Raw genomic sequence first — 56,782 nt, 5'->3', positions numbered from 1 at the left:
TGGGTGTACGAGGTGCGCTGCACGCTTCCGGTGAACCCGCAGGTGGAGGAGGTCGCCTGGCACGGCTTCCTCACCGACCAGGAGCTGGCACTCCGTATCGGCACCTGGGAGTGGGTCCCCGACGGCCTCGCCGCGTACCGCCGGCTAACCGCTCCGCACCCGGGGTGACGGCGGCCGGGACCTCCGCCCGCGGTGTCGGCGCTTCGCGTGGCGGCTGTCGGCATGTCGGCGGGAGGGCCGTGGTCGGCCGGTCCACGGAGGCATCCGGTGCGGGTCCGGGTCAGGCCGCGTCCCAGTCCACCGTGACGACGATCTTGCCGCGGGTGTGGCCCTCGGAGTTGAGCCGCTGTGCCTCGGCCGCCTGCTCCAGCGGGAGGACCCGGTCGACGTGGACCGTGATCTCCCCCTGGTCGGCCAGTTCGCCCAGGACATGCAGATCGAGGGGGTCGGGCCGTACGAAGACATAGCGGCCGCCGAACTCGACGACGTCGTCGTCCACGATGGACGCGAGCCTGCCCTCCGGGGCGAGCAGGTTCGCCGACAGCCGCAAGGTGTCGCCGCCGACCGTGTCGAGGACCGCGTCCACCCCGTCGGGCGCCAGGGCCCGCACCTGGTCGGCGAGCCCGTCGCCGTAGGCCACCGGTTCCGCGCCCAGCGTGCGCAGGTGGTCGTGGTTGTGGCTGCTCGCGGTGCCGATCACCCGTGCTCCCGAGTGCAGGGCGAGCTGTACGGCCATCGAGCCGACACCGCCCGCCGCCGCGTGCACGAGGACGGTGTCGTCGGACCGGATTTCGAGCGCGCGCAGGGCCTGGTAGGCGGTGAGTCCGGTCAGCGGCAGCCCGGCGGCCTCCTCGAAACTCAGCCGCAGCGGCTTGCGGGCCAGGGTGCGCACCGGGGCCGCCACGTACTCGGCGAAGGTTCCGCGTGAGAGGAAGTCCTCCCGTACGTACCCCATGACCTCGTCCCCGACGGCGAACTCGGTCACGGCCGCCCCCGGCTGCACCACCACACCGGAGACGTCCCAGCCGGGCACGACCGGGAAGACGGCGTCGAGAGCCGCGTCGAGGTGCCCCTCGCGGGCGTGCGCATCGACCGGGTTGACCGCTGCCGCGCGTACTTTCACCAGCACGGAGTCGGGCCCGACCTTGGGCTCGGGGCGCTCGCCGTACTCCAGGACCTCGGGGCCGCCGTAACGGCTGTAGCTGATCGCCTTCATGCTTACGAGCCTCTGGTCAGGCCCCGCCTCGCGCAACCGGACCCCGTGCAAACGGGAGGGCGGCGGTACCGGCCGGGCGGGAACGGGAAGGGCCGGACGGGAACCGGGAGCGACCGGGCGGTGTATCAGAGATGTGACGACCGCACGGAGGTTCCGACCTGGCAGAGGTGCCGACCACAGAGGTGCCGACCGCGCACCGGCTGCCGGAAACGGGCCGGGGGTGGACGGCATACCGACTGGTCGGCATGATGGGCGCAGACGTTACCGCGAGCGTTCCAGCAGACATCAGCGCGACGGTCCACCCGGACGGTCCGCCCCTACACACGGAGGTGCCCCATGAGCACAGTCCACCCACCGGGAATCGACCCCGAGGCGCTGCGCGGTCATCTCGACCGGGTGCGGCCCGGCCTGGTGAGCGGACCGCTCAGCGCACGGCTGATCGAGGGCGGCCGGTCGAATCTGACGTACACCGTGACCGACGGGGCCGGCCGGTGGGTCGTACGCCGGCCCCCGCTGGGCCATGTCCTCGCCACCGCGCACGACATGAAGCGCGAGCACCGGGTGATCAGCGCGCTGCACCCTACGGGGGTTCCGGTGCCCGCCCCCGTGCTGCTGTGCGAGGACGAGTCGGTCATCGGATCGCCGTTCTACGTCATGGAGTTCGTCGAGGGCACCCCGTACCGTACGGCCGCCCAGCTGGCGCCCCTCGGCGCCGAGCGGACCCGTGCGGCGGTGCTCGGGCTGGTCGACACGCTCGTGGATCTGCACGCCGTGGATCAGGAGGCGGTGGGTCTTGCGGACTTCGGGCGCCCCGAGGGCTTCCTCGACCGGCAGCTGCGCCGCTGGGGCAAGCAGCTCGACGCCTCGCGCAACCGCGAACTGGCCGGCATCGACGAACTGCACGCCACACTCGGGCGCGACCTGCCCCGCTCCCCGGCTCCCACCATCGTGCACGGCGACTACCGGCTGGACAACGTCCTGCTCGGTGACGACGACAGGATCAACGCGATCCTGGACTGGGAGATGTCGACGCTCGGCGATCCGCTCACCGACCTGGGGCTGCTCGTGATGTACAGCTCCGATCTGGACCTCCCCGAGTCACCGGTCTCCACCACGAGCGGTGCGGCGGGCCACCCCTCGCCCGCCGAGCTGGTCGAGCGCTACGCGGCCCGCTCGGGCCGGGACACCTCCGCCATCGCCTGGTACACGGCGTTCGCCTGGTTCAAGCTCGCCGTGATCCTCGAAGGAATCCACTACCGCTACACCCTCGGCCAGACCGTCGGAGCCGGTTTCGACCGGATCGGCTCACTGGTCCCCGTCTTCATCGAGCACGGTCTCACCACCCTCCAGGAAGGCTGAACACCCCATGGACTTCGCATTCGACGCGCGCACCGAAGAGCTGCGCGGCAAGCTCCTCGCCTTCATGGACGAGCACGTCCTGCCCGCCGAGGCCGTCGCCCACGAACAGCGCGCGCGACTCGCCTCCCCCTGGGACACCCCGGCAGTGGTCGGCGATCTGAAGGCCGAGGCGCGCCGCCAGGGCCTGTGGAATCTCTTCCTGCCGGATGCGGAGTACGGCGCGGGGCTGACCAACCTTCAGTACGCGCCGCTGGCCGAGATCACCGGGCGCTCACCGCATCTGGCACCCACCGCGCTGAACTGCGCGGCCCCCGACACGGGCAATATGGAGGTGCTGTTCCAGTTCGCCACCGAGCAGCAGAAGAAGCAGTGGCTGGAGCCGCTGCTCGCCGGTGAGATCAGGTCGGGCTTCGCCATGACGGAGCCGGAGGTCGCCTCGTCCGACGCGACGAACATCGAGACCCGTATCACGCGCGAGGGCGACGAGTACGTCATCAACGGCCGCAAGTGGTACATCTCCGGGGCGATGAACCCCGACTGCAAGATCTTCATCGTGATGGGGAAGACCGACCCGGACGGCGCCGACGCCCGCCGCCAGCAGTCGATGATCCTGGTCCCGCGCGGCACCCCGGGACTCGAAGTCCGCCGCGCCATGCAGGTGTACGGCTACGAGGACCACTCCCACGGCGGCCACGCCGAGCTGGTTTTCGACAACGTCCGCGTTCCCGCGTCGAACCTGATCGGTGAGGAGGGCGGCGGTTTCGCCATCGCCCAGGCCCGCCTCGGGCCGGGCCGGATCCACCACTGCATGAGGCTGATCGGTATGGCGGAGCGCGCCATCGAGCTGATGTGCAGGCGGGCGGTGTCCCGCACCGCGTTCGGCAAGCCGCTGGCCCAGCAGGGTGTCGTACAGAACTGGATCGCGGACGCCCGTGTCACCGTGGAGCAGCTGCGGCTGCTGGTGCTCAAGACGGCCTGGCTGATGGACACGGTGGGCAACCGGGGTGCGCACACGGAGATCCAGGCCATCAAGATCGCGACGCCGCGCGCGGTCATCGACATCATCGACAACGCGGTGCAGCTGTACGGCGCGGGCGGGGTGAGCCAGGACTTCCCGCTGGCCGAACTCTGGGCCGGGGCACGGACACTGAGGCTCGCCGACGGTCCGGACGAAGTGCATCAGCGGTCCCTGGCTCGGCGCGAGCTGAAGAAGTACCTGTAGCGGACGGGACATTGCGGGGGCGGCCCAGCCCGCCCAGGCCGGGGCGCGGTGCGTCCCCGGCGGGGGCGGGCTGGGCCGGGTGGAGCCGGGGCACGTCCGCCCAGGGCAACCGGCTACGGCGCACCCGTTACGGCCGCACCGTTACGGCCGCAGTGCCCTCAGCAGCAGATCGGCCAGCTGCTCGGCCAGTTCGCGCGGGGTCAGCGGGCCGTCCGGTCTGTACCACGTCGACAGATGGTGCACGGACCCGAAGTGGTAGTCGACCACCAGATCCGCGGGGGTGGCCGTCGAGAACACCCCGGTTCGCTGGCCCTCCTCCACGAGCGCCCGGAAGCGCTCGTGGTAGCGGCGCCGCTCCAGCCGTACCTGCTTGTTCTTCTCGGGGCTCAGCTGGTGCATGGAGCGGAAGAAGATCGACGCGTCGTCCAGATTGTCGATGGTCGTGACGACGACGTCCGCCGCGGCCTCGCGCAGCCGCTCCTCGACGGGCGCGTCGGCGTCCGCGTACGCGTCGAGCCGCTCCTGCTGGAGCCTCAGCACCCGGGAGTAGATCTCCTGGAGCAGATCCTCCTTGGAGCCGAAGTAGTGGTAGAGGGCACCCTTGGTGACCCCCGCCGCCTCGACGATCTCCTGAACGGAGGTCCGGTCGTAGCCGCGCTCGGCGAACAGCCGGGTGGCGGCGGCCAGCAGCCTCTGCGGGACGGGGACGCCGTTCCCGTCGGTCGTTCTGGCTGCCATCGCCGCCACCTTCCGTCCGTCCTTGAACTCGTTGTGCCTGTGCGGGCCGTTACGCGCGGGCTGTGCACAGGTGTGCTGTGCGCGCCCGGAGATCCTGCGCCGTTCACTGCTCACTGCTCACTGCTCACTGGGGGGAACGCAGTTCCCGTCTGAGGATCTTCCCACTGGTTGTCTTCGGCAGCTCGGGCAGGATCTCGACCTCGCGCGGGTACTTGTACGCGGCGAGCCGCTCCTTGCAGTAGGCGGCCAGCTCCTCCGGTGTCGCCGCGGCCCCGGACGCCGTGGGCCGCAGGCTCACATACGCCTTGACCGTCTCGCCCCGGTAGGGGTCGGGGACCCCGATCACGGCGGCCTCCCGTACGGCGGGGTGGGTGTAGAGGACGTCCTCGACCTCGCGCGGCCACACCTTGAAACCGGAGGCGTTGATCATGTCCTTCATCCGGTCCACGACATAGAGCCAGCCGTACCGGTCCATGAAGCCGATGTCCCCGGTGCGCAGCTCGCCGCCGGGGAACGTGTCGGCGGTGGCTTCCGGGCGCTCCCAATAGCCGGAGACCACCTGCGGCCCGCTCACCACGATCTCGCCCTGCTCCCCGAAGGGCACCTCGTCGCCGTTGGCGTCCACGATCCTCACCACGGTGTCGGGCCCCGGCACACCGACCGAGAGCGTGCCCGAGACCGGATCGACCGGGGCCTCCCGCTCGGGCGGCACCGAGGCGCACGGGGCGGTGCACTCGGTGAGCCCGTAGCCGTTGCGGATGTACGGGCCGAACCGCTCGCGGAAGCCCTCCACCAGCGCGGGCGGCAGCGGTGCGCCGCCCGACGAGATCACCTTGAAGGAGGCGAAGTGGTCCGGGGTGACCGACGGGTCGGCCGCGAGCGCCATGAAAGCCGTGGAGGGGCCGACGGTGTACGCGGGACGGTGCTCGGCGAACGCGTCGAGGACCACTCCGGGGTGGAAGCGGTAGGCGAGGACGAGAGTGCCAGCGTTGGCGACGCACGCGGCGAGTTCGCAGACCATGCCGGTGATGTGGAAGAGCGGCGCGAGCGCGAAGTACGCCGAGCCCTCAGCGACGGGGTGGCCGGCGCGCTGGCGCTCGGCGTTCACCATGATGTTGGCGTGCGCGTTCATCGCGCCCTTGGGAGTCCCGCTGGTGCCCGACGTATAGCTGATCAGCGCCACGTCGGTTGCGCGCGGGTCGCGGTCCGCCGGGGCCGGGAGCCCCTGCCGGGCGACCGCCACCAGATCGTCGGTGTCGGCGGGGCACGGGAGCCGCTCGAAGCCGAGGACCCGTTCGTCGTCGCGGCTCTGCAGATCACGTTCGCAGGCGGTCAGCGCGAACCGCAGCGGGGAGCCTGCTGCGCGGGAGGCCTCCCGCAGATACGTCTCCCAGGCACGGTCGGAGCAGACCAGTACCGTGACGCCGGCGTCCCGCAGGGCGTGGCCGACCTCCGCCGATTTGTACATCGGATTGAGCGGTACGACCGTGGCGCCCGCTTTCCAGGCGCCGAGCAGCGCCAGCACGAAGTGCGGCGAGTTCTGCAGCATGACCGCGACCCGGTCACCGCGGCCCACGCCCCGGGCGGCGAGGTGTCCTGCGACCGAGTCGGAGAGCGTGTCGGTCTCGCGGTAGGTGAGCCGCCCGTCGAAGTAGGCGAGGGCGGGGTGTTCGGGTGCGCGGGCCACGGCGTCACGGAAGGCGTGCACCACACTCGGCTGCGGGTGCACCGGGCGGCGCTGGGCCTCGCTGAGCAGGCCGAGCCAGGGCTTGGCGGCGTAGATCGAGGTGCTCACCGCCCGGCCTCCCACTTCTGCTGAAGGTGGTTCATCCCGCCGATCCACCGGTCGGGCTCCGCGGCCCGCGCCTGGTAGTACCCGGCGACCTCAGGGTGCGGCAGCACCAGGAACCGGTCGGCGGCGATGGCGGCGAAGAGCGCGTCGGCGACGTCGTCGGGCTCGATGGCCGTCGGCGCGAGCACCAGTTCACCCGCGGACCCCGCCGAGGTGAGCATGTCGGTCCGTACGCCCTGCGGGCAGATCGCGTGGACCTTCAGCCCGCGGTGGCGGTACGTGAGCGAGAGCCATTCGGCGAAGGCGAGCGCGCCGTGCTTGGTGACGCTGTACGGCGCCGCGCCGATCATGGTGAGCAGCCCGGCGGCGGACACGGTGGAGACGAACCGGCCCTCCCCGCGCTCCAGCCAGTCGGGCAGCAGCGCGCGGGCGGCGCGGACATGGGCCATCACGTTGACGTCCCAGGCGGCGGCCCACACCCCCTCGTCGGCGAAGGGGTCGCCGGGTGAGCCGAGACCGGCGTTGGCGCAGTAGACGTCGACGCGTCCGCCGAGGGCTTCACGGGCGGCGTCCACGATCGTCGACGCGTCGCCCGGCACCGCGGTCGCGCCGATCCCCTCGGCCACCGCACGGGCCTTGTCGCCGTCCAGGTCGTTCACGACGACACGCGCCCCCTCCGCGGCGAACCTCCGGGCCAGCGCCGCGCCGATACCGCCGCCCGCCCCTGTGACCACTACACCCGCGCCCTCGACCGTACCCATCAGGACCTGCCTCTCCGTTGAATGCACGAGCAGACTAACCAGTCGGTATGTTGCAGGGGAAGGGGCGAGAGTTAGCCTGCGTGGCCATGACACTCGGCGAGATCATGGAGGTAGCCCGATGAACCTGTCCAGACGGGGACTGCTGGCCGCGAGCGGGGCGGTGGGTGCGCTGGGAGCCGTGGGGGCCGCGGCCCGGCCGGCCGCCGCGCACGGGAAGCGCGCCCGGGTGAGTACCGGATTCGACCGGCTGGCCGCCGACGGGTACGGCCTCCTCCACGGGGAACGCGTCGGGATCGTCACCAACCCGACCGGGGTCACCCAGGACGTCCAGCACATCGTCGATGTCATGCACGCCGACCGGAACGTGAACCTCACCGCCGTCTTCGGCCCGGAGCACGGGTTCCGCGGCACGGCGCAGGCGGGCGGTTCGGAGGGGCGGTACGACGACCCGGCGACCGGGCTGCCGGTGTACGACACGTACACCAGGAGCGGGCAGCCCCTCGCGGACGTCTTCACCAAGTCCGGTGTGGACACGGTGGTCTTCGACATCCAGGACGTGGGGGCCCGCTTCTACACGTACATCTGGACGCTGTACGACTGCATGGAGGCCGCGGCGATGGCGGGCCTGCGCTTCGTGGTGCTGGACCGGCCGAACCCGGTCACCGGGCGGGCCGCGCTCGGTCCGGTGCTGCACAAGGAGTTCGCGACCTTCGTCGGGCGGCAGCCCGTCTCCCAGGCGCACGGAATGACGGTGACGGAACTGGCACGGCTCTTCAACGGTGAATTCCTTCCGAAGCCGGTCGAGTTGGAGACCGTACGGATGTCCGGCTGGCGGCGCGGCGACTTCTTCGACGCGACGGGGCTGCCCTGGGTGCCGCCGAGCCCGAACATGCCGACGCCCGACACAGCGCTCGTCTACTCGGGGACCTGCCTGTTCGAGGGGACGAACCTCTCCGAGGGCCGGGGCACCACCAGGCCGTTCGAGCTGCTGGGGGCCGAGGGGATCGACCGGCGGTGGGCCGAGGCGGCCAACGCGCTCGAACTGCCGGGGGTCGTCTTCCGCGAGGCGTACTTCGCGCCGGTGTTCTCCAAGTTCGAGGGGAAGACCGCGGGCGGTGTGCAGCTCCATGTCCAGGACCGTTCGGCGTTCGACCCGGTACGGACCGCCATCGGGCTGCTGGTGACGGCGAAGCGCGTCTGGTCCGGTTTCGCCTGGCGATCCGACGACTGGATCGACAAGCTGACCGGGTCCGCGCAGGTCCGCACCATGATCGACAAGGGCGCGGACACGGACGAGGTGGTGGCGGCCTGGCAGGGCGAACTCGCCGCCTTCCGGGCCGTCCGCGAACGGTATCTGACGTACCGCTGAACAACCGCCGCGGGCCGGAACGGAGTTACCCGTTCCGGCCCGCGGCCCCGTACCCCTGCTCCGTCTACCGGTGCGAGGGGAATTCCACGACCTGCTGGTACGTGGGCCGGTTCTGCCACTGGATGGGCCAGAACTTGAGCCCGCCCAGCGGCCGGTGGATGATCGCGTCCGAGCACCACTGGTCACCGGCGGCGCAGCTGTCGTCGCCGGTGTATACCTGCGCCGGGGTCTTGGCCGCGGCGCGGCCCAGGGTCGAGAGCAGTGCGTCGCGGCAGGCGCTCAGGTCTCCCCCACCGCAGTACGTCTTGCCCAGCTTGCCCTGCACCGGGCGCCCCAGGACCGTACGGATGTCCTTGTCGACATAGCTCCACCAGCCGTACTGGAAGGCGGATCCGGCGTGGGCACCGGTGGGCCCGTGGCCCGCCGACGGCGACTCGTCGATGGAGAGGTTGGCGGTGAGCGCCGAGTAGAGGTCGTCACCGAGCCCCGGCTTGAACTCGGCCTCCACCAGCAGCGGCCACCAGGCGTCCATGATCCGCACGGCGTCCGGGTGGGTGTAGACGTGCGAGCTCTGGGCGTTCTCCTTGCGCTGGGCGCCGTCGGCCACCCATGCCTCCAGCTGCTCGACGGCCTTGGCCTCCGCCGGGTCGGTGACCGGCTTGCTCCGTACGACGTCGAGCAGTTCGGGCAGGACGTCCTCGCCGCGCAGATCGGTGACGGCCGCCTCGGCCATGGCACGGGTCAGTGCGGCACGGGTGACACCGCCCTTGGCGACGAGTTTCGCCACCCGGTCGCCGAGCAGGTCGACCCGGTGCACCGAGCCGTTTCCGAACCCGGCGGATGAGTAGTCCTTGGCCTGTTTGTTGTTCCAGGAGACGTAGTAGTCCTGGCCCACGGACTGCGGGTGCTCGGTGGCCGGGGTCACGTCGGTGGTGTGGTGGTCGGGGTCGAAGCCCTTCCACTCGTAGGCCGGTTCGGCCTTGACCGGCAGCGAGGCGTCCACCCCGGCCGCGCGCACCGGGTTCATACCGCTGTTGAAGTAGGCGGCCTGGCGGGAGTCGGCGTAGAACCAGTTGAAGGTGTAGCCGATGTGGCCGGCCGCCTGCTGGAAGGTCTTGGCGTCCTTCACGTACCCGGGGTCGTTCATCATCTCGAAGCCGACTATCGAGTCGGCCTCATGGCCGTACGTACTGCGCAGCGAGGTGTAGGCGACGGGTTTGCCGCCGACGGTCGCGCGGTGCGTCACGATGCCGTACTTGGTGCGGTAGACCTGCATCCGGTAGGAGCCGGCCGCTGTGGAGTCGGCGACGGTGGGCGTCCAGGAGTTGGTCCGCTCCATCTTCTCCATCGGGGTGCAGACGCCCCGGAAGAGGTAGTGCGTGTCGTCCTGGCAGAGTTCCACGGCGTAGGTGTCGGTGATGTCCTGGCCCGCCGACGTGGCGCTCCACGCGTAGTCCTGGCCGCGGCCCAGCTGGATGTACATGCCGACACCGGCGAAGGAGACACCGCGGGCGCTGATGCCGGGCCCCTGGAGTTCCTGGAGCATCAGCAGCTGGGGCAGGAAGTACCCGGTCTGCGGGCCGAACACGGCGACGGGGTTTCCGCTCGCGGTGTGCTGCCCCGAGACGACGAGGGCGTTGGACATGCCCTTCTTGCTGCTGAACAGGTCGGCGGGCAGCACCCCCTTGTCGTACATCCCCTGCATGGGCTTGAGTTTCTCCGGAGCCTTGACCGGGGTCTTCGCCGCGGTCCTGGCGCCGCCGGTCCGGTCGTATACCAGCGGTTCGGCCTTCACCGAGCCCGGGTCCGGCATCGCGGTGCCCTTGGGGTCCGCGGGTTTGTCCGCGTACGGGAAGCTGGTGCCGTCGTGGACGGTGAGGGTCGCCTCCGGGTCATTGCGCTCCCGGAACGACTCCCAGACCTTGCTGCCCTCGGTGACGCCGTACTTCTGCTGGGCCGAGAGCAGCGACAGCGCGGCCTGGACCTCGCCGCCACCACCGCCGCCGAAGAGCCCGCCGACGACCGAGGCGAGCGCGATCATGTCGGTGATCTTGAACGGTTCGATCTCACCGGCGTTGGTGATCGCGTTGATCTTCCCGGTGAGGACGTACTCGCCGGGGAAGTAGCGGCCGTCCTTCGACTTCTGCCGGTAGGCGTTGATGCCGTCGACGTACGCCTGCGCGTCGTCCATGGCCTGCTTGCCGCGCGGGCCCTGGGCCGCTATCCGGTCGGCCTGGTCCTGGAGGTCCTGTTCGGTGTACGGCGCCATCGGCCAGAACTCCTGCTCCAGGCCCTGGTTGGCGGGCGCGCCGCCGGCGAAGGAGGTGAGCTCGCCGCGGCCGATGTGCCGGAAGAGGTCCATCAGCCAGAGCCGGTCCTGGCCCGCCGCGTATCCGGCGCCGAACTCGGTTCCGTAGCGCGTGGTCCCCTTGATGTGGGGCACGCCGGTCTTCTTGTCCCGGGTGATGCTGACGTCGTCGCGCGGCTTGGTGACCGAGGCGACCTGGTCGTCGGGGACGCCGAACGAGGCGTCGTTGAAGAACTTGTTGAGGGTGGAGTCGGTGAGCGAAGGGGCCCCGGCGGGCAGCGCGTCGTACGGTCCGAGCTGGTCGGCGCTGTGTTCGGGACGGGTGCCCAGCGCACGGTGCGCGAGGATCTGGGCGAGGGTGGCGTTGCCGTTCTCGCCTGGCGGCAGGATGTCGTTGCACTGGCTCTTGCAGTAGTCGGTGACGGGGTCCGCGGCCGAGGCGGTCGCCTGCGGGGCGGGTGTGATGAGGCCGGCGCCGAGTGCGAACACCGCTACGGCGATGGCGGTTCTGAGCTTTCCGGTGCGTCGTCGCATGAATGCTCCTGAGGGGGAAGCCGATGAGACGGACGTTACTGGCGAGGTAACCCGTCAGTAAGGTGAACATGCGTCACCTTTTCCGAATCACCACACAGGTGCGGGAGCGGTCGCATCGGTGATGGCACCCATCGGGAATTCGATGGAGCCGGATCGGGTAGCCGTACGTCCATTCACTGACGCAGGAGTATTCAGCGACGGAGGTGGCAGTGCGATGGCCGGTTTCCGGAGTCTCGCGAGACAGGTGCGCGATCCCCACCACGACCTTGCTCTGCGGCGGTATTCGCTGCGCAAGTGCCTGGAGAGGTTTGCCCCGTACGGACACAGGGCGACCTGGGATCATCTGTGTGCCAGACATCACATCGGGCCCGAGGACCGGGCCCCGGATCCGGCGCGGCTGGTGGCCGCGCTCGACGAACTGGAAGCGGCGCGGACCGTCTGGCTCGCCTACGAGGCGGAGTTCGCGGAGCGGCGCAAGCGGGAGAAGCACGACGGGATACGGCGTCCCGGCACCTTCGACGACTGGCACCGGCGCACCTGGGGCGGCTGCGGTGTGGCCTGGTGCGGTGACCCCGCCGTGCACCCGTCCCGGCCCCTGGCGGAGGTTCTTCAGCGGCTGATTTCCGCCCTCAGGGCCGACCCGGCCGGCGCCTGCCCGGTATGTACCGAGAAGACGATCACCTGGACCTCACGAGGCGGCCGGGAGCCGTGGTCGGGCCCGGTCTGCAGCCGCTGCGGGATCCTCGTACCGCAGCCGGTCCTCACCTCAACCGCGCTGGCCCGCGCGAGGAGCGCCCGGCACTCGCCCATGGCATCGGCGGCCTGAGAACCGGGCCGGGTGACCGGCGAAGCCGTCAGCCGGTCCCGCTCTCCGGAGCCGGACCGGCAGGATCCGGCGGACCGGGGAGCAGCCTGGAACCGGTCATGCGTTCGCCGTACATGTCGTGCGGGTTGGACAGGATGCAGTTCTCAAGGGACAGGCAGCCGCAGCCGATGCAGTCGGTGAGATGGTCGCGGATGCGGGCGAGCTGGGCGATGCGCCCGTCGAGCTCGGAGCGCCAGGCGGCGGAGAGGCGCGCCCAGTCCTCGCGGTTGGGCGTGCGCTCGTCGGGCAGCTCGGCGAGCGCGCTTCTGATCGTGGCGAGCGGGATGCCCACCCGCTGCGCCGCGCGGACGAAGGCCACACGGCGCAGTGCCTCCCGGGTGTAGCGGCGCTGGTTGCCGCTGGTCCTGCGGCTGGTGATCAGGCCCTTGCTCTCGTAGAAGTGCAGGGCGGAGACGGCGGCGCCACTCCGCGCGGAGAGCTGGCCGACCGTGAGCTCCTGGATCGTCTCTGGAATGTGCGGCACTCCGCGAAGCCTACTGCCCGCCTCTCTCAACGGTCTCTGCCAACGGCCGGCGGTGAGGCCGGTCGTTGACAGGGACGGGCGCACCCGACAATGCTGAGCAAGCGCTTGGACACTTCACTGGGGCCGCCGGACACCGCCGGCCGCCGGGACTGTTGGGAAAGGCAGGATCACGCATGGCAGAGCCGAGGATCTTCACATCCGCCGATGAGCTGCGCGCCGGGATCGGCGATCAGCTGGGGCCGAGCGACTGGCTGGAGATCGACCAGAAGCGGATCGATCTCTTCGCGGACGCCACGGGCGATCACCAGTGGATCCATGTCGACCCGGCGAAGGCCGCGGCGGGACCGTTCGGCACGACCATCGCGCACGGCTATCTGACCCTGTCCCTGCTGCCCACACTGGTCCCGCAGATCATGCGGGTCGAGGGGATGAAGATGGGCATCAACTACGGCACCGACAAGGTGCGTTTCCCGGCCACGGTGCCGGTGGGCTCCCGGCTGCGCGCCACGGCGGTCCTCACGGACGTGTCCGAGGCGGGCGGGGGCGTGCAGGTGACGGCCGCCGTCACGGTGGAGCGCGAGGGCGGCGACAAGCCGGTGTGCGTGGCGGAGTCGGTCTCCCGCTACTACTTCTGACCCAGGCCGCTGAGCTGCCGCACCACTGCATCACCGCGGCGGCGGGCCATTTTTCGTTCCGCTGAGCCTGGGCTACTCGCGGGCGGAGACCATCCGCAGGACGAGGTCGGCGTAGAACACGCCGACCTCGTCGGGCGTGCTGCGTCCCTCCACGTTGAACCAGCGCGACACGTCGATGCAGAGCGACAGCACCGCCAGCGCGGTCCCGGCGACATACGGGACGTCGAACTCCCCCGTCAGCACACCGTCGTCGATGATGCGGCGGACGGCCTCGTCGCTGCGCTTGCGGAGCCCGACGATCTCGGTGCGGTGTTCGGCGCCGAGCGCGTCGAGTTCGTACTGGACGACACGGGCCGTCATGTGGTGCCCGGCGTGCCAGCGGACGAAAGAGCGGACGGCGGCAGCGAGCCGTTCGGCGGGCGTGCCCGGGCCGTCGGCCGCCGTCTCCAGGATCTCCAGGGCCTTCTCGTGGCCGATCCGGCTGATCCGGTGGAGCAGCTCTTCCTTGGTCTTGTAGTGGATGTAGAGGGCGGCCGGGCTCATGCCGGCGCGGCCCGCGATGTCGCGGGTCGTCGTCGCGTGGTAGCCGCGCTCGGCGAAGGCCTCGACCGCGGCGACGAGCAGCCGCCTGGCGGCCTCAGGGCTGACCTCCGCCCACGGCTCGTCGCCGCCCGCCGTCTCCTCCGCCGTGCTCATTGCTCGCCCCTTCCGCCCATGACGCAGCGCCGCTGCAGGACGCACACCATACCCCGAGGGTGAGCAAGCGCTTAGAACACCCGGCGGCTGCCGGAGCTTGCGGCGGCTGTCAGAGCTTCTGGAACGGGTCGTGCTCGGCGAGCAGCTTCTCCAGCCGGGCCTGGTCGACCCTGGTCACGATCTGGCCGGCCTCCTGGCGGTCCCTGATGACCTTGGCGAGAGTGAAGGCGGATGTCGTGAGATAGAGGAGACCGAGCCCGAGGAAGGCCCGCACCCAGACGTTGACGTCCAGGTTGAGGATGCCAAGGGCCATGGCCGCCAGTGCGACGGCGAAGGATGCGACGGCCTGGCCGTAGTAGGCGGCGGTGTTCTGCTGTCTGACCGGTGTGTCACTCATGGGGACAGCATCATGCGGATGCGGCACCGGCCACATCCGCACAGCTACTCAGCGCGGGTACTCATCCCATGCGGCCGACGGCGGTTCAGAAGGCGGAAACCCCGGTGAGCGCACGGCCGATGACCAGCTTCTGGATCTGGCTGGTGCCCTCGTACAGCGTCATCACCCGGGCGTCGCGCAGCAGCTTCCCCGCCGGGTACTCGTCGATGTACCCGTAGCCGCCGAAGACCTGGAGCGCGTTGTTCGCGGCCCGTACGGCGGCCTCCGACGCGAAGAGTTTCGCCTTGGACGACTCGGTGGCGAAGGGCTCGCCGCGGTCGATCAGGTCGGCGACCCGCCAGGTGAGCAGCCGGGCCGCGTCCACGTCCACCGAGATGTCGGTGATCAGTTCCTGGATGAGCTGGTGGTGGGCGATCGTCCTGCCGAACTGCTCGCGCTCGGTCGCGTACTTCACGGCGCAGTCGAGCGCCGCCTGCGCGATGCCCACACAGCCGGCGGCGACCGACATCCGCCCCTTGGCCAGCGCCGACATGGCGACCGAGAAACCCTTGCCCTCGGGCGCCAGCATCGCCGAAGCCGGGACCCGTACATCCTCGAAGACCAGCTCGGCCGTCGCCTGGCCGCGCAGCCCGAGCTTGCCGTGGACGGTACGGCGGGTGAGCCCCGGGGTGTCGGTGGGGACCAGGAACGCCGAGATCCCCCGGTGGCCCGGGGCGTCGGTGGAACGGGCGAACAGGAGAACCACATCGGCCCAGGTGCCGTTGGTGATGAACATCTTGGAGCCGTTGACGAGGTAGTCACCGGTCTCACCGTCCCGGACTGCCTTCGTCGTCAGGTTGACCGCGTCGGAGCCGGTGCCGGGCTCCGTGAGGCCGAAACAGCCGATGAGCTCGCCGGAGGTGAGACCGGGCAGCCAGCGCTGCTTCTGCTCCTCGTCGCCCCAGTGCGCGATGGTCTTGGCGACCAGACCCAGCGAGACCGAGACGATGCCGCGCACCGACGAGTCCCCGCGGCCGAGTTCCTCGGTGACCAGGCAGTACGAGAGGTGGTCGCCGCCGGAGCCGCCGTACTCCTCGGGCACGGTGAGCCCGAGGAAGCCCAGCGCGCCGAGCTTGCGCGCCACGGAGCGGTCGACGCTCTCCGCCCGGTCCCACTCGATGACGTGCGGTGTGATCTCCCGAGCGACGAAGTCCTCGGCGAGCCGCCGTACAGCGGTCTGCTCCTCACTGAGCTCCAGATTCATGGCGCACCTCTTTTTGATCAGCCGGATCACCCGGATCAGCCGGACAGCCCGGCGACCGGATCAAGTTAAATTAGCACTGCTAGTTTCTGGGTGACAGGCCCTACTATGTGCGCCATGGCCCGCCCACGCAAGCCCCTCCTCAGCAGGGAGCGCATCGTCACCGCCGCGAGCGCGCTCGTGGACTCCGAGGGGCTCGCCGCCGTCTCCACCCGCCGGCTCGCCGCCGAGCTGGGGGTCAGCGGGCCCTCGCTGTACAACCACTTCCGCACCAAGGACGAGATCCTCGAAGCGGTCGCCGACGCCGTCTCGGCGCAGATCGACCTGTCGATGTTCGACGAGGCCGACGGCCGCGACTGGCGCACCGCGCTGCACGACTGGGCCGTTTCCTACCGGGAGGCCCTCAGCGACCACCCCAACATCGTCCCGGTGCTGGCCCGCGGCCCCGGAAGGCGCCCGGCGGGGCTGCGGGTGGCCGACGCGGTCTTCGGCGCGATGGTCCGCGCCGGATGGCCGCCCGCACAGGCGACGTACATCGGGGCGCTGATGCGGTACTTCATCACCGGCTCGGCGCTCGGCTCGTTCGCGCGGGGCTTCGTGGACGACGAGGCCGCCTACGACCCCGCCGACTATCCGCACCTCGGGCAGGCGCATCTGCTCGCCGACCGCCGGCAGAAGGTCGACAACGGGGCCTTCGAGACCGGCCTCAGGGCCCTGGTGGACGGCCTGGCGCTGCAGTTCGAGGCCGTCCGGCCGGTCGCGGACGGCAGCTGACGCACCCGGTGCGCGTATGTCGGCTGCCGTCCGGAACCGCTCGGGACACCGTCCCGGCGCCCGACGGGCCTACTCGAAGACCACCAGCGCCCGTCCGCCCTTGCCCGCCAGCATGTTCTCGAACGCCCCGGGAATCCCCTCCAGGCCGATGCGCTCTGTCACCATCGACCCGACGTCGAGCCGGCCCGCCCTGATGTGCCCGGCGAGCACGGGGAGGTCCTGCGCCGGGTCGGAGTTGCCGTAGACGCAGCCGGAGAGCGTACGGCCCCAGTGGAAGAGTTCCAGGGCGTTGAAGGTGACCTGCTGGTCCTTGCCTCCGATGCCGACCACCGTCGTGCGGCCGCCGCGCCGCGTCGACTCCCAGGCCGTACGGATCGTCGCCGCGCGGCCCACGCACTCGACCGCGGCGTCCACGCCGTGGCCGCCCGTCAGCCGGCGGATGTCCTTGGCCGTCGTTTCGGACGCCACCACGAACTCGGTGGCACCGGCGGCCCGCGCGAGTTCCTCCTTCGCCGGGGAGACGTCCACCGCGATGATCGCCGACGCACCCGCGATCCGCGCGGACTGCAGCGTCGCGAGGCCGACCCCGCCCGCCCCGAAGACCGCGACCGTCTCCCCCGCGCGGACCCGCGACGAGTGGTGCACGGCGCCGTACCCGGTGAGGACCGCACAGCCCAGCAGCGCCGCGTCGGTGAGCGGAATACCGTCGGGCACCGGCAGGACGCAGTTCGCGGCGACGACCGTCTCCTCGGCGAACGCCGCGACGTTCAGGCCGGGATGCAGCTCGGTGCCGTCGGCGGTACGGGCGTGGATGCGGCCGGCCCCCGACAGCGCGTCCGCGCAGAGCCACACCTCGCCCAGCGAGCAGGCATGGCATGTCCCGCAGGACGGGGCCCAGTTGAGGACGACACCGGCACCGGGGGCGACATGGGTGACGCCCTCGCCCACGGAGACGACGGTGCCCGCACCCTCGTGGCCGAGGACCGCGGGGACCGGCACCCGCATGGTGCCGTTCGCCAGGGAGAGGTCGGAGTGACAGACCCCGGCTGCGGCGAGACGGACCCGGACCTGGCCGGGGCCGGGCTCGGGCAGTTCGATGCCGGTGACCTCCAGAGGGGAACCGACGGCGGACAGGACGGCTGCGCGGACCATGTGCGGTACTCCCGGGCTCAGAACTGCAGGGACTTGGTCTGGAGGTACTCGGCGAGACCGTGCGAGCCGAGCTCGCGGCCGACGCCGGACTGCTTGTAACCGCCGAAGGGCGCGAGCGGGTTGAAGCGGCCGCCGTTGATGTCGACCTGGCCGGTGTCCATCCGCCGCGCGAAAGCCACCGCCTCGCTCTCCTCACCGGCCCAGACCGCACCCGCGAGGCCGTAGACGGTGCCGTTGGCGATCCGCAGGGCGTCCTCCTCGTCCTCGTAGGCGATGACCGAGACGACCGGACCGAAGATCTCCTCCTGTGCGATGGTCATGCCGGGGGTGACATCGGCGAAGACGGTCGGGCTGACGTAGTACCCCCGCTCCAGCGGTGCCTCGGGGCCGCCCGCGACGAGCCTGGCCCCCTCCTCGACGCCCTTCTCGATGTATCCGCGGACCCGGTCCAGCTGCTTGGCGTTGACCAGCGGCCCCATCCGCTCGCCCGGGGCGTACTTGGCGGCGGCGGCCGCCGCGAGGGTGACCGCCTCGTCATACTGGTCGCGGTGGACCAGCATCCTGGTCCAGGCGCTGCACGTCTGGCCGGAGTTGCCCATGACGTTGGCGACGCCGACACCCACCGCCTTGGCCAGGTCGGCGCTCGGCAGGATCACGTTGGCGGACTTCCCGCCGAGCTCCAGGGCGACGCGCTTGACCGCCGCGCCGGCGACCGCGCCGATCTGGCGGCCGACGGCGGTGGAGCCGGTGAAGGAGACCAGGTCCACGCCTTCGTGCCCGGCCAGCGCCTGGCCGGCGACCGAACCGACTCCGGTGACCAGGTTGAAGACCCCGGCGGGCAGCCCCGCTTCCGCGGTCGCCTCGGCGAACAGCTGCGCCGTCAGCGGGGTGTCCTCGGCCGGCTTCAGGACGACCGTGCACCCCGCGGCGAGCGCCGGGGCCACCTTGGCGACGATCTGGTGCAGCGGGTAGTTCCAGGGGGTGATCGCGCCGACCACGCCGATCGGTTCGGAGAGGACGGTGGAGTTGCCGACCGTCTCCTTGAAGGGGTAGGTGGCGGCCAGTTCCGCGTACGAAGCCGCGACCAGCGCGGGTACGCCCGCGTGCACGGCCCGGGAGAACTGCGGGGGCGCGCCCAGCTCGGCGGTGACGGTCTCCGCGATCTCGTCCCGGCGCGCGACCAGTACATCGCGCAGGGCCCCGATCCTGGCGGCGCGCTCGGCGGGCGCCGTCGCTGCCCAGGCCGGGAAGGCCGCACGGGCCGCCCGTACCGCCGCGTCGACGTCCTCCGGCGTACCGGCCGGGACATGGCCGATGACCTGCTCGTCGGCCGGATTCACCACCGCGATGGTGTCCGGGCCGGCCGCGGGCCGCCACTCGCCGCCGATGTACATGCCGTCGTGGGCCTTCATCGCACTCCTCCAGAGCCTGCCGGTGTCGCCGCACCGGCACGGCCCCGTGCGGGGCCGGGCGGTGACCGTCACCGCCCAAACTAGCGGCGTTAGTTTTCCAGCGCCAGGGCCCCCGGCACAGACGTGCCGGGAAGGGGTGCGCGCCCCGCGCTCAGTCCAGTACGGGTCCGAGATACGCGTGCAGCAGCTCCCGGACCTCCGCTATCAGCCCCGCGTCCCCCGACGGCTCGGCGCGGAAGGCGAGTTGGAGCAGCGCGTCGGTCGCCTCGACACCGACGAGTACCTTGCGGCGCAGCCTGTCGTCGGCGGCCCTGCCGAGGTGGGACGCGAGCAGTCCGGTGAGGCGGTCGGCGACCTTCGGGTTGGGTTCGTCCAGTGCCGCCGGGCCGCCGAAGTCGACGAAGGCGAATCCGGGGACGGTCCGCCGCATGGCGAGGTACTCGTCGAGTACGGCGTCGATCACCCCGCGCCAGTCGGCTGCGGGGAGCGCGGTGAGCCGGTCGGTGATCCGGGCCGCGTAGCCGTCCAGATTGCGCTGCGCCAGGGCGTCCGCCATCGCGCGCTTGTTTCCGAAGAAGCGGTAGACGGAGCCGATGGGGACGGCCGCCCGCGCGGCGACGGCGCGGGTGGTCAGCCGCTCGTACCCGCCCTCGTCGAGGATTTCCGCGCAGGCGTCGAGTATCCGGGTCAGCCGCTCGGCACTGCGCTGCTGTACGGGGACGCGCCGGAGCGCGTTCGGATCGGCCATGCGCTCCATGATGCCCCGACGCGGTGTCGCCCCCGGTTTCCCCCCGTTGACGCGCGGTAAGCGCAATCCTACTGTTGAGCATAGGATTCTTTCGGCACCGGGGAGCGAGCGATGACGACTACCGAGCAGGCCAGAGAGCTTGAGCGGGCCGGAGAGATCGAGCGGGCCAGGGAGACGGCCGGGGCGCTCGTGTACTCGTCGGGCTTCGGCAATGAGCACAGCACGGAGGCGGTGCCCGGCGCCCTGCCGCACGGCCGGAACTCGCCGCAGCGCGCCCCGCTCGGGCTCTACGCGGAACAGCTCAGCGGCTCCGCGTTCACCGAGCCCCGCGCGCACAACCGCCGCTCCTGGCTGTACCGGATCAGGCCGTCCGCCGCGCATCCTCCCTTCGTGCGGATCGAGAACGGCACGGTGCGCGGCGCGCCGTTCACCGAGAAAGTTCCCGACCCCAACCGGCTGCGCTGGGACCCGATGCCCGAGCCCGCCCCTGGCACGGACTTCCTGGCCGGCCTGTGGACCCTGGGCGGCAACGGCGACGCGACCATGCGCTCCGGGATGGCGGTGCACCTCTACCACGCCAACTCGCCCATGACCGACCGGGTGTTCAGCGACGCCGACGGCGAGCTGCTGATCGTCCCGGAGAGCGGCGGGCTCCTCATCCGTACCGAGCTGGGGCTGCTGAGCGCGCGGCCCGGTGAGGTCGCGCTGATCCCGCGCGGGGTCCGGTTCCGCGTCGAGCTGCTGGACGAGGTGGTCCGCGGCTATGTGTGCGAGAACTACGGCCGCCCCTTCCAGCTCCCCAACCTCGGCCCGATCGGCGCCAACGGCCTGGCCAACGCACGGGACTTCCTGGCCCCGGTGGCCGCCTACGAGGACGACGGGGGCGACGGGCGCCCGGTCCAGGTGGTCAACAAGTACTGCGGCAACCTCTGGGCCGCGGAGTACGACCACTCGCCGCTGGACGTCGTGGCCTGGCACGGCAACCACGCGCCGTACGTCTACGACCTGCACCGGTTCAATGTGATGGGGTCCATCAGCTACGACCACCCGGACCCGTCGATCTTCACGGTGCTGACGTCCCCGTCCGACACCGAGGGGCTCGCCGGTGTCGATTTCGTGGTCTTCGCGCCGCGCTGGCTGGTCGGCGAGGACACGTTCCGGCCGCCGTACTTCCACCGCAACGTGATGAGCGAGTACATGGGGCTGATCGAGGGCGCGTACGACGCGAAGACGGCGGGCAAGGGCGGATTCGTACCGGGTGGCGGCTCCCTGCACAACATGATGTCCGCGCACGGCCCTGACCGGGAGACCTTCGAGCGGGCCGGCGCCGCCGAGCTCAAACCGCAGAAGATCGACGACGGGCTCGCCTTCATGTTCGAGACGCGCTGGCCGGTGACGGCGACCGCGCAGGCGGCGGAGGCCGGTCATCTGCAGACCGGTTACGACGACGTGTGGCAGGGGCTGGCCAGGCACTGGGAGGGCTGAGGGATACTCGGACACCACGGTCGGCCGCCGTCCGGTGCCAGTACGGCCGACCGTCCGTACGTACGGAGATCCACGTGACCGCCTTCGCGCCCGACTCGCTGGTCCTGAACCGCAGGCTGCCCCTCTGGTACCAGGTCTCGCAGTCGCTGCGGGCCTCGATACTTGGCCGCCGTCCGCAGGATCCGCTGCGGCTGCCGACCGAGGAACAACTGGCCGGGCACTACGGCGTCAGCGTGCTCACCATGCGCCAGGCCCTCAAGGAACTGGAGACGGAGGGCCTGATCACCCGGCACCGGCGGCGCGGCACCTTCATCGACCCCGGCGCACGGCCGAGCGCCCCGCGCCGCCTGCTGGGGTCGATCGACGCGATCGTCGCCCAGCAGTCGGGCGAGCGGACGACCGTACTCAGCCACGGACCGGCCCCGGTACCGGGCGAGCTCGCCGAGCACTTCCCAGGGCTGGACGAGATAGTCGGCTACACCCGGCTGCGCTGTGACGGCGAGAGCGGCGAGCCGACCAACTGGGCGGAGAACGCGCTCCGTCCGGAGATCGCCGCCGCCGTCCGGATCAGCGACCTGGAGCGCTGGCCGATGACCAAGGTCCTGCGCGACGGGGTCGGGGTGCGGATCAGCCGGATCACCGACACGGTCGAGGCCCGGCTCGCGGACCCGGTGACGGCCGAGCTCCTCCAGGTTCCGCTGCTCTCGCCGATCCTGCACTACACGGGCGTGACCTACGACGAGGCGGGCCAGGTCGTGGATGTGGCCCGGATCCGGTACCGGGGCGACAGGTTCTCGTTCTCCGTGACGGTGGAAGCGCCCTGACCTGTCGAAGGCGGGAGCGCCGGACCTCGGCCGGCGGGCGCCAGTGCCTGTGGACGGCCCCGACCGGGTGTCCGAACCGGTTGCTATCGTTCCCAGGCATGTCAGGAAAGGCGTGCGACCAAGAGCGGGGGAGGTTCCATGGGGCTGTTCGACAGCATCCGCGGAGAATTCATTGACATCGTCGAGTGGACCGACGACAGCCGGGACACCATCGTGTGGCGATTCCCGCGTCATGACAACGAGATCAAGATGGGTGCCAGGCTCGTCGTGCGCGAGTCGCAGACGGCGGTCTTCGTCAACGAGGGCCGGATAGCTGATGTCTTCCAGCCCGGCACCTACACACTGGAGACGCAGAACCTGCCGCTGCTCTCCACGCTGAAGGGCTGGAAGTACGGGTTCGACTCGCCGTTCAAGGCCGAGGTGTACTTCGTCACCACCCGCCAGTTCACCGACATGAAGTGGGGCACGCAGAACCCCGTCATCGTCCGCGACGCCGAGTTCGGCATGGTGCGGCTCCGGGCCTTCGGCGCCTTCGCCGCCCGGGTGGTGGATCCGGCCGCGCTGCTGCGCGAGCTGGCGGGCACCGACCCGCAGTTCCGCACCGAGGAGGTGCAGGAGTACCTGCGCCAGCTGATCGTCGGCAAGCTGGGCAGCGCGCTGGCCAACTCGGGCGTGCCGATGCTGGATCTGGCGACCCAGCAGGAGGCCATCGGCGTCAAGCTGGCGGGTGTGCTCACCCAGGAACTGGCGCCGGTCGGTATCGCGGTCCCCAAGTTCATCATCGAGAACATCTCGCTGCCGCCGGAGGTGGAGCAGGCGATCGACACCCGCTCCCGGATGGGCATCGCGGGCAATCTCGACCAGTACACCCAGTTCCAGGCGGCCGACGCGCTCGGCGCAGGCGCTCGGACCCCCGGCAGCGGTGTCGGCGAGGGCATGGGGCTCGGCCTCGGGATGGCCGCCGGTCAGCGGATGGCCGCCGGGCTCGCCCCGCAGCAGTCCGCGGCGGCTCCCGCAGCGCCCGCACCGGCGGCAGGTCCGCCGCCGCTGCCCGCGCGGGAGCAGTGGTTCGTCGGCGTCAACGGCGCCCAGCAGGGACCGTACGACAGCACCGCGCTGAGCGGCCTGGTGGGCGCGGGCACCCTGACGCGCGAGACGCTCGTCTGGAAGGACGGGATGCCGGGCTGGCTCCCCGCCGACCAGGTGCCCGGGGTCAGCGGGCTCTTCGGGTCCGTTCCACCGCCGTTCCCCCAGCAGGGCTGAGGCCGGGACGACGATGACCAACGACGATCAGTACACCGGAGCAGCCACCGGACCGGCCGCGGACCCGGGCGCCGGGCCCGCCTCATCCGGTACCGCTTCCCGCTCCTACCCGTGCCAGGCCTGCGGCGCCACCGTGGAATTCGCTCCCGGCTCCGGCGCGATGCGCTGCCCGTACTGCGGTCAGGAGCAGGCGGTCACCTCGGTGCCCCGCCAGGTGCGCGAGCACAGCTGGGACGAGCTGGCCGCGCTGCCCGCCAAGCCGAGGGGCTCCGTGCCCGCGGGCGTGCGGGCCTATGTCTGCCCCGGCTGCGGCGCCCACACCGAGACCGACGACCTCTCCGCCCGCTGCCAGTTCTGCGCGACCGCACTGGTCGCGGAGCCGGACGCCACCGAGCGTGTGACACCGGAGGCCGTGGTCCCCTTCGGTCTGGACCGCAACGACGCCCGCGAGGCACTGCGCAAGTGGACGTCCTCCCGCTGGTTCGCCCCCTCAAGCCTGAAGAAGGTCAGCGAGGCGGAGACCTTCAAGGGCAGCTATCTGCCGCACTGGACGTATGACGCCGAGACGGTCTCCGACTACTGGGGCCAGCGTGGTGAGTACTACTACGTGACCGAGACGTACACCACGGAGGAGAACGGCCAGACCGTCACCAAGACCCGTCAGGTGCGGCACACGCGCTGGTTCGCCACCTCCGGAACGGTCAGCCGCGCCTTCGACGATGTGCTGGTCGCGGGGACCAACCACGTGGCCACCAAGCAGCTGGACAAGCTGACGCCCTGGCCGCTGGAGGAAGCCAAGCCCTTCCAGCCGGAGTACCTGGCCGGTTTCCAGACCGTGCGGTACGACGTGGAGCCCGAGGACGGGCTGGTGACGGCCAAGCAGCGGATGGCCGATGTCATCACGCGCGACTGCAAGTCCGACATCGGCGGGGACGAGCAGCGGGTGCACTCGGTGGACACCCGGTACTCGGGGCTCACCTTCAAGCTGATGCTGCTGCCCGTATGGTTCCTGACCTATCTCTACGCGGGCAAGAGCTGGCAGGTCATGGTCAACGCACGGACCGCCGAGGTCATCGGCGAACGCCCGTACAGCAAGGGCAAGATCGCCGCCGCGGTGGTGGCCGCCCTGGTCGTTGTCGCGGCGATCGCCCTGGTGGTGGTCAGACGGCGGTGATCGTCCTGCCGGCGAGCCTTGCCCCGTCGCGATGGGGCAAGCCCTGCCCGCCGCGACGGCACTAGCATGCGGACCGTGACGGATGACGCTCCCCTGCTCGACGATCTGATGCCCTGGTCGGTAGGGTCCCCGCGGCTGGGGCGCGACTGGGTGGTGGCGCCCGACGCCCGTTCGCTGAAGGCGCGCTGGGACACCCTGGTACGGGCCGACGGGCCGGAACGCGAGCGGCTGTTCCGCCCCACCAGGTCCAGGACGCCGGAGAGTTCCGTACCCGCGCTGCCGGGCCAGCCCACCGGGACGGTCCGCTTCAGCCGTGAGTCGGGCCCGTGTCCCGAACCGGTACGGCTCGGATGCGGCCCCTTCGACGAACAGTGGCTGATCCCGGACCACCGGCTGCTGGACGCCGCCCGCCCGGAGCTGTGGCGGGTCGCCGACGAGCACCAGCTCTTCGCCGTCGAGCAGGCCGGCGCCACAGGAGACAGCGCCACGCGGAACAGCGCGGGGCGGAACAGTGCGGCGGGAGACAGTGCCGCACAGGACTCAAGCCCGGCACTGCTGGTCTCGGCCGTGCTCCCGGACGGCCGTTCCCCGGCGGGCCGCCCCGGCCGGATCAGGCCGCTGCACCGCAGGCCCGGCGGGGCCGAGCCCAACATCGCGCCGGGGCTGGCGGATCTGCTCACCGCGCGGTACGGGCAGGAGGTCACCGCCGAGCAGATACTCGCCTGGGCGGTGGCCGCGGCCGGACCGGTGCCCGGCGGGTGCGCCGTACCGCTGACCGCCGACCCGGAGCTCTGGTCGTCCGGGACCGAACTGGGGCGGCGCTTGCTCCGCATCCAGCTGCGCGGGGCACGCGGCGGCGAACGGCCCCGGCTGCCCGGCGGCCGCCGCCCCTATGTGCGGGCCGCCGTCCCGCCCCGGCCCGGCACGCTCACGTACGACCCCGGCGAGGAGGCCCTGCTGCTCGGCACCGGGCGTATCTCGCCGGTACCCGCCGAGGCCTGGGACTTCACGGTGGGCGGTGCCCGGGTGCTCGACCTCTGGTTCGGGCGCAGGACCGCTCCGGCGCAGCCCGGCACGCTGGAGGCGCTGCGGCCGGCCGGCTGGCCCCCGGAGTGGAGCTCCGAACTGCTGGAGCTGATCACCGTGCTGGCCCTGCTGGCCGGACTCCGCTCCAGGCAGGGCGAGTTGCGGCGGAAGCTGGAGTCGGGCCCGCGCATCGGGCGGGCCGACCTGGAAGCGGCAGGCGTCCTTCCGGTACCCGCGGCGGCCCGTCGCCCCGCGTCGGTGCTCGACCACCACGAGGAGGGCCCGGAAGGCCAGTTCGCTCTGCTGTGACGCCGCTGACGGGAGCTGGGTGGCTTGCTGACGGGCCGGTTACTGACGAAGAGGGCCTGGGCAGGGTTACGGGGAGTCAGGTCCGGCGAACACACCGGCGCGCCACTGTGCGCCCCGGGAATGACGGGCGGGACGTGAGCAGCGCCGCACCGGGACGGTGTGGTCGCCCGGCCGTGGACCGGTCGTGCCGGTTCGGAGGTTTCAGCCGCGGCTGCCGAACAGCGAGCGGCGCAGCCGTCGCAGCGGGGCGAAGAGCTTCACCCGCGCGCCCCTGCCTGTCCTGGAGTGTGCGACGTCACGTGAGGTGAGCTCACGCATCAGGGTCGTCGCTTCTGCCGACTCGCGCTGCGGGACCACAGGGCCGCCGAGCACCGAGAGATGGCGGTCGAGGCGCGAACTGGTCGCGCCGCTTCCGCACGTGATCGCAGGCACTCGTGGCCTGCTGCGCACTGTTATCTGTTCCATGTCACTCCCCACCCGTACGAGGGCACCCGGCCCGGGGCACAGTAACCCTATCGCCCCTCGGAGGCACCCGTGTATCCCGGGCGCCGGATTCACCTCTGCCATACGGAGGTTGACGTAACTCTCCGAATATATCTGGTTCCAGGGAGAGTTGGCCGGTTCCGTTCCGCCCTGCCGGACACGGGAGCCGAACCGGACGGAGGCCCCGCTGGTACACGGGGCCTCCTCCCCCGGCGAGCGTCAGTCCTGTGCGGTGAGCACGGGCAGATAGCCGCCGGACTGGCCGGCTGCCGTGGGGTGGTAGGACTCGGTCGGATTGAGGAAGTTCACGCTGTGCAGCCAGCTGTCGGACGAGCAGATCTCATGTCCGGAGAAGGCGGAGGTGACGTCGCCGAACGCGAAGCCGTGGTCGGCGGCGCGTTTGGCGGTCACCGCGTTGAGGTGGTCGGACGCCGAATTGATGGCGCTGCGCTCCGTCTCGCTCAGCCCGGCGATACACGTGCCGTTCAGCTGGTAGAAGCGCGGATAGCCGAGCACGACCACATGCGCGGAGGGGGACTTGGCGGTGATCGCCGCGTAGACCTTGTCCAGCAGGCCGGGCAGCGTCGAGTCGATGTACGTGTTGGCTGTCGCGAGGGCGGCGAGACAGGCCGCCTGGGACTTCAGGACGCAGGTGGTCATGGTGTCGGCGAAGCCCGCGTCGTTGCCGCCGATGGTGAGGGAGACCAGACCGGTCGAGGAATTCAGCGCGGAGAGCTGGCTGGAGAGGACGTCACTCGTACGGGCGCCCGAGCAGGCGACGAAGGCGAACGACGAGGGTGAGTGGGCCGCCGCCCACAGTTTCGGGTACGCGAGGCTGCTGCGCTTGCAGTTCCCGCTCGAGCTGTCGTAGCTGCCGGATCCGACACCGGACGAGTACGAGTCGCCGAGGGCCACATAGCTGGTGGATGCGGCCGGTTGGGCAGCCTGCGCCGCGCCCGCCCCGGTGAGGGCGAGTCCGACGGCGAGCAGAACAGAGGATGAGAAAGTCACAAATCTGGACAATTTCATGGAACCTCCTTGAGCGGGATTTCCGCCACGTCTGTCGTACCAGCTCATGTCCACATTCTGGAAGTGTTCATGCCAAGTATTCGACGCATCGACGGCTTACGGCCGCCTGCCCGTCAGTGAAGCCGGGGCGTCGGTCGCTCCGGGCCTGAACCGCCTGGATTCACACCTTCGGTGACACGGCGTCAGTGGGCCGTACAGCCGTATGTCGGCCCCGCCCGGGGAGAACGCGTGACACAAAGGGCGTGCACCGGCCGCCCCCGTGCCGGATCATGGGCGCATGTCCGCAAACCCTGAGGCATCCCTGCCGATCCGGCTCAACGTCGACGACAGCGATTCGCCGTCCGATGTCGTGGACGCGCTGTTCCTCGGCCGCTTCGCCACGGGAGAGCAGCCGTACTCGCACAGTTCCTCGATCGACCGCGTCAAGAAGGGGCTCACCCTGCTGCCGCCCGGCGCGACCGTGCTGCGGGCGGCCCGGGACGACGACCGCAGCGCGACGCTTGCCGAGGGCGAGGGGTGGACGCTGCTCGTCTCGCGCTGGAGCCGCGGCGCCGACGTCACCGTCACCGCGGTCAGCGAGGAGCTGGCGACGAAGGTACTGAAGCAGTCGACGGATGACGCGCAGGACGAGCCCGAACCGCAGCCCGAGAACGTCGCCATGGGGTTCTGGTACGTCTCCCCGCGCCGCGGTCCGCACCGCACCACCCGGCAGATCGCGGCCGGTACCTGGGACGAGGTGCGGCCCAACTACACGGCGCCGGTGGCCGATGCGCTGGACGGACTGATGAAGGTCACTCCGGACGACATCTCGGGCCGGCTGCTCCTGCTGCACGGTCCGCCCGGCACCGGGAAGACGTCGGCGCTGCGCACCCTGGCCCGGTCCTGGCGGGACTGGTGCCAGGTGGACTGCGTGCTCGACCCGGAGCGGCTGTTCAACGACGTCGGCTATCTGATGGACATCGCCATCGGCGAGGACGACGGTTCGGCGAAGGGCCGCTGGCGGCTGCTGCTCCTCGAGGACTGCGACGAGCTGATCCGCGGCGAGGCCAAGCACACCGCGGGGCAGGCGCTGTCACGGCTGCTGAACCTCACGGACGGGCTGCTGGGCCAGGGCCGCAATGTCCTGGTGGGCGTCACCACCAATGAGGACCTGGAGCGTCTGCACCCCGCCGTGGTGCGTCCGGGCCGCTGCCTGGCCCGGATCGAGGTCGGCCCGCTGACCCGCAAGGAGTCGACGGCGTGGCTGGGCACGGACGAGGGCGTCGGCCGGGAGGGCACGACGCTCGCGGAGCTGTACGCGCTGCGGCGGGGTGCGGGGCCGGCGTCCGTCCCCGCACAGGAACGGGGCGCGGACGCGGGGCTGTACCTGTAGGAGGTTCGCGGCCCCCTGCCGGAGCTACTTCCCGTAGACCGCCCGCAGCGCGTCGTCGACCGCGGTGCGGGCCGCGTCCGGAGCGAGGCCCAGCCGCTGGGCGCGCTCGGCGAAGTCCCGCGCCGCCTCCGCCGCCTCGCGGTCCGCCGCGTCACCGGCGGCCGCCACGAAGGTGCCGTTGCGTCCGCGCGTCTCGATCACACCGTCCGCCTCCAGCGCCCGGTACGACTTGGCGACCGTGTTCGCGGCGAGGCCGAGCTCCTCGGCCAGGCCCCGCACCGTCGGCAGCCGGTACCCGGCGGGAAGCTTCCCCGAGCGCGCCTGCCCGGCGATCTGGGCCCTCAGCTGCTCGTACGGGGCGGTGGCGGCATCCGTGTCAATGGCGATCTTCAGAGTCACCCCGCGATTCTCCCCCACGGAGGGCTACCGCTCCGGCGGCACCCGGCCGGAAAAGGGGAGGCGGCCCGCCGGGGTCCCCACGTAATCTGCGGCGGCGGCCGGGCCGAGCGCCGGCCGCCGCCGCACAGTCCGGCTACGAGAGCGCTCGACGGAGGTACGGCATGTCGTCAGAGGGTCCGGCCGAGGTGACGGTCGTCCTGCGGAAGGCCGGCAGCACAAAGATCAGCTATCCGGCGACGGTGCTCTCCGACGACGGCACCCGGGTGACCGTCCGGGCGGAGTGGGCAGGGTCGGGCGTACGGGACTTCGGCTTCGTACGGTTCGAGCCCGGTGACGTGTTCACCGAGCACTACTGGCGCGACCGGTGGTACGCGGTCAAGGAGGTCCGCACCGGAGCCGGGGAACTCAAGGGCTGGTACTGCGATGTGACCCGGCCGGCCGAGCTGCGCGAAGGCGAACTGGTGGTGGAGGATCTGGATCTCGACCTGTGGGTGTCGCTGGACGGGGCCGAGATTCTCCGGCTGGACGAGGACGAGTTCGAGGCGAGCGGTCTGGCCGGGCGCGACCCGGAGGCGGCACGGCAGGCCGTACAGGCCCTGGACGAGCTGGAACTGCTCGCCTCCCGCGGCCAGTTGCCGCACGCCTGACCCGTACGGCGAGGCCGGGGCCGGCGTTCACCCGGCCCCCGCCACCACTTCCCAGGTATCCCGGATATCTCAGGTGTGCCGGGCTGGGCGTGCCTCAGGTCAGCGCCACCAGGACATAGCGCTCGTCGTCGACCTCCTTGCCCCAGAGGGCGGGGTCGGCCGAGAGCAGTTCATGGTGCACGGACGCGGTGAGCGGGTCGAGGGCCGCCATCAACTGGCCTGCGGAGAGCCCGACCCCGCCCCAGACGCCCTCCACCAGCACCAGCCGGCCGCCCGGGTTGAGCAGGGAGCACCAGTGCTTGAGCGCCGCCTCGAAATCGGGCAGCAGCCACACCACATGACGGGCCAGCACCACGTCGAAGGTGCGCGCGCCGACAGGTGGCAGCGCCGCGTCCCCCACCAGCACCTCGGCGTCCGCACCGGCCAGTTTGCTGCGCGCCTGCTCGGCCATCCGGGGGGAGAGGTCGACCGCGGTGACCCGGTGCCCCTGCTCCGCGGCGAGCAGGGAGAGGCTGCCGGTGCCGCAGCCCACGTCGAGGACCGCCGCCGGCGCCCCCGGCAGCCATCTCTTCAGCCGCGCCGCCCACGCGTCGCGCACCCCGGTGTCGCGCAGGCCGTGGTCGGCCTCCTCGTCGAAGGTGTCGGCGGCGGCATCCCAGTTGATCGTCATGATCCGATGCTCTCAGCTCCCACCGACAATCCGGCTGATCACATGCCCGGCGAAACACATGTGTATCCCCCGCCCCGCTCGGGGAGTTCGCAGCCGTATGGCGGACGCGGGGCCTGGTTCTCCCGCGTCGGCGCGTTCGTATACAACCCGCTTGCAACCATCAACTGCCCAGGGCGGCGGCCATGGGGTCGAGGTCGGCGAGGAGGCCGGCCAGGCGCCGCGCGGGGAGCGACGGCGCGACCCGTGGCCGACGTGTCTGCCCGGTACGGCTGACGCTATGCACGCGGCTGCGCGACCCGGAGGAGACGGCACCCCCTCCCACCTGCCCGTCACGGGACTCGTAGCAGGGGGCCGTCCGGCCCTAACCGACCGCGGAGACGCAGGTGGTGGGGGTGGCGTGTGCGGGGTCGAGGGCGTTGGCGACCTCGTGGTACGCGATCCGGTCGGTCAGGCCGATGGTGACGTGCTCGGAGATGTCGGCGGCGCACTTGTCCTGGAGCAGCACGTTGTTGACGTCCGGGCCGCTGAGGAACTGTGTCTTGTAGGGGGTGACCACCTCGTCGTACTTGGTGGCGATGACGGTGTAGTGCACGCCGGGCACCGTGTCGGGCACCGAGTTGAGTCTGGTGACGAAGGGTGAGCCGGCGACCTGGTCGGTGAGGCCCGGTGCGCCCTTCTTGAGGATGTCGGCGGCGCCGGGGAAGTACGGCAGGAGCTTGGTGAGCCCCGACAGGGTGGTGCCGTGGTTGTCGGGGGCGATGCCGGTCATCGAGTTCACCTTGGCGGCTCCGCCGAGGAACTTGATGTAGTAGTTCGGCATCATGCCGCCCTGCGAGTGGCCGACGATGTCGGCCTTCGGGGTGCTGGTCGCCGCGAGCACCTTGTCGACAAACGTGGAGAGCTGGGCGGCCGACTGCTCGATCGGGGCGAGCCCGTCGAAGAGGGTCTCGCCGGGGAGCTGTCCGTAGTCGAGCGAGAAGACGCAGTAGCCGCGGTTGACCAGGTACGGGGCGAGTACCAGCCAGTTGTCGGCCGCGTTCCCGAAGGTGCCGGGGACGAGGACGACCGGCCGGGGGTGAGCCGCCGACGGTTTGCAGGAGTAGTTGTTCCATCCGCTGCTGGGGGCGGCGGCCTGCGCCGTCGTGGCAGCGGGGACCGCTGCGGCGGTGACCGCCAGTGCCAGCGCGGGGAGGGCTCCGAACGCACGCTTCCAGGGCATCATCGAGTGATCTCCTTGCGACTCAAGGGAGTGACGACGGATGTTCGCCCTGCGGCCCGGACCACCAGGTGTTCTGCTCACGCCAAATTACGCGCGAGTAAGGTAGCGGGGGAAGTTACGCGTCAGTAAAGAACTGATGGAGGATCAGGAACTGATCTTCGCCGTTCGCCGGCCTTCGCGATCCGCCGGCCTTCGCCGTCGCTGGTCTTCGCGGCTCACGGTACAGCGGACCGCCGTACGGACCTGCCCGCACGGCGCGTGTGTCGCCGTTCCTGCGCGGCGAGCGTCCCCGGCACGATCGCCCCCGGTCCGAACCGCGCCCGGGCCCGGTCGGCGACCGCCTCGATGCGGCGCGCCTTGTCGTCGGTGGGGTCGAACATCAGCTGATGGGCGGCGTGCTCGGCCGGTGTCAGCCCCTCGGCGCGCAGCGCGATCCCGCGCACCCGGGCGCGCTGGAGCCCGAGCGAGTCATGGATCGCGTACGCCGCGGCGGTGAGCGCCGCGGAGTGCGCGGTCCGCTCGTGCAGGGTGCGGCCGCGGATGGTGGTGGACCGGTCGGCGTACCGCACGGTGAGCGTCAGCGAGCCGCACACCTGCCCCTCACGGCGCATCCGGGCGCCCAGTTCCTCGGTGAGCGAGAGCAGGGCCCCGCGCTGCCGGTCGCGGTCCAGTTCGTCGCGGGGGAAGGACCGTTCGGACGAGACCGAGCGGGCAGCGGCGTTCGGCACGACCCGCGTACGGTCGATGCCCCGCGCCCGCTCCTGGAGTTCGCGCCCGGCGCGCGCTCCGGCGATCCGCTGGAGGGTGGCGAGGGGCGCGGCGGCGATCCTGCCGATGGAGTCGAGTCCGTACGAGCAGAGGGTGCGGGCCAGCTTCGGCCCGACCCCCTGGAGCGCGGCGGCGGGTTTGTCCGCGAGGAACGTCCGGGCGTCACCGGCCACCAGGGTCGTTCCCGGCCGGGCCTCCCGCGCGGCCATCCGGGCCAGCAGCGGATTGGCGCCCACCCCGATCGCGCAGTCGAGACCGTGGTGCGCGAGCGCCCGCACCCGCAGCAGCGCGGCGAGTTCGGTGGCGCTCCGCCCGAAGTACCGCTGTGCACCGCCCACGTCGATGAGCGCGGAGTCGGGCGGGAAGGCCTGGACCACCGGGGTGAGGTCCTCGATCAGGTCGAGCGGCAGGGCCTCGGGCGTGAACCGTACGGAGAGGATCATCCCGCGCTCCCCTGGCTGGAGTGCCAGAGCTTGCGCCCGGTGGTGTTCGGGTCCCCGGCGGGCCTGAGGTCCGCCCAGGGGTTCATCTCGTAGCCGGTGGAGAGCTGGATGCGGCGGCCGTTGTCGGCCGGTTCCTCCATTCCGTCCGCCCCGCCCCTTCCGTCCGGCGCGGGCGCGGCCAGGGCGGCGGCGACGGCCTCGAGACCGCCGGTACGCCGCAGTTCGACCAGATCGGCCAGGTTCCAGGCCGCCGAGCCGACCACGCTGAGGCTGCGCGGCCCGCGCCGCTGCACCACTCCGCGCACCAGCAGCAGCCAGGAGTGGAAGACGGTGTACGCGCACGTGGCATGGCTGTCGTCGAAGAAGGCGAGGTCGACCAGGCCCGTGCCGTCGTCCAGGGTGGTGAAGACGACCCGGCGCCCGGAGCGGATCGGCGGGGTCTGGGTGGCGGCCTTGGCGCCCGCGACCAGGACGCTCTGCCCGTGCTCGGCGGAGCGCAGCCGCCGGGCTGAGAGCGCGCCCAGTTCCTTCAGGAAGGCGTAGTGGTCCTCCATCAGATGGCGCGACGAGTCCATGCCGAGGATGCCGAGTTCGGCGCTGAGCCGCTCGGTGTCGCTGAGGTCGGGCAGACCGGCCGATGCGGCCTTCCGCCCTTCGCCCAGGGCGAGTTGGCCGCTGTGCGCGGATCCGCCGCGGCCCGCGTGCAGTTCGGAGATGTGCAGCAGCAGATCCCGGCGGTTCGCGCCGAACGCGTCCAGCGCGCCGACCTGGGCGAGCCGCTGGGCGACCGGCTTTCCCGGCCGGGCGCGCTGCCAGAAGTCCAGCAGGGAGGAGTAGGGCTGACCGGTCTCGATCCGTTCGGCCTCGGCCTCGCTGATGCCGTGGACGTCGGAGAGCGCGAGCCGGACACCGAGCTTGCCGGACACCAGTTCGATACGGTGAGCGACCGCCGACCGGTTCACGTCCAGCGGCAGCACCGGAACCCCGCGCCGCCGTGCGTCCGCCAGCAGCAGCCGCTTCGGATACATCCCCGGGTCGTGGGTGAGCAGCCCCGCGTAGAAGGCGGCGGGGTGGTGCGCCTTGAGCCAGGCGGACTGGTACGTCGGCACGGCGAAGGCCACCGCGTGCGCCTTGCAGAAGCCGTACGCGCCGAACGCCTCGACGATCTCCCAGGTGTGCGCGGTGACTTCGGGCGCATAGCCGCGCTCCGCCGTCGCCGCGGCGAACCAGGCGCGGATACGCCCCTGCCACTCGGGGTCGGACAGCCGGCGCCGCGCCTGGTCCGCCTCGTCCCGCCCGCAGCCCGTCATGATCCGCAGGATCTCGATGATCTGCTCGTGGAAGACGACGACCCCGTACGTGCCGCTCAGCGCCTCCGCCAGATCGGGGTGCGGGAAGCGCACCGGCGCGCGGCCGTGCCGGGCTTCGATGAAGGGCCGCACCATGTCGGCCGCGACCGGCCCCGGCCGGAACAGCGAGATGTCGACGACCAGATCGTCGAAGGTGGCGGGCTGCAGCCGCCCCACCAGGTCGCGCTGGCCCGGCGATTCGATCTGGAAGCAGCCCAGCGTCTCGGTGGAGCGGATGAGCGCGTACGTCGCGGGGTCGCCCGCCGGCACCTGGGCGGGGTCGTCCAGGTCGAGCCGCTCCCCGGTGGCCCGGCCGATCTCGGCGACGGCGTGGGCCATCGCGGACTGCATCCGCACCCCCAGCACATCGAGCTTGAGCAGCCCCAGGTCCTCCACGTCCTCCTTGTCGAACTGGGACATCGGGAAGCCCTCGCCGCTGGTCGGCATCACCGGCGTGCGCCGCAGCAGGGAGGCGTCGGAGAGCAGCACCCCGCACGGGTGCATGGCGATTCCGCGCGGCAGCGCGTCGAGCCCCTCGACCAGCTCCCACAGCCGTCCGTACTTCCCGCCGTCCCGCTTCGACTCCTCGGCCACGGCGCGCAGTTCGGGCAGCTCAGCCAGCGCGGCACGGGCATCGCGGGCACGGATGTGCGGGAAGGCCTTGGCGAGCCGGTCGGTCTCCGCCGGGTCCATGGACAGGGCGGCGCCCACGTCCCGTATCGCGTGGCGCACCCGGTAGGTCTCCGGCATGGCCACGGTGGCGACCCGCTCGGCGCCGAAGCGGCCGATGATCGCGCGGTAGACGTCGAGCCTGCGGGCCGACTCGACGTCGATGTCGATGTCGGGCAGCGCGAGCCTGCGCCGGGAGAGGAAGCGCTCCATCAGCAGCCCGTGCTCGACGGGGTCCGCGTTGGCGATGCCCAGGAGATGGTTGACGAGGGACCCCGCACCGGAGCCGCGGGCCGCGACCCGGATACCCATCTCCTTCACATCGTCCACGACCCGGGCGACGGTCAGGAAGTACGAGGCGTGGCCGTGGAAGGCGATGATGTCCAGCTCGTGGTGCACCCGCTCCCAGTACTCGCGCCTGCGGTCGTAACCGCGCAGCACCATGCCGGCGGCGGCCCGGGAGGCGAGCACGCGCTGTGCGGTGCGATGGGCGGCGCCGACGAGACGCGGTTCGGGGAAGTGGACGGTGCCCATACCGAGGTCGTCCTCGGCGTCGACGCTGCACGAGGCGGCCAGCGCCTGGGTCTCGTCGATCAGCCGGTGTGCGGTGTCCCGGCGGAAGCCCGCCGCCTCGGCGATCCGCTCGGCGGTGCGGAACATCTCACCGGCGTCCTTGAGCCAGCGCTCACCGCTGTCGAGGCCCTTGCGCGGATCGACGGGCACCAGCCTGCGGGCGGCGTCGAGGACGTCGGCTACGGGGCCCTGCCCCTGGTCGGCGTAGCGGACGGCGTTGGTCAGTACGGGGCGTACGCCCTGCTCGGCGGCGAAGCCGAGCGTGCGGGCGGCGAGTCTGAGCGAGCCGGGCCCGGTGCCGCTCAGCCCGTGGTGGACCGCTTCGAGGCGCAGCGCGTCGCCGTGCGCCTCCCGCCAGGGCCCGAGCAGGGCGGCGGCCCGGTCGGGGCGGCCGGCGGCGAGCGCACGGCCGACGTCGGAGTCCGGGCCGAGCAGGACGGCGAGACCGTCCCCGTGGTTCTCGTCCCAGGGCAGCAGGGGCCGCTCCCCGCCCGCGTGGGCCGCGGTGACCAGCCGGCACAGGGCCGCCCAGCCCGCCGAGCCGTCCCGGGCGAGGAAGGTCGCGCGGGGCACGGACTCGTCGACGAACACTCCGCCGCGCACGGGGGCGCGCATCCGGTGCGTGGGCCCCTCGGCCCGCGCCCGCCCGCCAACCGCGAGCCGCGCGCCGAACAGCGGCCGCACCCCGGCCGCGGCACAGGCCTTGGCGAAGCGGACGGTGCCGGAGAGGGTGTCCCGGTCGGTCAGCGCGATGGCGTCCATACCCCGCTCGGCGGCCCGCTCGGCGAGCCGTTCCGGGTGGGAGGCCCCGTACCGCAGGGAGAACCCCGAGACGGTGTGGAGATGCGTGAAACCGGGCATCCGCCGCACCTCCTGCTCCGCTGATCCAGTCCGTTCCTGACCCCCTTCACCACCATAGACCACTTTCGAATACTTGTGCGATTAACGGCGCGTCAGCCATTCGGGCCCGCCCCACCTGCGCAAACACCCCCTCTACCGGACCGTGGGTCCATGACTTTCCTGGACGAGATGAAGACCGCTGTCACTCCGCGCGCGGCGCTGCTCGTCATCGGCACGCTGGTGCTGCAGCTGCTGTTCATCGCGTCCTATGTGGGGGCTCTGCACAATCCCGCCCCGAAGGACGTCCCCTTCGGGGTCGTCGCGCCCGCGCAGGCGGCCCCGCGGCTGGTCAGCGAACTCAAGGGGCTGCCCGGCGGACCGCTGGACCCGCGTACGGCCGCCGGCGCGGCCGACGCCCGGAAGAAGATCCTGAACCGTGATCTCGACGGCGCCCTGATCGTCAGCCCCAACGGTTCGAAGGACACGCTCCTGGTCGCGTCCGGCGGCGGGACCGTACTGTCCTCGTCGCTCGACCGGATCATCACTGGCGTGGAGAAGACACAGCGGCGGAGCGTGCGGACCGTCGACGTGGCGCCGGCGTCGGCCCAGGACTTCGACGGGCTCTCCGCGTTCTACCTGGTCGTCGGATGGTGCGTCGGCGGCTACCTCTGCGCGTCGATCCTGGCGATCAGCGCGGGCTCCCGGGCCGCCAACGGACGGCGCGCCGCGCTCAGGCTCATCACCATGGCGCTCTACTCGGTCCTGGGCGGGCTGGGGGGCGCGGTCATCGTCGGTCCGGTGCTCGGTGCGCTGCCCGGCAGTGTCCTGGGACTCTGGGGTCTCGGCGCGCTGGTCGTCTTCGGGGTCGGCGCGATCACTCTCGCCCTGCAGGCGCTCACCGGCATCGTGGGGATCGGTCTGGCCGTCCTGCTGGTGGTGATCGCGGGCAACCCGAGCGCGGGCGGCGCCTTCCCGCTGCCGATGCTGCCGCCGTTCTGGCACGCGATCGGCCCCTGGCTGCCCCCGGGCGCGGGCACCTGGACGGCGCGCTCCATCGCGTACTTCAGGGGCAACTCCGTCACCGGACCGCTGCTGGTGCTCTCCGGCTGGGCGGTGGTGGGCACGGCGATCACGCTCGGTATGTCCACGTTCCGCAGGAGGCCTCCCACCGCCCCGGAGCCGCGGGAGATCCCCCGGCCCTGAGGCGGCTCGGCAGCGGCCGGACGGCAGAGGCCCGGCCCGTCACAAGGACGGGCCGGGCCCGGTGCTGTCCGCAGTGTGTGTTACTGAAGCGTCAGCCGATCGTCGCCCCGAAGGCGGCCAGCGCCGCGGGCACCGGCTGGAAGAACGTCTCCCCGCCGGCCGAGCAGTCACCGCTGCCGCCCGAGGTAAGACCGATCGCACTGTCGCCCGCGAAGAGCGCGCCGCCGCTGTCGCCGGGCTCGGCGCAGACATCGGTCTGGATGAGACCGTTGACGACGTCGCCGTTGCCGTAGTTGACGGTGGCGTTGAGCCCCTTCACCGTGCCGCCGTGCACCTGTGTGGTGGAACCGCTGCGCTGGACCGCCATGCCGACCGTCGCTTCGGCCGCCTTGGTGATCGGCTGCGTCTTGCCGTTGTAGAGGTCGACCTCACTCGGGTGCGGGGTGTCCGCCGTGTACTTCACCAGGCCGTAGTCGTGGCCGGGGAAGTCGGAGGCCGCGTTGGTGCCGATCTCGGAGCCGCCCTGCGAGTCCGACCAGCTGCTGACGGCCTGGGTGCAGTGCCCGGCGGTGATGAAGTACGGCTGGCCGTCCTTGACCACGTTGAAGCCGAGCGAGCAGCGGGCGCTGGAGCCCCAGATGGCGTCACCGCCCGCGATGAGGGGCTTGAACTCCCCCGCGCTGCGCTTGAGTTCGGCCTTGGAGCCGAGGCCCTTGACGACACTGTCCAGCTTCGAGAGCTTCGCGCCGGAGACGGTGCGGTCGGCGGTGACGACGATCTTGTTACTGACCGGGTCCACCGCCCACGAGGTGCCCGGCAGCGATGCCTTGTCGGCCAGGGTCTTGCGCGCACCGGTCAGCGCGGCCATCGAGTTCTGGACGACTCTCGCCCGGCCGCCCGCCTTGCGTACGCCCTGGGCCGCCGCCTCGTCGACGACGTTCACCACCAGATGCTTGCTCTTGGCGTCGTAGTACGAGCCGGCCGCGTCGGCGCCCAGTGTGTGGGTCAGCGTCGAGGCCAGGGTCCCGGCCGCGGTCACGGACAGCGTCTTCAACGGGGAGGCCGGTGCTGCCTCGCTGGCGTTGGCCGTCTGGAAGGTGACGCCTGCGGCGATCAGCGCGGCGGCACCGGTCGCCGCCGCGATCACTCGGCGCTTGGGTATGCGTCGGTGCTTCAACTTCGACCTCCTGTGGGGGCCGCTTCCGGTCATGTGGGGTGACCGGAAGCGGAGGATGGAGCCGCCCACTATTCCGACAGTCACAGCTCGTACACAAGGTCGGCCCATGGACGGGCACACGACACCGACAAGCCGCCCGCACTCCGTTCACGAATGGGGCGCCTCCCGGAGGGACTCAAGGGGAGATAAGCCGCTTCGGTCGACAAATCAATGCCGCCTGTCCGACGGCCGCCGTCCGCTATCCACCGCCGGGGGACCGGATTGCGACCGGGTTGCGGGTGGATTGCGGGCGGATTGCGGGCGCCCCCTCAGCCGTATCCGCAGCTTCTCGGCAACTCCGTGCCCCTGAAAGCGCGCTGATGGGTAATCATCGGAACGAAGGGGGATGCCAGTGCACACGATGCATGCATACGGCACAGAGGGACCGGGGCTGCGCGGGCGGGTTCGCGCGCCGGACGGACGTCATCTCACAGTGGAACGTCTCGGCGATCCGCGCGGCAGGCCGGTGTTCCTGCTGCACGGCACCCCGGGCAGCAGACTCGGGCCCGCCCCGCGCGGCATGGTGCTCTATCAGCGCAGAATGCAGCTCATCGCCTTCGACCGCCCCGGCTACGGAGGCAGTGACCGGCTGCCGGGACGCAGCGTCGCCGATGTCGCCCAGGACGTCGGGGCGATCGCGGACGCGCTGGGCATCGAGAGGTTCGCCGTCGCGGGCCGGTCGGGCGGCGCACCCCACGCGCTGGCCTGTGCGGCCCTGCTGCCCGGCCGGGTCACCAGAGCGGCCGCCCTGGTGACACTCGCCCCGCGGGACGCCGTCGGGCTCGACTGGTTCGAGGGCATGGCCGCGTCCAACGTCCGGGAGTACACCACCGCGTCCGACGACCCCGACGGCCTGGCGGCCCGGCTCATCCCGCGCTCGGCGGAGATCAGGAAGAACCCCGTCCGCCTGCTCGACCAGCTGTTCAGCGACCTCACCGACTCCGACCGCCGAGTCGTCAACGACGCGGGCGTACGGGCCATGCTGCTGCGCAACTACCAGGAGGCGCTGCGCACTTCACCGTACGGCTGGATCGACGACGCGCTGGCGTTCTCCCACCCCTGGGGTTTCGACCCCGCCGACATCCGCAGCCCGATCATGCTGTGGCACGGGGTGAAGGACGTCTTCTCGCCCGTCGGCCACTCCCGCTGGCTGGCCCGGCGCATCCCGGGCGCGACGGCCGTACTCGAACCGGCCGCCGCGCACTTCGACGCGCTGCACGCGCTCCCCCGCATCCTCAACTGGCTGCTGGACGAGTGAGGACCGGGGCACGCGGCAGCGCTCCGGCCCGTCACACCACGAGCGGCTCCAGGTCCCGGCTGAACCGCCGCGCGTCGCCCGCGATCCCCACGTAGTCGTGGTCGTCACCGAGCTGCCGCTGCAGCTCGGTGACGGTCTCCGCCCTCAGCAGCTGCGCCTCCTCCTTGCGCCCGAGTGCGTCCAGCGTCACCGACATGTTGGACGCACAGGCCAGGGTCTCCGGATGATGGGCGCCGACGACCTCGCGCAGCGCCGCGACCACCCGGCGCTCGATCTCCAGGGCCTTCGGGAGATCGCCCAGCTCGGCCGTCACATTGGCGAGGTTGACGGTCGCGAACAGCACATGCGGATGACGGGGGTTCAGTACGTCGCTCATCGCCCTGATCGTGCTGGCGAGCACCGATTCGGCGGTGTCCAGCGCACCGCAGGCCCCCTGGAAGATACCGAGGTTGTTCATGGCGGTGAGGGTGTACGGATGCCGCTCCCCCGGCATCTTCATGTACTGGTCGACCACCGCCTGCGCGGTGTCCCGCGCCCCCACCGCGTCCCCGGCGGCGAACAGGTCGGCCGCGAAGTTCAGGTCGCAGGCCAGCCAGTCCGGGTTCGCCACCGTGTACTTGATGCGGTACCGGTCCCGGGTGGCCGAGGTCAGCCGCCTGGCGTCCTCCGGGCGGCCGGCCCTGCGCAGCGAGACGGCCAGGCTCTTGGCCGCCGCGAGCGTACCGGGGAAGGCCCGGCCCAGCTGCTCCTTGAAGATCTGGTACGTCCGCGAGAGCAGCACGACGGAGTCCTCGTACCGGCCGACCTCGCGCAGGTCGCGGGCGAGGTTCTGCGCGGACGAGAGGGTGTACGGATGCTCCGGGCCGAGCACTTCGGTGCGGCGGTCGTAGACGTCCTGGTCCATCTCGCGCGCGCGGGCGTACTGGCCGGCGATCCGCAGGTTCAGCGCCAGGTTGTTGGCCGCGGCCAGGGTCCTCGGATGCGACTCGTCGAAGATCTCCTTGAACCCCTCGTACGCCTCGGTCGCCAGCGTCATGGCCCTGCTGTACTCACCGACCGCACCCAGGTCCATGGCCAGGGCGCTGGTGGTCATGTAGGTGTGCGGATGCGAAGGGCCGAGCTCCGGGAGCTGCTCGCGCTGGCGCCGCAGGGTCTCCTCGTCCAGCTCCATGGCCTCCACGTAACGACCGCGCGAGCGGAGGATGTTGGAGAGGTGGAAGCGGAGGTAGAGGTACTGGAGGTCGTTGTTGCCGAGGCGTTCGCGCCACACCTCGCGCAGCTCGCCGGCGAGGGCTGCCGCCGTGACGAAGTCACCGCGCTTCCACAGGTAGCGCACCCGGTCGATCATCAGCCGGCGGGTCTCCGGCTCCTTGCAGAGCCTGGCCTCCGACGGGCCCAGGTGCGGCCAGATGGGGGCGAAGTCGGGCCAGGTGCCGGGATTGTCTATCGGCTCGTCACCGTCGGGCCTGGCGCCCGCGAGGATCATATGGACGGCGTGCCGTGCGTCGTCCCGCTCCGCGTGGCTGAGCTGTGCCTTGATCACGGCCTGCACCAGGCGGTGCACCTGGATGGAGCCGCCCACCGGGTCCACCTTGGCGAGCGCGAAGCGGCCGATCTCCCGGATGACCCGGCCGAGCACCAGCTTCTCCTGGAGCGTCGCGTCGTACGGCTTGAGCGCGTCGATCATCTCCCGGCTGTAGAGGAGCTTGGCCGAGATCGGTTCCGGCGCGAAGAAGGCGCAGAGCTGGAGCAGCCGGACCGCGGCGGGCGAGCGCTCCTTGAGGCGGGCGATGGACACGTTCCAGGTGGCGGCCACCGGTTCGGGGTACCCGGCGGGCTGGTTGAGGGCGAGGACGCTCTCGGCCTCCTGGGCCAGCTGTTCCAGATAGGTGTCGACGGGGGTGGCGGTCTCGGCGATCCAGGCCGCCGCCTGCTCGACGGCGAGCGGCAGATCGCCCACCGCCTCGGCGACCCGGGCCGCGTCGTCGGCGGAGAGCCCCGGCGCCCGGCGCTGGATGTGCTCGACGGACTCCTCCCGCATGAAGACGTCGACGGGCAGCGCGTCCCCGTACTGCGACCAGGTCTGGTTCCGCGAGGTCACCAGCACATGGCCGGGGCCGCCCGGCGGGAAGAAGCGCTTGAGCTGCTCGGGATCGTCCGCGTTGTCGAAGACCAGCAGCCAACGCGAGGTGGGCACCCCGCGGCGCAGCAGATCGATGGCCTCCTGCGAGGCGGACGCCATGTCGTCGGCGCCCTGGGTGCCAAGACGGACGGCGAGTTCGGCGAGGCCGGCGATCACGTCGTCGGTCTGTTCGGCGGAGATCCACCAGACCAGGTCGTAGTCGGCCATGAAGCGGTGTACGTACTCCAGGGCCACCTGGGTCTTGCCGACGCCGCCGAGGCCGTACAGCGTCTGGGGCTGCGGCAGGACCACGGCCATCCCGCCGCCGAGCTGGTCGCGCATCCGCTCCAGTACCAGGGAGCGCCCGGTGAAGCCGGAGTTGCGGGCCGGGGCGTTCCAGATCTTCGGGACGGTGCCGGGGAACCGCGGCCCCGGCGCCACCCCGTCGACCGCCTGGCCCGGCCGGTCCACCGCCCGCAGCAGCGCAGCGGTGGCGTGCACCTCGTCGAGCCGGAACAGGTCGACCGGGTTGCGGTCGATGTAGGGCGTGGTCAGCCGTACGTCACCGACGCGCAGCGGCAGCAGATGCCTGCGGGTCCCGGAGGGGTCCTCGGCGGCCGAGCGCTGCCAGACCTCCACCGCGCGGGCCGACTTGAGATAGGCGCTGGACAGCACGACGACGGTACGGGCCGCGCCGTCGGCCGCCGCGGTCTCCGCGTCGGACGGTGGCGCCTCGGCCGACACGTCGCGCGGCACCACCCGGAATCCGGCGCGGGTGAGCACTGACTCGATCCAGTCCGCCCACATCCGGTTCTCGGCCACATAGCTGAGCAGCAGATCGGCGGGGAGCGCGGGGCGGCGGCGGGTGAAGGCGTCCCTGATGCGCAGCCTGACCTCTTCGGGGATCTGCGGCATCGAGGTGATCTGCCGGTCGGTGACGACGGAGGCGAGCCGTTCGAAGGCGGAGAGCAGCGAGTTGGTGAGCCCTGCCTCGTCGCCGAAGGTGGCCAGGGTCTCCTCGTAGGCGTAGTAGGGGCGGTACGGGATCTCGACCGCTCCCCAGTACGCGGTGAGCTCCTCGCCCGTGAGCCCGCGCGGCAGCCCGTCGAACCGGAGCCTGGCCAGGGCCCGTCCCGCGTCCGCCTTCTCCTTCTCGCCCTCGTCGATCCGCATCGGGACGGGCAGGATCTGGATGCCCCGGCCGCCGTCGTGCTTGTCGATCTGGCGGGCCACGGCGGCGGCGCCGTCGATGGACTGGTCGCTGAGGGTGAAGCAGTCGACGAGCGCGTCGGGCAGATGGACGGTGCAGATGTCGGCGATGTCGCTGAGCCCGGTCCTGCTGTCGATGAGGACGTAGTCGTAGTTGGCCTTCATGTCGTCGCGCAGCGCGTCGAAGAAGTGGCCGCCGCCGAGCCGGTCGTAGAAGTTGTCCCAGTCGAAGGTGGAGACGGTGGCGGAGTACTCGCGGTTCTGCCGGCCGGCCGACACGAAGTCGAGCGTGCCGCCGTCGGGGAACTCCCAGCCCAGCGTCTCCGGTGTCAGCGAGACGGCGTGCTGCTGGATACGGGCGTAGTCCCGGTGCCAGTCGTCGGGGCGCGGGACGGGGCTGGTGGCCGCCCAGGCGTACTCGGTGATCAGGTCGATGATCCCGGTGGTGGCGCCGAGCGTGGACGGGTCGAGGAAGGGGTGGAAGAAGCGGTAGAGGCCCGGTGCCTCCAGGTCCCAGTCGACCGCGAGGACGCGTCTGCCGTTGGCGGCCAGGATCCAGGCGGTGTTGGCCAGGGCCATGGTCCGGCCGGTACCTCCCTTGTACGAGTAGAAGGTGACGATGCGTCCGTCACGACCTGCCGTCATCCGTGTCCTCCGCATCGAGCGCGAGATCCTGAGTTGCCGGTATGTAGCGGGTGGCGGCCTGCTCGGTCGCCATCGGGCCGATGAGCCGGGGCCGTTCGTGGTGGCCGCCGCCGCCCGGCGGGTAGACGGCTGCGTGCTTCAGATACTGCTGGGCGGCGGCCTCCACCACCTGGGGGAGGATCTGGCCGAAGGCCTCCATGCTCGGGACGCCCTTGGCCGCGGCTCTCGACGCGGCGCGCCCCTCCCGCATCTTGGACGGCATGGTGTCCTCAAGACGGCCGGTGAGCTCGGCCTCGGAGGCTCTGCTCTGGTGGTCGTCGCGGTTCCAGGGGACCACCACACTCACCCAGGGGCGGTGCTCGGAGTCGAAGGCGGCGAGCCGCTGGCGCCGCTCGTCGTCGTGCAGGGCCCAGCGGTCGACGAGCAGGACCTCGGGACGTGACGGAGGCTGCTTCCCGTCGAGGTGGAGTACTTCCTCGTCGAACGAGGTGACGGTGGCCTGGTAGTTGAGCGAGCGGACCAGGTCCTCGGCCAGCCGGGACAGCGGCTGCGCGGAGACGGGGTGGTACGGATTCCAGTCCAGCGGGGTGTCCCCGTAGTACTCGGAATGCCGGCCGTCGGGAAGGTCGTGGCGGGTGGGCGCTGCGACGGTCAGTTTCATCGGGCGCGGGCCCGCGCTGGGCGGGCCGAAGGCGCTGGGTATGGCCCGGTAGTCGACGGGGCGGCACGGGCCGACGTCCGATGCGTCGGCGACGCTCACAATGCGTTTGGCCAGTTCGTAGACTGCCCGCTCGTACTCCTCGGCGAATATCCGCAGTTTGACGAGACCGTAGAGCCCGTCGGTCACATAGCGCTCGCCGAAAGCACGGTGGTTGAACTGCAACCGCGCTGCCGGGCCCGGCAGTTGGTGCGGCGGCACGGGGACCCAGAGGGCGGGGACTATCGCGTCGGCCGTGCGGTTGCTGCGGACCTGTTCCTGAATGGCGCGCTGGGCGAAGGCGTACCACTCCTTGCCGCACATCTCGCTGCCGAAATAGCGGGGCGAGAAGAGCGGTACGAAGACCCGGCAGGTGGCGAGGACTTCGCCGAGCCGCTCCGACCAGCCCTCCCCCGAGCGCAGCTCCCGGTCTATGAAGCCCGCGGGCGCTCCCGCGGGCAGATTGGTCATGGCCATCACATGGGCGCAGAGGTCACGGAAGAGCCGCTCGACCCACATGTCCGGGTCGGGCCCGACGGCTCCGTGTTTCGGAGTGTGCGCATAGCTGAGAAAAAAATACGGCCTGTGGTTCGCCGCTCTCGGCTGTTCCGATGCTGCCAACTCGGCCCCCCGTCGTCCATGAAGACATCATTCCGGAGCGAAGAGTCCCCACCCCGTCGACGTTCGGTCAATCAACGTCGTTTTTCGGTCATCCACTTCATCGCGTGCGCCACAGCTTCCTTGATCGGGAACGCCATGGCGGCCGCGTTCCCCAGCTTCCCCTCTCGCAGGCTCACGCGGGGGAAATCCGCACCGATCAGTTCGAAATCACTGTCGTCGAGTTCGATGTCCCGGTATTCGAACCACTCACGCCGGCCACCCGTACCGACCACGCAGCGGTACAGCCGCGTCGGGATATCCGGAATCTTGTATTCAGCCAGCCGGTATTCAGCGAGATGGAATGAGGTGCACACACCGAATCCCACATTGATCATCAATTCCCGCGCGCCGGCGGCGGCGAGTCTGCCCAGCGGGGAATCCTCACCGAGGTGGCAGTCGGCGGGATGGTCCTTTACCAGCTCTTCGGCGCGCGCGCCCAGCGCGGCGAACGAGGTCTGGGGGTGGCTGCTGCGTACCGCGCCCGGAGAGAGCCGGACACATTCAGCCAGCCGGCCCATCCCGGGACACGGCGTACGGGCGGGGTCGAAGGCGGGCATCGAGGCGAGGAAGCGAGCCCTGGCGTCCTCGGTGAGTCCGGCGGTCTGCCGCAGATGGGCCGCCGATGTCGTGGAGTTCTCCGGGGTGAAGGCCGGGACCACCAGCGTCCCCCCCTCGCCCAGGACGCCGAGGAGCGCGTCCCGCAGCGTCCGCGCGTCCAGCCCCGTACCACCGAGCGCGGAGTGCACCAGCAGCGTCATCCCCTCCGTGACCCCGAGCGCTCTCAGCTCGGCGGCCGGCCCGGCCTCACCGGCCACGGGCTGCCTCCTCCCACTCGTCCCACAGGGCGGCGACCAGGCTCCTGCCGCTGATGGTCAGTTCGGCCGCGCCCTCCAGAGCTTCCAGCGCCTGCCGGGTGTGCGCCAGGGTGCGCGCACGGTTCTCTCCCGGGTACGCGGCGAGCGCCACGCCCTCATAGGCGCCGGCCAGCACCTCCGAGACCGGCACCGGCTCCTGCCGCCAGGGCACCCGGTGCGGCCAGGAGCCGTCCTCGGCGTAGAGATCGGTGACATCGAGGAGCGCGCGCAGCTTCCCCCGGCGCACGGCGCGCAGCAGGCCCCCGGGGGTGAGGCCGGGCAGGGAGACACCGATGGCTCCGTGCCCGTGCCGGCCGACCGCCGGCTCGCCCGCGGTCAGCGGGGTCACCGTGGTGAGCCGGGCGGCGGCGTCCTCGGCGTGCACGGGGACGGCGGCCCGCAGCGCGGACCAGGTGCGCGCGAAGCGCCGGCTCCAGTCGGCGGCGCCTGCCAGGGTGAGGCGCTCCCCGACGGGCGTACCGAAGCAGTCGCGGTACGGGTCGAGGTCGTCCAGCGCGAGATCGGGGGCCCCGTCGCAGTCGGTCCTGCGCAGCGGCTGCCAGTCGGCGGTGGCCTCGTCCGGGCGCGGAACGCGCAGTTCGGCGCCCGCGCTTCTGACCAGGAAGCCCTTCTCGGCGCGGCGGACCTCGGCGCTGCCGCTCGCGGCGGACCCGGTGAGACGTAACGCCCCGTAGGTCGGCAGGTGCAGCAGACCACCGGAGTACGCCACGGTGACGGGCAGATCGAGCCCGCCTCGCAGGGCCCCAGCGGCGACATGGGCGGCCAGCCTGCCGGGGGTGCCGGACCGGCCCAGGCGCAGGGCGTCCAGGCAGCTGAGCAGCCAGCTGCGGGCGTAGGGGTGGGCGAGCACCGTGTCGAGCCCGTCGGACCGCTGCTCGACCTCGCCCGCCAGCTCCCAGGCCCGCGCCCACTCCTCGCCGCCGCGGCCGGCCAGTTCCGTGTGCAGCGCGGCGAGCAGAGTGCGGGTCAGCTCCTGCTGTCCGGCGGCCAGTTCCCGCGGATCGGTGAGCGCGGGCGAGGTGGCGGCCGGCGCGGTGCGCGTCTCGATGCCGCGGACCAGTGCCTCCAGATCGGTGCAGTAGACGCTCTCCTGGTCGAAGGAGCCCGCGCGGTAGCGGTGGGTGTAGAGACCGCCCCCGCAGGACCGCACGACGGGGCACTCCCGGCACTTCTCGCCGACACCGGCCAGGCCGAGCTGGCGGGCGCGGACCCCGGGGTGGGCGGCCACCTCGTCGAAGGCGTGGCTGAAGACGTCGAACCCGGTGAACGCCGCGCCCTCGTAGGCGCTCTTGAGGGAGTCGACCTGCTCCAGCGTGCCGTCGGTCTCCACGACGACCAGGTCGGTGGGGGCCAGGCCCAGTGACTCGGTGAGGCTCGGACCGCCGCCCAGCGTGGAGATGACCGACTCGAAGAGCCGTACGGGGATCTTCCGCCCCTGCGCGTCCCAGCGGTCGAAGACCGTCAGGATCCAGTCGGCGTAGGCGGTCGGCGCTCCGGCCGGCCGGTGCGGGGGGTCGTCCCAGGTCGCGTGCGGCAGCAGGAAGTCGATGCGCGGCGGGGCGAGCTCGGTCAGCGCGTCGTAGACGGCGACCGGGTCGTTCAGCACGTCGATGGTGCAGAGCAGACCGAGGTCGAGATGGGCGTACCGGTCCTGGCGGAGCAGCTCGACGGCCCTGAGTACCAGTGGATGGCTGGTGCGGCCGTCGGCGAAGCGGCGGTGCCTGTCGTTGGAGGCGCGGTCCCCGTCGAGGGAGATGCCGACCCGGACGTTGAACTCGTCGAACAGGTCGAGGTACCGGGGGCTGAGCTGGAGGCCGTTGGTGTGGATCCGGAGGTCGAGCCCGGCGGTCCCTTCGAGGGCCCCGGTGAGCTCCTCACAGACGCGGCGCAGTCGTGCGGGGCCTGCCAGCAGTGGCTCCCCTCCGTGCAGGATCACTGACACGGAGGGCAGGTCATGGGTCCTGGCGTGCTCCGCCAGTCGCAGAGCTGTCCAGTGGACCGCCTCGTCAGAGATGGCCTTGGGCCGCGTGCGCCAGCTCTGGTCGGCATGTTCGTAGACATAGCAGTGGTCACAGGCAAGATCGCATCTGCTGTGGACCTTGAGGACGATCTCGCGGAATGGGACCAGGGGTCCTGTCATTCCGCCAGTCTAGAGCGCCGAATTGAAGGTCGATGCCCTCATCGAGCGACCGGTCGAAGCGGAGAGAACCCGGCCGAGCTGCTTGACAGCCTCGGTACCGCGCACATCGATCTCGGCCAGGGGGACACGCGGCTTCTTTACAGCGGCGGAAGAGGCTGAAGTTACGGACATGATGAGGCCGCCTTGAGGGATGTTTTCTGGACATGGGCAGGAATGCCGATACTTGCACCGTTGCAGTGTCGGCGGGTCGACTTTACCCTCAACCAGACCGAAGGCAACTGAGCGCGACCGGACGCTCGGAAGAACGTCGCACAGAGTGTGCTCCAGAATTCCGGAACACGCCATTCCACCTAAAGAGTGAAGACAGAAGTCGCAGACGGGGGTTCATGTGACGGCGTTTCCCGGTCCAGAGCGGAACCCAGAACACAGCATGGTCTTCCGGAGCGCCGATCTGCCCGGGCTGTTCCACCGGGCCGACGCCCACGCCATCGCCAGGCAGGGCGAGGCCGTGGGCTCCACCCGGGCCCAGCTGGTGCTCCTGGTGGTGGGTGCCGCGACGGCGTCCCTGCCCTGGCGAGCGGAGCTCGGGGGCGGCTTCCAGGCCATCGGCGTACTAAGCACGCTGGCCTACGCCGGGGTGCTGCTGCTGACCTTCAGCACCTCCCGCCGCAAGGCCAAGGCACAGTGGCAACTCAACCGCTCGGCAGCCGACTTCATCAAGTCGATGTGCTGGCGCTACGCCGTGCACGGCGCCCCCTTCGACGCCGGGTCGGCCGATGTGGACGAGTTGTTCATCGGCCGCGTCGGGGAGCAGCTGGAGGAACTGCGCACGGTGGGCTGGGACCAGGAGACGCCCGGCACCGACCTGATCACCCCCGGGATGCGTTCGCTGCGGGCCAGGTCGTTCGAGGTCCGCAAGGAGACCTACGTACGGGACCGGCTGATCGAGCAGCGCAACTGGTACCGGCGCAAGCAGGAGGTCTCCCGCGGCGCCACCCTCCTGTGGTCCAGCGCCTTCGCGCTGCTCACCCTGGTCGCCCTGGCCTTCGGGGTGCTGCGCGCCCTCTCCATCAGCGAGAACACCGAGGTCGCCGCGGTGGTGTCGGCCGCCGCGGCCTCCGGTGTGGCCTGGAGCGAATTCCGCCGGCACCAGCCGCTGATAGCGGCGCACGCGCTGGTGGAGGAGAAACTCAAGGCGCTGCATCTGGAGATGGAGAGCCCCCTCACCGAGAAGCAGTGGTCGGCCGCGGTGTACGAGACCGAGCGGGTCGTCTCACCGCAGTACACCGACTGGCTCGCACGGCACGGCAGTTGAGCCGGCTGACCGGCGGTTGACTCAACGTCGCACGTTCAACGCCCCGCGGACCCGAGGCAGCGATCGTTTTCAGTCACGTTTCACGCCCTCCCGCCAGATGACGGTCACCGGCTTGCCCGCGTCCAGGGCGTAGCCGACGATGTCGCCCGTACCGCCGAGGCCGCGGGAGGGCAGACCGTCCCAGACGGCCACCAGACGGTCGCAGTTGTCTGCGATATAGGCGCCGGCCGCGTAGTAGGCCTCGTCCGTCGAGTGCGGGAAGTCCATCCGGACCTCCTGGGTCGCCCTGCCTCTGAGCCGGCGGTAGCCGGCCAGCTCGCCCGCGTCGCGGAAGCCCAGTTCGTAGTCCCCGCTGGGGATGACCGCGGTCAGCTCGGCGCCGTATTCGAGCGCGATGCACGCGAAGAGCTGGTCGGCCCCCGCGGCCAGGCTGGAGAGGACCTCCAGGGGCCCCTGATGGCCGCCGAGCAGGGTGCGCAGCGCCTCCCGCACATGGGCGATGGCGTCGGGCGGAATACTGCGGTGTCCGGTCACTCCGATGCGCTTCATACGCCCCCGCCTTCTGTGAGCTCCCCGCTCCCCCTGACATCCTCTCAAAAGTACGCAAGAGCCCCCGCCCGGAATCCCGGACGAAGGCTCTTGCGCCGCTGTGTCGGCGGGGCGGCGGCGGCCACCCGAGGGGGCCCGGTCAGTAGACGCTGACCCCGTAGGCGCTCAGCGCCTCGGTGACGGGCTGGAAGAAGGTCGTACCGCCCGATGTGCAGTCACCGCTGCCGCCCGAGGTGAGACCCAGGGCCTTGGAGCCCGCGTAGAGCGGGCCGCCGCTGTCACCGGGCTCGGCGCAGACCGTCGTCTGGATGAGTCCGGAGACGACGTCCCCGCCGCCGTAGTTGACGGTGGCGTTCAGCGCGGTGACCTTGCCGCTGTGGGTGCCGCTGGTGGAGCCGGTCCTGGTCACGGTCTGGCCCACCGTCGGGTTGCCCGCGCTGGTGATGTCCTGGCTGCCGGCGGTGCCGGCGTGCGGCACGGCGGAGTTGGTGTACTTGACGATGCCGTAGTCGTTGCCCGGGAAGCTGGTGCCGGCCGTCGGGCCGATGCTCGTGGTGTCCGACGAGTTGGTGTACCAGGCGGGGGAACCCTCGGTGCAGTGACCGGCGGTGAGGAAGTAATAGGTCGACCCACTGCGTACGTTGAAGCCGACGGAGCAGCGCCACTGCGAGGTGTAGATGGCGTCACCGCCCTTGAGGAGCTTACTGAAGGTGCCGGCGGTGCGCTCGACGCGGATCGCGCCCGCGTTGGCCCCGCTCCGCTGCTTGATCCGGCTGATCTCCGCCGATGAGACCGTGCTGTCCGCGGTGACGACAAGGGTGCCGGTCGCCTTGTCGACGTACCAGGCGGTGCCCGGGACATCCGCGCCCTGCACGGCGTTGCTCGCGGCTGTCAGCTGCCGGGGGCTGTACGCCGTGGCCTGCTCGGCGTGGGCGGTCGGGACCGTGAGTGCGGCCGCGACCAGCAGGCCGGACGCCACGGCGATCAGCCGGCCGCGTCTCGCGGGGCCGTTGTGGGGGGTGGTGCGCTTGATCCTCATATCAGTTCCTCCGGAAGAGAATCCGCGGGTCCTTTTCGGTGGGGGGACCCATGAGGCGCAGGCCGGGGCACGGCGGAACGCTCCCGCCGTGTCCCTGACAAACGCGCTGCCCGGAGTACAACGCGACCCGGCCACCGGGCGCAAGAGGGCCTCCCGGCCGGGCACGGTCGCTGCGGGGGTCTTCCGACTGGATCAGGCCGGGTCAGCGTGTACGCGCTCTGCGTTCACCCGCCGTGATCGCGACCGGGAGGGTGTTGCCCGGCGGCGGGAAGGGGCAGATGAAGTGCTCGGCGAAGGCGCAGGGCGGCAGCAGCGTGCGGTTGAAGTCCACCCTCACCGTGCCGTCGGCCGCCGGTGCGGACGGCCGCAGGAAGCGGAACCGGTAACTGCTCGTCCCGCTGGTGGTGTCGGCGAAGACCGCCCACAGCGAACCGTCCTCCTCCTGCGCGACCTGGAGGGTGTGCTCGTCGCCCGCCAGGTGGAAGGCGAGTTCGCCGGAGAGGCCGAGACCACGGTCGCGGCCGTCGGCGTTGGGCACCTGGACGGTTCGGCTCGCGCCGTAGGGCCGGTAGAGGCCGGGAAGTGCCCACTCCGGGTGGTACGGCGTGGCCTCGATCCCGGCGAACGCCCGCCGGTTCGCGGAGTCCGGGTCCCAGACCCGGACCGCCCAGAGCCCCTCCCTGCGCACCACGACCAGACGCCGCTCGCCCTGGGCGGTGCGGGCCATCGCGGGCGGGGCGTGGTCGGCGGTGAGCGCGGCCCGTCCGGTGAACGGCTTCCCGTCGAGGGAGAGCCCGTCACCGGCGGTGGCCGTCAGCACCACCTCGTCGCCGGCCGCCTCCCAGTGGCCCGCCACGCCCGGAATCCGTCCGTCCGGCGCGTCGTCGAGCCAGTGGGTTCCGGTCAGAGCCAGCGGACCGTAGGGCGCGGAGACCGTCGCCATGCGCTCTTCGTGCCACGCCCGCCAGCTGTCCGGTCCCGTGGCCGCTTCTTCCCCGGCGGCCCTGGACGCGGCGTCACGGGTACTGCCCGTTCCTTCTGTCATGGGATCAACCCTTCCATACCGGCTCGGCGAGACCGAGGTGGGAGCGGAGCGTCGGGCCGGTGTACTCGGTGCGGAACACCCCGCGCTCCTGGAGCAGCGGTACGACCCGGCCGACGAAGTCGTCGAGTCCGCCCGGGGTGAGATGCGGGACGAGGATGAACCCGTCGGCCGCGTCCGTCCGTACGAACTCGTGCAGTTCGGCGGCCACCGCGTCCGGGGTGCCGATGAAGGACTGACGCGCGGTGGTCTCGATGACCGTCTGCCGGATGGAGAGGCCCTTCTGCTGCGAGAGCGCCCGCCACTTCGCGGCGACGGCCGCCGGATCGGCCACCCTGACCCGCCCCTGGGCGACGTCCGATCCGGGATCGGGGTCGATCTCGGGCAGCGGCCCGTCCGGATCGTACGAGGAGAGGTCCCGGCCCCAGATCTGCTCCAGGGCGAGGATCGCGTTCTGCGGGGAGACCTGCTGCTCGCGGATGACCGCCGCCCGTTCCTCCGCATCGGCCGCGGTGTCGCCCAGGACGTAGCTGACCCCCGGCATGATCTTCAGCTCCGACGGCTCACGGCCGTACTTGGCCAGCCGCCGCTTGGTGTCGGCGTAGAACGCGCGGCCCGCGTCGAGGGTGCCGTGCCGGGTGAAGATCACGTCGGCGGACGACGCCGCGAACTCCCGGCCCTCGTCCGAGTCGCCTGCCTGGATGACGACAGGATGGCCCTGCGGGGAGCGTGGGACGGTGAACTCGCCCGCGATGTCGAAGTGCCGGCCCCTGTGCGCGAAGGGCCGCGGGTTGCCGTCGGGGCTCCAGGAGTCCCAGAGTTCACGCGCCGTCGCGACGAACTCGGCGGCGCGGGTGTAGCGGTCGGCCCGGTCGAGATAGCCGCCGCGCCGGAAGTTCTCGCCGGTGAAGGCGTCGGACGAGGTGACCACGTTCCAGGCGGCCCGGCCTGCGCTGAGGTGGTCGAGGGTGGCGAGCCTGCGGGCGAGTTCGTACGGCTCGTTGAAGGTGGCGTTCACGGTCGCGGCCAGACCGAGCCGGTCGGTGACGGCTGCCAGCGCGTTGAGCAGGGTGATCGACTCGGGTCTGCCGACCACGTCCAGGTCGTGGATGCGCCCCCGGTGCTCACGCAGCCGCAGCCCCTCGGCGAGGAAGAAGAAGTCGAACCTGCCGCGCTCGGCGGTCCGGGCGAGATGCTCGAAGGAGGAGAACTCGATCTGGCTCCGCGAGCGGGGATCGGTCCACACGGTGGTGCTGTTGACGCCCGGGAAGTGGGCGGCGAGATGCATCTGCTTCTGCTGTGCGGTCACGGCCGTCCCCCGGGGTTCTGCGCGTAGCGGCCCGCGGGACGGGCCAGGCCCAGATGCTCCCGGAGCGTCGCGCCCGGATAGAAGCGGCGCAGCAGGCAGTGGTGCTGGAGCACGGGGACCGTGCCGTCGACGATCAGCGGGAGGTCGCGCTCCACATCGGCGGGGAGCAGATGGAAGCCGTCCGCCGCGTCCTGCTCGTACCAGTCGGCGATCAGCCGGGCGAGACCCACCGCGTCGGCGCCGGTGTGCAGTTCGACCGGGAGCGAGACCAGGACACGCAGCTGGTCGGGGCTGCGGCCGTGGGCGGCCGCCCGGTTTCTGATCTCCTCCCTGAACGTACGGGCGGTGAGCGGGTCGTCGGCGCGTACGAGTACGACATCGGCGTGCCGGACGGCCGCCTCACGGGCCGCCGCGCCGGTGCCGTCGACCACGGTGACGGGGTGGCCCTGGGGCGGCCTGGGCACGATGGCTGGCCCCCGTACGGAGAACGTACGGCCGGTGAAGTCGGTGTAGTGCAGCCGGTCGCGGTCGATGAAACGGCCGGTGGCCACATCGCGGATCTCCGCGTCGTCGTCCCAGCTGTCCCACAGTCTGGCCGCCACGTCGGCGACTTCACCCGCCTCGTGCCAGAGGTCGGCGCGGGGCGCGGCGTCACGCCGTCCGAAGAGGGCGGCCTCGGCCGCGGTTTCCGACACCGCCGGGCTCCAGCCGGCCCGGCCGCGGCTGACCCAGTCCAGGGTGGCGACGGCCGACGAGACATGGAACGGCTCGGTGTGGGTGGTGGTCACGGCCGGTACGAGGCCGATCCGCCCGGTGTCCGGCGCGACGCGGGCGAGCACGGCCGGCGCGTCGGGTCCCGGCCGGGCGAAGGAGTCGTCGAGGGTGATGAAGTCGAGGGTGCCGCGCTCGGCGAGGAGCGCGAGGCCGGTGTAGTACCCGGCGTCGTACTGCGGCCGTCCGCCGATCTCGGCGGCGAGGTGGAGGGGTCGGGACACGGTCATGGTCAGGAGTCCTTTCACAGGACCTTGGAGAGGAAGGCGCGGGTCCGCTCGTGCTCCGGGTGGTCGAGCACGGCGGCGGGCGGGCCCTGCTCGACGATCCGGCCCTCGTCCATGAAGACGACCGTGTCGGCGGCCTCCCGGGCGAAGCCGATCTCATGGGTGACGACGATCATCGTGGTGCCCTGTGCGGCCAAGTCCTTGATGACATCGAGGACTTCACCGACGAGTTCGGGGTCGAGAGCCGATGTGGGCTCGTCGAAAAGGAGCAGACTGGGCTCCAGGGCGAGCGCGCGGGCGATGGCCACCCGCTGCTGCTGTCCGCCGGAGAGCCTGCCCGGGTAGGCGGACGCCTTGTCGGCGAGTCCGACCCGGGCCAGCAGCTCCGCCGCGGCCGCCTCCGCCTGCTTCCGTGGCCTCCCGAGGGCGGCCACCGGGGCTTCGGTGATGTTCTCCAGCACGGTCAGGTGCGGGAAGAGATGGAAGTTCTGGAAGACGAAGCCGATCCGGGTGCGCTGCTTGAGCACCTCGCGCTCGGGCAGTTCGTGGAGGCGGTCGCCGGAGCGGCGGTAGCCGACCAGGGCCCCGTCCACGCTGATCCAGCCGCGGTCCACCTTCTCCAGGTGGTTGATGGTCCGCAGCAGGGTCGACTTCCCCGAACCCGACGGGCCGAGTACGACGGTCACCTCACCGGTGCGGACCGTCAGGTCGATCCCCCGCAGCACCTGGAGAGGGCCGAAGCTCTTGTGCACGGACCTGATCTCGACCATGGCGGGGGCCGCCTGGTCGGACGCGTTCGCCAGGCTGGTCTCTTTCAGGCTTTTCGACACCGGGCCGGTGTGGGCCGGGGCTTCCTCCGTCGAGCCGGTCTTCGCAGTGCCGGTCTTCCTCGGACCGGTCAGGCCGGTCTTCATCGGGCTCGCTGTCATCGTGCGGACTCCTTGAGCAACGTGAGGGCGGCGCGCGCGGTGGCGTCGTTCTGCCGGAATGCTGGGGCGTTCGTATGCGGCCTGGCGAAGGCGCCGGCCGAACGGGCCGTGGTGTGCGGGCCGAGTGCGAAACGCCGCGGATGCGGACCCGTGCCGCGCTCCACGACCCGCCCGTCGGCCGGGTCCACGACGAGCAGTCCCGCCGCGCTGGACCGTGCCCCGTCCTCGTACAGCGCGTTCAGCAGTGCGCTCCGGGTGCGGGCCGGCGAGGGCGCGGGCAGCCTCGCCTCGACCAGGGCGCGTGCTTCGACGCGCTCCCCCGGAACGCTCGCGCTGCCCGCACTGAACACCCCGCGGCTCTCGTCGGCAGTGACGGTGATGCCCGCGCCGAGGAACCGCACCACACCGGCGCGGGACAGGGCGAGGAGCTGCCGCAGCCTCGGCCCGGGCGGGCCGGAAGCCAGAAAGCTGAAGAACCCGTGCCAGCGGGCGCCGCCCTCACCGGTGTCGCCGAGGCGGGTCAACTGCCCGTAAACCGAGAGCAGTCCGAGGAACACCGCCAGATCCGGGCTGTACGCCGGGTCGTGGCGGCGGGTGATGTCGGCCTCGATGCGGTAGCGCAGGCTCTCCTGGAGCGCGTCGAAGGAGTCATGGCGTACGCCGTCCAGCGGCCGGTCGAGCGCCTCGGGGTCGAAGCGGTCGGCCGGGTCGGGGACGGCGTCCTCGGTCAGCGCGGCCAGTTCCGGCGCGGCGGCGGCCGCGGCGTACTTCTCCTCGAAGACCGGCCAGTCGACGGTGGTGCGGCCGGGGTGCGCGGTGAAGAGCCGGTGGTAGTGGGCGAATCCGAGCTCCCGGTCGATGAGCGGCCGTATGTGGCGGTCGAAGTCGACCGGCCCGGGTCCGGCGAGCAGCTCGTCCACCTGCTCGGGTCCGAAGAACCGTGGCAGCGGCGGGCGTTCGCCGGCCCAGGTGTAGCCGATCTTCGCGTGGTACGGCACTCCACGCCGCGATCCGACGTACAGGACCGGCTCCCGGCCGGAGGGCAGGTACTCCCCCCGTGCGTCGTACCGGCCGCCACGCCCCTCAGTGAGGAGCACCATCAGGTCGATGAAGGCGAGGCCGAAGCCGCGGACGACGACCGGCTCACCGGCGCCGAGCACCGACAGGTCGCTGTCCGCGGTGAAGGCGGGCGGCAGATGTACGAGCCCGTACCGACGGGCGAACCGGGCCAGTTCCCGCTGTTCCCCGTCGGGGTCCGCGTCGAGGTGGCCGATGGTCAGCACCACCAGATCGGCGATGACCGGCTCGGCCTCCCCCTCCAGCCACACCTGC

General features: G+C 71.2%; 48 protein-coding genes and 1 pseudogene (2 of these 49 only partly in view). 17 read left to right on the top strand and 32 right to left on the bottom strand.

Annotation, left to right across the window (positions count from 1 at the left end; genetic code table 11):
• Window positions 1–168, top strand: the end of a protein-coding gene (locus OG452_RS28885) for an NUDIX domain-containing protein (protein ID WP_327298492.1). The gene continues 396 nt to the left of window position 1, outside the view; only the last 168 of its 564 coding nucleotides appear in the window; the start codon falls outside the window, past its left edge; it ends in the stop codon at window positions 166–168.
• A 112-nt stretch (window positions 169–280) separates the two neighbouring features.
• Here the strand turns inward: OG452_RS28885 and OG452_RS28880 are convergent, their stop codons facing one another.
• Window positions 281–1,216 (bottom strand): NADP-dependent oxidoreductase, encoded by a 936-nt coding sequence (locus OG452_RS28880; protein WP_327298491.1) that lies wholly within the window; start codon window positions 1,214–1,216, stop codon window positions 281–283.
• Window positions 1,217–1,552: 336 nt separating this feature from the next.
• On the opposite strand from OG452_RS28880, the gene OG452_RS28875 reads away from it, so the two are divergent.
• Window positions 1,553–2,575, top strand: a complete 1,023-nt coding sequence (locus OG452_RS28875) for a phosphotransferase family protein (protein WP_327298490.1) — start codon at window positions 1,553–1,555, stop codon at window positions 2,573–2,575.
• A 7-nt stretch (window positions 2,576–2,582) separates the two neighbouring features.
• Window positions 2,583–3,797 (top strand): acyl-CoA dehydrogenase family protein, encoded by a 1,215-nt coding sequence (locus tag OG452_RS28870; protein ID WP_327298489.1) that lies wholly within the window; start codon window positions 2,583–2,585, stop codon window positions 3,795–3,797.
• Window positions 3,798–3,938: 141 nt separating this feature from the next.
• Here OG452_RS28870 and OG452_RS28865 read toward each other — a convergent pair whose 3' ends face one another.
• The 3 genes from OG452_RS28865 to OG452_RS28855 form a co-directional block, all read right to left on the bottom strand.
• The gene (locus tag OG452_RS28865) at window positions 3,939–4,535 is read right to left on the bottom strand and encodes a TetR/AcrR family transcriptional regulator (RefSeq protein ID WP_327298488.1); all 597 of its coding nucleotides are present in this window, start codon (window positions 4,533–4,535) and stop codon (window positions 3,939–3,941) included.
• 124 nt (window positions 4,536–4,659) lie between these two features.
• On the bottom strand, window positions 4,660–6,330 hold the full coding sequence (locus OG452_RS28860; protein ID WP_327298487.1) for a class I adenylate-forming enzyme family protein: 1,671 nt from the start codon (window positions 6,328–6,330) through the stop codon (window positions 4,660–4,662).
• On the bottom strand, window positions 6,327–7,088 hold the full coding sequence (locus OG452_RS28855) for an SDR family oxidoreductase (RefSeq protein ID WP_327298486.1): 762 nt from the start codon (window positions 7,086–7,088) through the stop codon (window positions 6,327–6,329). Before OG452_RS28855 ends, OG452_RS28860 begins: the two co-directional genes overlap by 4 nt.
• 118 nt (window positions 7,089–7,206) lie before the next feature.
• Here OG452_RS28855 and OG452_RS28850 point away from each other — a divergent pair, with 118 nt between their 5' ends.
• Window positions 7,207–8,457, top strand: a complete 1,251-nt coding sequence (locus OG452_RS28850; protein WP_327298485.1) for an exo-beta-N-acetylmuramidase NamZ family protein — start codon at window positions 7,207–7,209, stop codon at window positions 8,455–8,457.
• Window positions 8,458–8,521: 64 nt separating this feature from the next.
• On the opposite strand, the gene OG452_RS28845 is transcribed toward OG452_RS28850, so the two are convergent.
• Window positions 8,522–11,299, bottom strand: coding sequence for a penicillin acylase family protein (locus tag OG452_RS28845; RefSeq protein ID WP_327298484.1), 2,778 nt, complete (start codon window positions 11,297–11,299; stop codon window positions 8,522–8,524).
• Window positions 11,300–11,513: 214 nt separating this feature from the next.
• Here OG452_RS28845 and OG452_RS28840 point away from each other — a divergent pair, with 214 nt between their 5' ends.
• The gene (locus OG452_RS28840) at window positions 11,514–12,125 is read left to right on the top strand and encodes a hypothetical protein (protein ID WP_327298483.1); all 612 of its coding nucleotides are present in this window, start codon (window positions 11,514–11,516) and stop codon (window positions 12,123–12,125) included.
• A gap of 28 nt (window positions 12,126–12,153) precedes the next feature.
• Here OG452_RS28840 and soxR read toward each other — a convergent pair whose 3' ends face one another.
• Window positions 12,154–12,648: a redox-sensitive transcriptional activator SoxR gene (soxR, locus tag OG452_RS28835; RefSeq protein WP_327298482.1), complete on the bottom strand. Its 495-nt coding sequence runs from the start codon at window positions 12,646–12,648 to the stop codon at window positions 12,154–12,156.
• Window positions 12,649–12,821: 173 nt separating this feature from the next.
• Between soxR and OG452_RS28830 the strand changes: the two genes are divergently transcribed.
• Entirely contained in the window at window positions 12,822–13,283 is a 462-nt protein-coding gene (locus tag OG452_RS28830) for a MaoC family dehydratase (protein ID WP_327298481.1), read from the top strand.
• 72 nt (window positions 13,284–13,355) lie between these two features.
• On the opposite strand, the gene OG452_RS28825 is transcribed toward OG452_RS28830, so the two are convergent.
• From OG452_RS28825 to OG452_RS28815, 3 genes are all read right to left on the bottom strand, one after another.
• Window positions 13,356–13,979: a TetR/AcrR family transcriptional regulator gene (locus OG452_RS28825; protein WP_327298480.1), complete on the bottom strand. Its 624-nt coding sequence runs from the start codon at window positions 13,977–13,979 to the stop codon at window positions 13,356–13,358.
• Between the two features lie 109 nt (window positions 13,980–14,088).
• Window positions 14,089–14,376, bottom strand: coding sequence for a YiaA/YiaB family inner membrane protein (locus tag OG452_RS28820; protein ID WP_266858548.1), 288 nt, complete (start codon window positions 14,374–14,376; stop codon window positions 14,089–14,091).
• Window positions 14,377–14,461: 85 nt separating this feature from the next.
• Complete coding sequence (locus OG452_RS28815; RefSeq protein WP_327298479.1) at window positions 14,462–15,619, bottom strand: acyl-CoA dehydrogenase family protein; 1,158 nt, start codon at window positions 15,617–15,619, stop codon at window positions 14,462–14,464.
• A 114-nt stretch (window positions 15,620–15,733) separates the two neighbouring features.
• Here OG452_RS28815 and OG452_RS28810 point away from each other — a divergent pair, with 114 nt between their 5' ends.
• On the top strand, window positions 15,734–16,390 hold the full coding sequence (locus OG452_RS28810; protein ID WP_327298478.1) for a TetR/AcrR family transcriptional regulator: 657 nt from the start codon (window positions 15,734–15,736) through the stop codon (window positions 16,388–16,390).
• A gap of 69 nt (window positions 16,391–16,459) precedes the next feature.
• Here OG452_RS28810 and OG452_RS28805 read toward each other — a convergent pair whose 3' ends face one another.
• The 3 genes from OG452_RS28805 to OG452_RS28795 form a co-directional block, all read right to left on the bottom strand.
• Entirely contained in the window at window positions 16,460–17,542 is a 1,083-nt protein-coding gene (locus OG452_RS28805) for a Zn-dependent alcohol dehydrogenase (RefSeq protein ID WP_327298477.1), read from the bottom strand.
• Window positions 17,543–17,559: 17 nt separating this feature from the next.
• Complete coding sequence (locus OG452_RS28800; protein WP_327298476.1) at window positions 17,560–18,954, bottom strand: aldehyde dehydrogenase family protein; 1,395 nt, start codon at window positions 18,952–18,954, stop codon at window positions 17,560–17,562.
• 151 nt (window positions 18,955–19,105) lie between these two features.
• The gene (locus tag OG452_RS28795; RefSeq protein ID WP_327298475.1) at window positions 19,106–19,711 is read right to left on the bottom strand and encodes a TetR family transcriptional regulator; all 606 of its coding nucleotides are present in this window, start codon (window positions 19,709–19,711) and stop codon (window positions 19,106–19,108) included.
• A gap of 102 nt (window positions 19,712–19,813) precedes the next feature.
• Here OG452_RS28795 and hmgA point away from each other — a divergent pair, with 102 nt between their 5' ends.
• The 5 genes from hmgA (at window position 19,814) to OG452_RS28770 (ending at window position 25,783) form a co-directional block, all read left to right on the top strand.
• The gene (gene hmgA / locus OG452_RS28790) at window positions 19,814–21,187 is read left to right on the top strand and encodes a homogentisate 1,2-dioxygenase (protein ID WP_327298474.1); all 1,374 of its coding nucleotides are present in this window, start codon (window positions 19,814–19,816) and stop codon (window positions 21,185–21,187) included.
• Window positions 21,188–21,261: 74 nt separating this feature from the next.
• Entirely contained in the window at window positions 21,262–22,011 is a 750-nt protein-coding gene (locus OG452_RS28785; protein WP_327298473.1) for a GntR family transcriptional regulator, read from the top strand.
• A 138-nt stretch (window positions 22,012–22,149) separates the two neighbouring features.
• A complete protein-coding gene (locus OG452_RS28780; protein ID WP_327298472.1) occupies window positions 22,150–23,274 on the top strand; it encodes an SPFH domain-containing protein in 1,125 nt (374 codons plus the stop codon).
• A 13-nt stretch (window positions 23,275–23,287) separates the two neighbouring features.
• Entirely contained in the window at window positions 23,288–24,448 is a 1,161-nt protein-coding gene (locus tag OG452_RS28775) for a hypothetical protein (RefSeq protein ID WP_327298471.1), read from the top strand.
• 66 nt (window positions 24,449–24,514) lie between these two features.
• Entirely contained in the window at window positions 24,515–25,783 is a 1,269-nt protein-coding gene (locus OG452_RS28770; protein WP_327298470.1) for a type ISP restriction/modification enzyme, read from the top strand.
• A gap of 201 nt (window positions 25,784–25,984) precedes the next feature.
• Here OG452_RS28770 and OG452_RS28765 read toward each other — a convergent pair whose 3' ends face one another.
• Both OG452_RS28765 and OG452_RS28760 read right to left on the bottom strand, forming a co-directional pair.
• Complete coding sequence (locus OG452_RS28765) at window positions 25,985–26,248, bottom strand: hypothetical protein (RefSeq protein WP_327298469.1); 264 nt, start codon at window positions 26,246–26,248, stop codon at window positions 25,985–25,987.
• Between the two features lie 237 nt (window positions 26,249–26,485).
• Window positions 26,486–27,295, bottom strand: a complete 810-nt coding sequence (locus tag OG452_RS28760) for an SGNH/GDSL hydrolase family protein (protein WP_327298468.1) — start codon at window positions 27,293–27,295, stop codon at window positions 26,486–26,488.
• A 277-nt stretch (window positions 27,296–27,572) separates the two neighbouring features.
• On the opposite strand from OG452_RS28760, the gene OG452_RS28755 reads away from it, so the two are divergent.
• Window positions 27,573–28,667, top strand: coding sequence for a DUF5925 domain-containing protein (locus OG452_RS28755; protein WP_327298467.1), 1,095 nt, complete (start codon window positions 27,573–27,575; stop codon window positions 28,665–28,667).
• A 24-nt stretch (window positions 28,668–28,691) separates the two neighbouring features.
• On the opposite strand, the gene OG452_RS28750 is transcribed toward OG452_RS28755, so the two are convergent.
• Window positions 28,692–29,066, bottom strand: coding sequence for a GntR family transcriptional regulator (locus OG452_RS28750; RefSeq protein ID WP_327298466.1), 375 nt, complete (start codon window positions 29,064–29,066; stop codon window positions 28,692–28,694).
• 161 nt (window positions 29,067–29,227) lie between these two features.
• Between OG452_RS28750 and OG452_RS28745 the strand changes: the two genes are divergently transcribed.
• Window positions 29,228–29,713 (top strand): DUF402 domain-containing protein, encoded by a 486-nt coding sequence (locus OG452_RS28745; RefSeq protein ID WP_327298465.1) that lies wholly within the window; start codon window positions 29,228–29,230, stop codon window positions 29,711–29,713.
• 103 nt (window positions 29,714–29,816) lie between these two features.
• On the opposite strand, the pseudogene OG452_RS28740 reads toward OG452_RS28745, so the two are convergent.
• The 4 genes and pseudogenes from OG452_RS28740 to OG452_RS28725 all read right to left on the bottom strand — a co-directional run.
• Window positions 29,817–30,386 (bottom strand): annotated as a pseudogene (locus tag OG452_RS28740) (class I SAM-dependent methyltransferase); the annotation flags it as partial.
• Window positions 30,387–30,744: 358 nt separating this feature from the next.
• The gene (locus tag OG452_RS28735; RefSeq protein ID WP_327298464.1) at window positions 30,745–31,605 is read right to left on the bottom strand and encodes an esterase/lipase family protein; all 861 of its coding nucleotides are present in this window, start codon (window positions 31,603–31,605) and stop codon (window positions 30,745–30,747) included.
• A 212-nt stretch (window positions 31,606–31,817) separates the two neighbouring features.
• The gene (locus tag OG452_RS28730; protein WP_327298463.1) at window positions 31,818–32,813 is read right to left on the bottom strand and encodes a DNA polymerase Y family protein; all 996 of its coding nucleotides are present in this window, start codon (window positions 32,811–32,813) and stop codon (window positions 31,818–31,820) included.
• Window positions 32,810–36,265: a DNA polymerase III subunit alpha gene (locus OG452_RS28725; RefSeq protein WP_327298462.1), complete on the bottom strand. Its 3,456-nt coding sequence runs from the start codon at window positions 36,263–36,265 to the stop codon at window positions 32,810–32,812. Before OG452_RS28725 ends, OG452_RS28730 begins: the two co-directional genes overlap by 4 nt.
• A gap of 150 nt (window positions 36,266–36,415) precedes the next feature.
• Here OG452_RS28725 and OG452_RS28720 point away from each other — a divergent pair, with 150 nt between their 5' ends.
• On the top strand, window positions 36,416–37,447 hold the full coding sequence (locus tag OG452_RS28720; RefSeq protein ID WP_327298461.1) for a DUF3533 domain-containing protein: 1,032 nt from the start codon (window positions 36,416–36,418) through the stop codon (window positions 37,445–37,447).
• A gap of 91 nt (window positions 37,448–37,538) precedes the next feature.
• Here OG452_RS28720 and OG452_RS28715 read toward each other — a convergent pair whose 3' ends face one another.
• Window positions 37,539–38,624 carry a S1 family peptidase gene (locus tag OG452_RS28715; RefSeq protein WP_327298460.1) on the bottom strand — a complete coding sequence of 362 codons (1,086 nt, stop codon included), beginning with the start codon at window positions 38,622–38,624 and terminating at the stop codon, window positions 37,539–37,541.
• Window positions 38,625–39,054: 430 nt separating this feature from the next.
• Here OG452_RS28715 and OG452_RS28710 point away from each other — a divergent pair, with 430 nt between their 5' ends.
• The gene (locus tag OG452_RS28710) at window positions 39,055–39,921 is read left to right on the top strand and encodes an alpha/beta fold hydrolase (protein WP_327299820.1); all 867 of its coding nucleotides are present in this window, start codon (window positions 39,055–39,057) and stop codon (window positions 39,919–39,921) included.
• 31 nt (window positions 39,922–39,952) lie between these two features.
• Here the strand turns inward: OG452_RS28710 and fxsT are convergent, their stop codons facing one another.
• The 5 genes from fxsT to fxsA form a co-directional block, all read right to left on the bottom strand.
• Window positions 39,953–43,897, bottom strand: coding sequence for an FxSxx-COOH system tetratricopeptide repeat protein (gene fxsT / locus OG452_RS28705; RefSeq protein WP_327298459.1), 3,945 nt, complete (start codon window positions 43,895–43,897; stop codon window positions 39,953–39,955).
• Window positions 43,881–45,215 carry an FxsC protein gene (fsxC, locus tag OG452_RS28700; RefSeq protein WP_327298458.1) on the bottom strand — a complete coding sequence of 445 codons (1,335 nt, stop codon included), beginning with the start codon at window positions 45,213–45,215 and terminating at the stop codon, window positions 43,881–43,883. The genes fxsT and fsxC overlap by 17 nt, the downstream gene beginning before the upstream one ends.
• Window positions 45,216–45,286: 71 nt before the next feature.
• The gene (locus OG452_RS28695) at window positions 45,287–46,069 is read right to left on the bottom strand and encodes an aminoglycoside N(3)-acetyltransferase (RefSeq protein ID WP_405560308.1); all 783 of its coding nucleotides are present in this window, start codon (window positions 46,067–46,069) and stop codon (window positions 45,287–45,289) included.
• The gene (gene fxsBH / locus OG452_RS28690) at window positions 46,059–48,269 is read right to left on the bottom strand and encodes a radical SAM/SPASM protein FxsBH, inactivated beta-hydroxylase extension form (RefSeq protein WP_327298457.1); all 2,211 of its coding nucleotides are present in this window, start codon (window positions 48,267–48,269) and stop codon (window positions 46,059–46,061) included. Before fxsBH ends, OG452_RS28695 begins: the two co-directional genes overlap by 11 nt.
• 9 nt (window positions 48,270–48,278) lie before the next feature.
• The gene (fxsA, locus tag OG452_RS28685) at window positions 48,279–48,440 is read right to left on the bottom strand and encodes an FxSxx-COOH cyclophane-containing RiPP peptide (protein ID WP_327298456.1); all 162 of its coding nucleotides are present in this window, start codon (window positions 48,438–48,440) and stop codon (window positions 48,279–48,281) included.
• Between the two features lie 259 nt (window positions 48,441–48,699).
• Between fxsA and OG452_RS28680 the strand changes: the two genes are divergently transcribed.
• A complete protein-coding gene (locus OG452_RS28680) occupies window positions 48,700–49,584 on the top strand; it encodes a DUF4231 domain-containing protein (RefSeq protein ID WP_327298455.1) in 885 nt (294 codons plus the stop codon).
• Between the two features lie 69 nt (window positions 49,585–49,653).
• On the opposite strand, the gene OG452_RS28675 is transcribed toward OG452_RS28680, so the two are convergent.
• The 7 genes from OG452_RS28675 to OG452_RS28645 form a co-directional block, all read right to left on the bottom strand.
• Window positions 49,654–50,133, bottom strand: coding sequence for a hypothetical protein (locus OG452_RS28675; protein ID WP_327298454.1), 480 nt, complete (start codon window positions 50,131–50,133; stop codon window positions 49,654–49,656).
• 139 nt (window positions 50,134–50,272) lie between these two features.
• Complete coding sequence (locus tag OG452_RS28670) at window positions 50,273–51,172, bottom strand: S1 family peptidase (RefSeq protein WP_327298453.1); 900 nt, start codon at window positions 51,170–51,172, stop codon at window positions 50,273–50,275.
• Between the two features lie 202 nt (window positions 51,173–51,374).
• The gene (locus tag OG452_RS28665) at window positions 51,375–52,217 is read right to left on the bottom strand and encodes a DUF1684 domain-containing protein (protein WP_405560311.1); all 843 of its coding nucleotides are present in this window, start codon (window positions 52,215–52,217) and stop codon (window positions 51,375–51,377) included.
• Between the two features lie 4 nt (window positions 52,218–52,221).
• Window positions 52,222–53,502, bottom strand: coding sequence for an NtaA/DmoA family FMN-dependent monooxygenase (locus OG452_RS28660; protein ID WP_327299817.1), 1,281 nt, complete (start codon window positions 53,500–53,502; stop codon window positions 52,222–52,224).
• A gap of 17 nt (window positions 53,503–53,519) precedes the next feature.
• Window positions 53,520–54,524 (bottom strand): LLM class flavin-dependent oxidoreductase, encoded by a 1,005-nt coding sequence (locus OG452_RS28655; RefSeq protein WP_327298452.1) that lies wholly within the window; start codon window positions 54,522–54,524, stop codon window positions 53,520–53,522.
• 14 nt (window positions 54,525–54,538) lie between these two features.
• Window positions 54,539–55,291, bottom strand: a complete 753-nt coding sequence (locus tag OG452_RS28650) for an amino acid ABC transporter ATP-binding protein (RefSeq protein ID WP_327299816.1) — start codon at window positions 55,289–55,291, stop codon at window positions 54,539–54,541.
• 155 nt (window positions 55,292–55,446) lie between these two features.
• Window positions 55,447–56,782, bottom strand: partial view of an FAD/NAD(P)-binding protein gene (locus OG452_RS28645; protein ID WP_327298451.1) — the 3' portion only. Its footprint extends 431 nt past the window's final position; 1,336 of the gene's 1,767 nt are visible here — the last part of the coding sequence; its start codon lies beyond the right edge, outside the window; the stop codon is at window positions 55,447–55,449.

Origin of the sequence: Streptomyces sp. NBC_01197 (assembly GCF_036010505.1) — a bacterium.
Classification (GTDB): domain Bacteria; phylum Actinomycetota; class Actinomycetes; order Streptomycetales; family Streptomycetaceae; genus Streptomyces.
Note: the sequence above shows the minus strand (reverse complement) of the source record. Positions and strands in the feature narration are given on the sequence as shown.

Coding starts and splice junctions, on each gene's coding strand:
- OG452_RS28660 (WP_327299817.1), bottom strand. CDS start 53,502: ATGCATCTCGCCGCCCACTTCCCGGGCGTCAACAGCACCACCGTGTGG.
- OG452_RS28770 (WP_327298470.1), top strand. CDS start 24,515: ATGCGGACCGTGACGGATGACGCTCCCCTGCTCGACGATCTGATGCCC.
- OG452_RS28820 (WP_266858548.1), bottom strand. CDS start 14,376: ATGAGTGACACACCGGTCAGACAGCAGAACACCGCCGCCTACTACGGC.
- OG452_RS28665 (WP_405560311.1), bottom strand. CDS start 52,217: ATGACAGAAGGAACGGGCAGTACCCGTGACGCCGCGTCCAGGGCCGCC.
- fxsT (WP_327298459.1), bottom strand. CDS start 43,897: ATGACGGCAGGTCGTGACGGACGCATCGTCACCTTCTACTCGTACAAG.
- fxsA (WP_327298456.1), bottom strand. CDS start 48,440: ATGTCCGTAACTTCAGCCTCTTCCGCCGCTGTAAAGAAGCCGCGTGTC.
- OG452_RS28825 (WP_327298480.1), bottom strand. CDS start 13,979: ATGAGCACGGCGGAGGAGACGGCGGGCGGCGACGAGCCGTGGGCGGAG.
- OG452_RS28655 (WP_327298452.1), bottom strand. CDS start 54,524: ATGACCGTGTCCCGACCCCTCCACCTCGCCGCCGAGATCGGCGGACGG.
- OG452_RS28855 (WP_327298486.1), bottom strand. CDS start 7,088: ATGGGTACGGTCGAGGGCGCGGGTGTAGTGGTCACAGGGGCGGGCGGC.
- OG452_RS28830 (WP_327298481.1), top strand. CDS start 12,822: ATGGCAGAGCCGAGGATCTTCACATCCGCCGATGAGCTGCGCGCCGGG.
- OG452_RS28650 (WP_327299816.1), bottom strand. CDS start 55,291: ATGGTCGAGATCAGGTCCGTGCACAAGAGCTTCGGCCCTCTCCAGGTG.
- OG452_RS28870 (WP_327298489.1), top strand. CDS start 2,583: ATGGACTTCGCATTCGACGCGCGCACCGAAGAGCTGCGCGGCAAGCTC.
- OG452_RS28880 (WP_327298491.1), bottom strand. CDS start 1,216: ATGAAGGCGATCAGCTACAGCCGTTACGGCGGCCCCGAGGTCCTGGAG.
- OG452_RS28675 (WP_327298454.1), bottom strand. CDS start 50,133: ATGAAGCGCATCGGAGTGACCGGACACCGCAGTATTCCGCCCGACGCC.
- OG452_RS28875 (WP_327298490.1), top strand. CDS start 1,553: ATGAGCACAGTCCACCCACCGGGAATCGACCCCGAGGCGCTGCGCGGT.
- OG452_RS28745 (WP_327298465.1), top strand. CDS start 29,228: ATGTCGTCAGAGGGTCCGGCCGAGGTGACGGTCGTCCTGCGGAAGGCC.
- OG452_RS28845 (WP_327298484.1), bottom strand. CDS start 11,299: ATGCGACGACGCACCGGAAAGCTCAGAACCGCCATCGCCGTAGCGGTG.
- OG452_RS28780 (WP_327298472.1), top strand. CDS start 22,150: ATGGGGCTGTTCGACAGCATCCGCGGAGAATTCATTGACATCGTCGAG.
- OG452_RS28850 (WP_327298485.1), top strand. CDS start 7,207: ATGAACCTGTCCAGACGGGGACTGCTGGCCGCGAGCGGGGCGGTGGGT.
- OG452_RS28720 (WP_327298461.1), top strand. CDS start 36,416: ATGACTTTCCTGGACGAGATGAAGACCGCTGTCACTCCGCGCGCGGCG.
- OG452_RS28680 (WP_327298455.1), top strand. CDS start 48,700: ATGGTCTTCCGGAGCGCCGATCTGCCCGGGCTGTTCCACCGGGCCGAC.
- OG452_RS28795 (WP_327298475.1), bottom strand. CDS start 19,711: ATGGAGCGCATGGCCGATCCGAACGCGCTCCGGCGCGTCCCCGTACAG.
- OG452_RS28765 (WP_327298469.1), bottom strand. CDS start 26,248: ATGGAACAGATAACAGTGCGCAGCAGGCCACGAGTGCCTGCGATCACG.
- OG452_RS28755 (WP_327298467.1), top strand. CDS start 27,573: ATGTCCGCAAACCCTGAGGCATCCCTGCCGATCCGGCTCAACGTCGAC.
- OG452_RS28670 (WP_327298453.1), bottom strand. CDS start 51,172: ATGAGGATCAAGCGCACCACCCCCCACAACGGCCCCGCGAGACGCGGC.
- hmgA (WP_327298474.1), top strand. CDS start 19,814: ATGACGACTACCGAGCAGGCCAGAGAGCTTGAGCGGGCCGGAGAGATC.
- fxsBH (WP_327298457.1), bottom strand. CDS start 48,269: ATGACAGGACCCCTGGTCCCATTCCGCGAGATCGTCCTCAAGGTCCAC.
- OG452_RS28840 (WP_327298483.1), top strand. CDS start 11,514: ATGGCCGGTTTCCGGAGTCTCGCGAGACAGGTGCGCGATCCCCACCAC.
- OG452_RS28800 (WP_327298476.1), bottom strand. CDS start 18,954: ATGAAGGCCCACGACGGCATGTACATCGGCGGCGAGTGGCGGCCCGCG.
- OG452_RS28775 (WP_327298471.1), top strand. CDS start 23,288: ATGACCAACGACGATCAGTACACCGGAGCAGCCACCGGACCGGCCGCG.
- OG452_RS28760 (WP_327298468.1), bottom strand. CDS start 27,295: ATGAAATTGTCCAGATTTGTGACTTTCTCATCCTCTGTTCTGCTCGCC.
- OG452_RS28805 (WP_327298477.1), bottom strand. CDS start 17,542: ATGGTCCGCGCAGCCGTCCTGTCCGCCGTCGGTTCCCCTCTGGAGGTC.
- OG452_RS28735 (WP_327298464.1), bottom strand. CDS start 31,605: ATGATGCCCTGGAAGCGTGCGTTCGGAGCCCTCCCCGCGCTGGCACTG.
- OG452_RS28810 (WP_327298478.1), top strand. CDS start 15,734: ATGGCCCGCCCACGCAAGCCCCTCCTCAGCAGGGAGCGCATCGTCACC.
- OG452_RS28730 (WP_327298463.1), bottom strand. CDS start 32,813: ATGATCCTCTCCGTACGGTTCACGCCCGAGGCCCTGCCGCTCGACCTG.
- OG452_RS28725 (WP_327298462.1), bottom strand. CDS start 36,265: ATGCCCGGTTTCACGCATCTCCACACCGTCTCGGGGTTCTCCCTGCGG.
- OG452_RS28865 (WP_327298488.1), bottom strand. CDS start 4,535: ATGGCAGCCAGAACGACCGACGGGAACGGCGTCCCCGTCCCGCAGAGG.
- OG452_RS28815 (WP_327298479.1), bottom strand. CDS start 15,619: ATGAATCTGGAGCTCAGTGAGGAGCAGACCGCTGTACGGCGGCTCGCC.